The 57,671-nt window shown below is 47.9% G+C and carries 51 protein-coding genes, 1 other RNA gene and 1 pseudogene (2 of these 53 cut by a window edge); 25 read left to right on the top strand and 28 right to left on the bottom strand.

Annotated features, from left to right (window positions below):
• The 4 genes in view from SFSGTM_RS13810 to mraZ are tightly spaced (each overlapping or abutting the next) and all read right to left on the bottom strand, a layout consistent with a single transcriptional unit that may run on beyond the window.
• Positions 1–474: the 5' end (the start) of a peptidoglycan D,D-transpeptidase FtsI family protein gene (locus tag SFSGTM_RS13810; RefSeq protein WP_232525984.1), read on the bottom strand. Its footprint begins 1,272 nt before the window's first position; the window shows 474 of its 1,746 coding nt (coding positions 1–474); the start codon lies at positions 472–474; its stop codon lies beyond the left edge, outside the window.
• Positions 471–755 (bottom strand): cell division protein FtsL, encoded by a 285-nt coding sequence (ftsL, locus tag SFSGTM_RS13815; protein ID WP_162085671.1) that lies wholly within the window; start codon positions 753–755, stop codon positions 471–473. Before ftsL ends, SFSGTM_RS13810 begins: the two co-directional genes overlap by 4 nt.
• On the bottom strand, positions 752–1,678 hold the full coding sequence (rsmH, locus tag SFSGTM_RS13820) for a 16S rRNA (cytosine(1402)-N(4))-methyltransferase RsmH (RefSeq protein WP_162085672.1): 927 nt from the start codon (positions 1,676–1,678) through the stop codon (positions 752–754). The genes ftsL and rsmH overlap by 4 nt, the downstream gene beginning before the upstream one ends.
• Complete coding sequence (gene mraZ, locus SFSGTM_RS13825) at positions 1,675–2,121, bottom strand: division/cell wall cluster transcriptional repressor MraZ (RefSeq protein WP_162085673.1); 447 nt, start codon at positions 2,119–2,121, stop codon at positions 1,675–1,677. Before mraZ ends, rsmH begins: the two co-directional genes overlap by 4 nt.
• 322 nt (positions 2,122–2,443) lie before the next feature.
• Between mraZ and SFSGTM_RS13830 the strand changes: the two genes are divergently transcribed.
• The gene (locus SFSGTM_RS13830; RefSeq protein ID WP_162085674.1) at positions 2,444–3,982 is read left to right on the top strand and encodes an HDOD domain-containing protein; all 1,539 of its coding nucleotides are present in this window, start codon (positions 2,444–2,446) and stop codon (positions 3,980–3,982) included.
• Between the two features lie 17 nt (positions 3,983–3,999).
• On the opposite strand, the gene rnpB is transcribed toward SFSGTM_RS13830, so the two are convergent.
• The 3 genes from rnpB to apaG form a co-directional block, all read right to left on the bottom strand.
• An RNA gene (rnpB, locus tag SFSGTM_RS13835) (RNase P RNA component class A) lies at positions 4,000–4,303 on the bottom strand.
• A gap of 15 nt (positions 4,304–4,318) precedes the next feature.
• Positions 4,319–5,020 (bottom strand): energy transducer TonB, encoded by a 702-nt coding sequence (locus tag SFSGTM_RS13840; protein WP_162085675.1) that lies wholly within the window; start codon positions 5,018–5,020, stop codon positions 4,319–4,321.
• 13 nt (positions 5,021–5,033) lie between these two features.
• On the bottom strand, positions 5,034–5,417 hold the full coding sequence (gene apaG, locus SFSGTM_RS13845; protein WP_162085676.1) for a Co2+/Mg2+ efflux protein ApaG: 384 nt from the start codon (positions 5,415–5,417) through the stop codon (positions 5,034–5,036).
• Positions 5,418–5,511: 94 nt separating this feature from the next.
• On the opposite strand from apaG, the gene rpe reads away from it, so the two are divergent.
• From rpe to SFSGTM_RS13880, 7 genes are all read left to right on the top strand, one after another.
• Positions 5,512–6,198 (top strand): ribulose-phosphate 3-epimerase, encoded by a 687-nt coding sequence (gene rpe, locus SFSGTM_RS13850; RefSeq protein WP_162085677.1) that lies wholly within the window; start codon positions 5,512–5,514, stop codon positions 6,196–6,198.
• 1 nt (position 6,199) lies between these two features.
• Positions 6,200–6,883 (top strand): phosphoglycolate phosphatase, encoded by a 684-nt coding sequence (locus SFSGTM_RS13855; RefSeq protein WP_162085678.1) that lies wholly within the window; start codon positions 6,200–6,202, stop codon positions 6,881–6,883.
• 157 nt (positions 6,884–7,040) lie between these two features.
• Positions 7,041–8,516: an anthranilate synthase component I gene (gene trpE / locus SFSGTM_RS13860; protein ID WP_162085679.1), complete on the top strand. Its 1,476-nt coding sequence runs from the start codon at positions 7,041–7,043 to the stop codon at positions 8,514–8,516.
• 1 nt (position 8,517) lies between these two features.
• On the top strand, positions 8,518–9,087 hold the full coding sequence (locus SFSGTM_RS13865) for an anthranilate synthase component II (protein ID WP_162085680.1): 570 nt from the start codon (positions 8,518–8,520) through the stop codon (positions 9,085–9,087).
• Positions 9,084–10,103, top strand: coding sequence for an anthranilate phosphoribosyltransferase (gene trpD, locus SFSGTM_RS13870; protein WP_162085681.1), 1,020 nt, complete (start codon positions 9,084–9,086; stop codon positions 10,101–10,103). The genes SFSGTM_RS13865 and trpD overlap by 4 nt, the downstream gene beginning before the upstream one ends.
• Positions 10,096–10,884 (top strand): indole-3-glycerol phosphate synthase TrpC, encoded by a 789-nt coding sequence (trpC, locus tag SFSGTM_RS13875; protein WP_162085682.1) that lies wholly within the window; start codon positions 10,096–10,098, stop codon positions 10,882–10,884. The genes trpD and trpC overlap by 8 nt, the downstream gene beginning before the upstream one ends.
• Positions 10,885–11,066: 182 nt before the next feature.
• Positions 11,067–11,429, top strand: a complete 363-nt coding sequence (locus SFSGTM_RS13880) for a hypothetical protein (RefSeq protein ID WP_162085683.1) — start codon at positions 11,067–11,069, stop codon at positions 11,427–11,429.
• Between the two features lie 358 nt (positions 11,430–11,787).
• Here the strand turns inward: SFSGTM_RS13880 and SFSGTM_RS13885 are convergent, their stop codons facing one another.
• Both SFSGTM_RS13885 and SFSGTM_RS13895 read right to left on the bottom strand, forming a co-directional pair.
• Complete coding sequence (locus SFSGTM_RS13885) at positions 11,788–12,903, bottom strand: IS91 family transposase (RefSeq protein ID WP_162083488.1); 1,116 nt, start codon at positions 12,901–12,903, stop codon at positions 11,788–11,790.
• Positions 12,900–13,813 (bottom strand): annotated as a pseudogene (locus SFSGTM_RS13895) (tyrosine-type recombinase/integrase). Before SFSGTM_RS13895 ends, SFSGTM_RS13885 begins: the two are co-directional and overlap by 4 nt.
• 209 nt (positions 13,814–14,022) lie before the next feature.
• Between SFSGTM_RS13895 and SFSGTM_RS13900 the strand changes: the two are divergent.
• On the top strand, positions 14,023–14,484 hold the full coding sequence (locus tag SFSGTM_RS13900; RefSeq protein ID WP_162085684.1) for a hypothetical protein: 462 nt from the start codon (positions 14,023–14,025) through the stop codon (positions 14,482–14,484).
• A 78-nt stretch (positions 14,485–14,562) separates the two neighbouring features.
• Here the strand turns inward: SFSGTM_RS13900 and rlmF are convergent, their stop codons facing one another.
• Together rlmF and SFSGTM_RS13910 are read right to left on the bottom strand one after the other, a co-directional pair.
• Positions 14,563–15,549 (bottom strand): 23S rRNA (adenine(1618)-N(6))-methyltransferase RlmF, encoded by a 987-nt coding sequence (gene rlmF / locus SFSGTM_RS13905; protein ID WP_162085685.1) that lies wholly within the window; start codon positions 15,547–15,549, stop codon positions 14,563–14,565.
• A 38-nt stretch (positions 15,550–15,587) separates the two neighbouring features.
• Positions 15,588–18,245, bottom strand: coding sequence for a bifunctional diguanylate cyclase/phosphodiesterase (locus SFSGTM_RS13910; RefSeq protein WP_162085686.1), 2,658 nt, complete (start codon positions 18,243–18,245; stop codon positions 15,588–15,590).
• 286 nt (positions 18,246–18,531) lie between these two features.
• Between SFSGTM_RS13910 and SFSGTM_RS13915 the strand changes: the two genes are divergently transcribed.
• The 6 genes from SFSGTM_RS13915 (at position 18,532) to SFSGTM_RS13940 (ending at position 24,959) form a co-directional block, all read left to right on the top strand.
• Positions 18,532–19,251, top strand: coding sequence for a response regulator (locus tag SFSGTM_RS13915; RefSeq protein ID WP_162085687.1), 720 nt, complete (start codon positions 18,532–18,534; stop codon positions 19,249–19,251).
• The gene (locus SFSGTM_RS13920; protein WP_232525985.1) at positions 19,248–20,549 is read left to right on the top strand and encodes an ATP-binding protein; all 1,302 of its coding nucleotides are present in this window, start codon (positions 19,248–19,250) and stop codon (positions 20,547–20,549) included. The genes SFSGTM_RS13915 and SFSGTM_RS13920 overlap by 4 nt, the downstream gene beginning before the upstream one ends.
• A 102-nt stretch (positions 20,550–20,651) precedes the next feature.
• A complete protein-coding gene (locus tag SFSGTM_RS13925; protein ID WP_162085688.1) occupies positions 20,652–21,329 on the top strand; it encodes a TerC family protein in 678 nt (225 codons plus the stop codon).
• An 87-nt stretch (positions 21,330–21,416) separates the two neighbouring features.
• Positions 21,417–22,307: a glycine--tRNA ligase subunit alpha gene (gene glyQ / locus SFSGTM_RS13930; protein ID WP_162085689.1), complete on the top strand. Its 891-nt coding sequence runs from the start codon at positions 21,417–21,419 to the stop codon at positions 22,305–22,307.
• A complete protein-coding gene (glyS, locus tag SFSGTM_RS13935) occupies positions 22,304–24,367 on the top strand; it encodes a glycine--tRNA ligase subunit beta (RefSeq protein ID WP_162085690.1) in 2,064 nt (687 codons plus the stop codon). Before glyQ ends, glyS begins: the two co-directional genes overlap by 4 nt.
• A gap of 61 nt (positions 24,368–24,428) precedes the next feature.
• Complete coding sequence (locus tag SFSGTM_RS13940) at positions 24,429–24,959, top strand: hypothetical protein (protein ID WP_162085691.1); 531 nt, start codon at positions 24,429–24,431, stop codon at positions 24,957–24,959.
• 288 nt (positions 24,960–25,247) lie between these two features.
• Here SFSGTM_RS13940 and SFSGTM_RS13945 read toward each other — a convergent pair whose 3' ends face one another.
• From SFSGTM_RS13945 to SFSGTM_RS13980, 8 genes are all read right to left on the bottom strand, one after another.
• Positions 25,248–26,009, bottom strand: a complete 762-nt coding sequence (locus SFSGTM_RS13945) for a hypothetical protein (protein WP_162085692.1) — start codon at positions 26,007–26,009, stop codon at positions 25,248–25,250.
• A gap of 146 nt (positions 26,010–26,155) precedes the next feature.
• Positions 26,156–29,428: a UvrD-helicase domain-containing protein gene (locus SFSGTM_RS13950; RefSeq protein ID WP_162085693.1), complete on the bottom strand. Its 3,273-nt coding sequence runs from the start codon at positions 29,426–29,428 to the stop codon at positions 26,156–26,158.
• Positions 29,418–31,724, bottom strand: a complete 2,307-nt coding sequence (locus SFSGTM_RS13955; RefSeq protein ID WP_162085694.1) for a tetratricopeptide repeat protein — start codon at positions 31,722–31,724, stop codon at positions 29,418–29,420. The genes SFSGTM_RS13950 and SFSGTM_RS13955 overlap by 11 nt, the downstream gene beginning before the upstream one ends.
• A gap of 22 nt (positions 31,725–31,746) precedes the next feature.
• Positions 31,747–32,220, bottom strand: coding sequence for a YbjN domain-containing protein (locus SFSGTM_RS13960; protein WP_162085695.1), 474 nt, complete (start codon positions 32,218–32,220; stop codon positions 31,747–31,749).
• Entirely contained in the window at positions 32,217–32,999 is a 783-nt protein-coding gene (rsmA, locus tag SFSGTM_RS13965; RefSeq protein ID WP_162085696.1) for a 16S rRNA (adenine(1518)-N(6)/adenine(1519)-N(6))-dimethyltransferase RsmA, read from the bottom strand. The genes SFSGTM_RS13960 and rsmA overlap by 4 nt, the downstream gene beginning before the upstream one ends.
• Positions 32,992–33,969, bottom strand: a complete 978-nt coding sequence (gene pdxA / locus SFSGTM_RS13970) for a 4-hydroxythreonine-4-phosphate dehydrogenase PdxA (RefSeq protein ID WP_162085697.1) — start codon at positions 33,967–33,969, stop codon at positions 32,992–32,994. Before pdxA ends, rsmA begins: the two co-directional genes overlap by 8 nt.
• A complete protein-coding gene (locus SFSGTM_RS13975) occupies positions 33,966–35,309 on the bottom strand; it encodes a peptidylprolyl isomerase (RefSeq protein WP_162085698.1) in 1,344 nt (447 codons plus the stop codon). Before SFSGTM_RS13975 ends, pdxA begins: the two co-directional genes overlap by 4 nt.
• Positions 35,296–37,518 (bottom strand): LPS-assembly protein LptD, encoded by a 2,223-nt coding sequence (locus SFSGTM_RS13980; protein ID WP_162085699.1) that lies wholly within the window; start codon positions 37,516–37,518, stop codon positions 35,296–35,298. The genes SFSGTM_RS13975 and SFSGTM_RS13980 overlap by 14 nt, the downstream gene beginning before the upstream one ends.
• A 47-nt stretch (positions 37,519–37,565) precedes the next feature.
• Here SFSGTM_RS13980 and SFSGTM_RS13985 point away from each other — a divergent pair, with 47 nt between their 5' ends.
• From SFSGTM_RS13985 to SFSGTM_RS14030, 10 genes are all read left to right on the top strand, one after another.
• On the top strand, positions 37,566–38,561 hold the full coding sequence (locus tag SFSGTM_RS13985; RefSeq protein ID WP_162085700.1) for an aminoglycoside phosphotransferase family protein: 996 nt from the start codon (positions 37,566–37,568) through the stop codon (positions 38,559–38,561).
• Positions 38,558–39,235: an N-acetylmuramate alpha-1-phosphate uridylyltransferase MurU gene (gene murU / locus SFSGTM_RS13990; RefSeq protein WP_162085701.1), complete on the top strand. Its 678-nt coding sequence runs from the start codon at positions 38,558–38,560 to the stop codon at positions 39,233–39,235. Before SFSGTM_RS13985 ends, murU begins: the two co-directional genes overlap by 4 nt.
• On the top strand, positions 39,222–39,662 hold the full coding sequence (locus SFSGTM_RS13995; RefSeq protein ID WP_162085702.1) for a hypothetical protein: 441 nt from the start codon (positions 39,222–39,224) through the stop codon (positions 39,660–39,662). The genes murU and SFSGTM_RS13995 overlap by 14 nt, the downstream gene beginning before the upstream one ends.
• Positions 39,649–40,956 (top strand): Xaa-Pro aminopeptidase, encoded by a 1,308-nt coding sequence (pepP, locus tag SFSGTM_RS14000; RefSeq protein WP_434784331.1) that lies wholly within the window; start codon positions 39,649–39,651, stop codon positions 40,954–40,956. The genes SFSGTM_RS13995 and pepP overlap by 14 nt, the downstream gene beginning before the upstream one ends.
• Before the next feature lies 1 nt (position 40,957).
• Entirely contained in the window at positions 40,958–42,112 is a 1,155-nt protein-coding gene (locus SFSGTM_RS14005; protein WP_162085703.1) for an FAD-dependent monooxygenase, read from the top strand.
• Positions 42,109–43,269, top strand: a complete 1,161-nt coding sequence (locus tag SFSGTM_RS14010) for a UbiH/UbiF family hydroxylase (RefSeq protein ID WP_162085704.1) — start codon at positions 42,109–42,111, stop codon at positions 43,267–43,269. Before SFSGTM_RS14005 ends, SFSGTM_RS14010 begins: the two co-directional genes overlap by 4 nt.
• Positions 43,270–43,277: 8 nt before the next feature.
• Positions 43,278–43,991, top strand: a complete 714-nt coding sequence (locus SFSGTM_RS14015) for a DsbC family protein (RefSeq protein ID WP_162085705.1) — start codon at positions 43,278–43,280, stop codon at positions 43,989–43,991.
• A complete protein-coding gene (locus tag SFSGTM_RS14020) occupies positions 43,988–44,590 on the top strand; it encodes an SAM-dependent methyltransferase (protein WP_174237422.1) in 603 nt (200 codons plus the stop codon). Before SFSGTM_RS14015 ends, SFSGTM_RS14020 begins: the two co-directional genes overlap by 4 nt.
• Before the next feature lie 48 nt (positions 44,591–44,638).
• Complete coding sequence (locus SFSGTM_RS14025) at positions 44,639–46,978, top strand: EAL domain-containing protein (RefSeq protein WP_162085706.1); 2,340 nt, start codon at positions 44,639–44,641, stop codon at positions 46,976–46,978.
• A gap of 71 nt (positions 46,979–47,049) precedes the next feature.
• Positions 47,050–49,332: an EAL domain-containing protein gene (locus tag SFSGTM_RS14030; protein ID WP_232526098.1), complete on the top strand. Its 2,283-nt coding sequence runs from the start codon at positions 47,050–47,052 to the stop codon at positions 49,330–49,332.
• 34 nt (positions 49,333–49,366) lie between these two features.
• On the opposite strand, the gene SFSGTM_RS14035 is transcribed toward SFSGTM_RS14030, so the two are convergent.
• From SFSGTM_RS14035 to SFSGTM_RS14075, 9 genes are all read right to left on the bottom strand, one after another.
• Positions 49,367–50,101 carry a S4 domain-containing protein gene (locus SFSGTM_RS14035; RefSeq protein WP_162085708.1) on the bottom strand — a complete coding sequence of 245 codons (735 nt, stop codon included), beginning with the start codon at positions 50,099–50,101 and terminating at the stop codon, positions 49,367–49,369.
• A complete protein-coding gene (locus SFSGTM_RS14040; RefSeq protein ID WP_162085709.1) occupies positions 50,101–50,442 on the bottom strand; it encodes a zinc ribbon domain-containing protein YjdM in 342 nt (113 codons plus the stop codon). The genes SFSGTM_RS14035 and SFSGTM_RS14040 overlap by 1 nt, the downstream gene beginning before the upstream one ends.
• A 251-nt stretch (positions 50,443–50,693) precedes the next feature.
• Positions 50,694–51,917, bottom strand: a complete 1,224-nt coding sequence (locus SFSGTM_RS14045; protein WP_162085710.1) for an OmpP1/FadL family transporter — start codon at positions 51,915–51,917, stop codon at positions 50,694–50,696.
• 271 nt (positions 51,918–52,188) lie between these two features.
• Positions 52,189–53,325: a radical SAM protein gene (locus tag SFSGTM_RS14050; protein ID WP_162085711.1), complete on the bottom strand. Its 1,137-nt coding sequence runs from the start codon at positions 53,323–53,325 to the stop codon at positions 52,189–52,191.
• Positions 53,326–53,357: 32 nt separating this feature from the next.
• Entirely contained in the window at positions 53,358–54,422 is a 1,065-nt protein-coding gene (locus SFSGTM_RS14055) for a geranylgeranyl reductase family protein (RefSeq protein WP_162085712.1), read from the bottom strand.
• The gene (locus SFSGTM_RS14060; RefSeq protein ID WP_434784332.1) at positions 54,419–55,510 is read right to left on the bottom strand and encodes a lipoate--protein ligase family protein; all 1,092 of its coding nucleotides are present in this window, start codon (positions 55,508–55,510) and stop codon (positions 54,419–54,421) included. The genes SFSGTM_RS14055 and SFSGTM_RS14060 overlap by 4 nt, the downstream gene beginning before the upstream one ends.
• Positions 55,498–56,673 (bottom strand): radical SAM protein, encoded by a 1,176-nt coding sequence (locus SFSGTM_RS14065; RefSeq protein ID WP_162085714.1) that lies wholly within the window; start codon positions 56,671–56,673, stop codon positions 55,498–55,500. The genes SFSGTM_RS14060 and SFSGTM_RS14065 overlap by 13 nt, the downstream gene beginning before the upstream one ends.
• Before the next feature lie 96 nt (positions 56,674–56,769).
• Positions 56,770–57,207 carry a glycine cleavage system protein GcvH gene (gcvH, locus tag SFSGTM_RS14070; RefSeq protein ID WP_162085715.1) on the bottom strand — a complete coding sequence of 146 codons (438 nt, stop codon included), beginning with the start codon at positions 57,205–57,207 and terminating at the stop codon, positions 56,770–56,772.
• A 96-nt stretch (positions 57,208–57,303) separates the two neighbouring features.
• A protein-coding gene (locus tag SFSGTM_RS14075) for a DsrE family protein (protein WP_162085716.1) crosses the window boundary here: on the bottom strand, positions 57,304–57,671 show its 3' portion. 28 nt of this gene lie beyond the right edge of the window; 368 of the gene's 396 nt are visible here — the last part of the coding sequence; its start codon lies beyond the right edge, outside the window; the stop codon is at positions 57,304–57,306.

Here is a 57,671-nt window from a genome sequence, read left to right on the forward strand (position 1 = left end):
TCGATACTCACGCTGCATCGCCAATCCCGCTATACCCAGCTTCGTCACCGCCTCTGCCTGACTCGGTGGCAAACGGCGTTTGATATACACAAATTCCTTATCCGTTTGCGCCAGCTTCGCTTTTATCTCGCTCTCAGGCATATTCAACACGGCTGCCAACTGTTTCAATTGCTGCGCAGTTAATTGTGCAGCACTCGGATTCGCCCACAACGATTCCACCGGCGTACTGATTGCCAACGGCTCCCCTGTTCTATCCGATATCATGCCGCGGTGCGCTGGCAGCTCAACCACGCGGCTTGCCAATGCATCACCTTTTTGCTGCAAAAACACATGACGCAAACTTTGCAAATAAATCGCCCGACCCGCCAACACCAGAAACATGCCCAATATCGCACCTAACACGACATAGCCACGCCAACTATCCAGATGTATATCCAGCAAATGACTAATCGGCCTGCTTGCTATACGACTCACTGCGATCCATCCCTGGATTTACCGGCAAATACCACTTGTACATGCGCCGCATCTGGCAACTGCATTTGCAGCTTCTCTGTCGCCAATTTCTCTACTCGTGCATGCATCGCCCAAGTACTTTGTTCCAACTGCAACTGCCCCCACTCCACATCCAGTTCACGTTGTTTAGCTTGCGCCTGCTGTAACTCAACAAAAGTTTTACGTGCTTTATGTTGGCTAGTCACCACCGATAACGCACTGACTATCACTACCAGTAACAAAAACAAATGCAATCGGCTCACAAAGCCTCCATCACGCGCATCACCGCACTGCGCGCACGTGGATTACGCGCCACTTCACCCTCACTCGGCTTGATCGCACGACCAATCAATTTCATTTTGGCTGCAGGAATATCCACTGCCTTAATCGGCAATCTCGCTGGCAATTCTGGCGAGCTGGATAATTCGCGCATAAACCGCTTTACTATCCGATCTTCCAAAGAATGAAAACTGATCACCACCAACCGCCCCGCGCTATTTAACAAACCCGCACACGCAGGCAAAGCTATCGATAATTCTTCAAGCTCACGGTTGATGTAAATCCGTATAGCCTGAAAGGTACGTGTCGCGGGGTTTTGCCCTGGCTCATGCCGAGGGATAACGGCCGCGATAAGCTGCGCAAGTTGTTTGGTGGTTGTAATCGCCGCGACTGTTCTTTGCGCAACAATCGCTCTTGCAATCGACCTAGCATACCGCTCTTCACCATATTGACTTATCACCTCTTTTAAATCAGTTTCGCCCACCACCGCCAACCATTGCGCCGCCGTCTGTCCACGCGTGGTATCCATCCGCATATCCAGCGGTGCGTCAAAACGAAAACTGAAACCTCGCTCCGCCTCATCCAGCTGAGGTGACGACACACCCAAATCCATTAACACACCATCTACCGCACCGACACTACGCTGCGCTAACTCAGTTGCTACATGCTCAAAACCACTGTGTATCAATTCGAAACGAGGATCATCAACAGATGCACCTGCCGCTATCGCTTTTGGATCCTTATCAAACGCATACAAACGCCCTGCCTGACCGAGCCGATTCAAAATCAATCGACTATGCCCACCACGACCGAATGTTGCATCTACATAAACACCATCAGCTTTAATATTTAATGCTTCTACTGCTTCGTTCAACAACACAGTCTCATGCTGCAAGCTGATGCTCACAGAGAGAAGCCCGCCAACTCATCAGGCATGCCGCCATCTTTGAAATTCAGCGCAATATCCATTTGCTCCTGCCAGCGCGATTCATTCCACAACTCAAATTTCGCACCTTGACCCACCATCACCACATTTTTTTCCAACGCCGCAAACTCACGTAACATCGCCGGCAATAAGATGCGACCCGTCGCATCCAGCTCTAAATCCGCTGCATTACCAACCAATAAACGTTGCAAACTACGAGTTTGAGGATTGAAACTAGACAAGCTATTCAGCTTTTTCTCGATAGGTTCCCACTCAAGCAGCGGAAACAGCAATAGACACTTACTTGGATCGGCCGTCACAACCACACGACCATCACCCTGCGCCAACAACACGTCACGATACTTGGACGGCACAGCAAGCCGACCCTTCGTATCTAAACTGAGTGTTGTAACGCCACGAAACATAATTAACCCTTAACAAAAAACATGGAGAAAAACTCCACTTTTCACCACTTTTTACCACTTACTACCACTATAGATAATAAAAATGGAAGGGTCAAGCAAGAAACTGAATTTTTTTAAATATTACAATGACTTAGAACGATAATTGAATGCTAATATATGAAGAAAATTAAGCACATAGCGCATACAGTGAAAGTGCGCTGTTAAGACTAGTTCAATAAAACCAGGTTTTCTAATATGTCGCCAAGGTGACACCATACAAATCACCCCTCATTACGGTATCATCTAGTCATTCATATAGAACCCACCACTTAGAGGAACATGCATGCAGTCCAACACTCTGGCTGACGACCCCAGCACTCGACGCGCGCAGCTATTGCAAAAAATACAGGACGACCCCACTCTGCCCGCACTGGGCAGTGCCGTGACACAAGTACTCAAAATCACCTCATCGAGTAATGAAGCGGTATACAGCCTGGCGCATTTCATCTTGTCAGATGTTGCTTTGACTCAAAAAATTCTCAGCATCGCCAATACCGCAAGCTATCGCACTGCATCAGGCAACAAAGTCACTACGATTTCTAAAGCCATATTTCTGTTGGGTTTCGACGCGGTTAAAGACGTTGCATTAGCAATGTTGCTAGTTGAAGGCATGACTGGAAAATCAGCGTTAAATATACGCACAGAACTGCTCAAATCCTTAGGCGCCAGCCTGGCAGGTCGTGAAATTGCAAAATTAGGCATCTATTCCGACTCCGAAGAAGCCGCCGTAGTTGGGCTCTTCAAGAACCTTGGTCGACTGCTCGTTGCCATGCACGATGAAGCTGCCTATGACGAAATCATATCCATCAGCGCCACTGGCACCTGCTCACCAGAACAAGCTGCGGTCCGTGTATTAGGATGCGGATTTAATCGTTTGGCAGAGTCGGTACTGCAACAATGGAAAATCCCCAGCACCATCATTAATGCACTCGCACCTTTAACCACAAACAGCCTGAAACCGGCCACTACCCGCCAGGAAGGACTACAGCAAATAGCTGAATTCAGTACGGATGCGGCAACTTTGCTCACACAAACCAGCAATATCGACCCCAGCCTGATGAGTAAAACCCTGCTCGCACGTTATGGCGCAGCATTCGGCATGGACAGCGCCGCATTAACCGCTCTTCTTAGCCGTGTGGCAGAAGAAACCCAAACACTGACTAATGCTATTTTTCAAGCAGAAATTCCTCCCATTGCCCAAGCTGAAATACCTTTAACCGCAGATGCACTGGATGATTTTTTACTTACAGCACCCGAAATAAATAACATTCCCAGCAACACCCGCCACCCCAGCGGCAAGCCCATGAATGCCCGAGATTTACTATTGTTCGGGGTACAGGATGTGACAGAAATGAGCAGCTCCGGGCGATGCAAACCCAATGAAATTATTATGCTGGTACTGGAAACACTCTATCGCAGCATGGGATTCCGATTCGCCACCGCCTGTGTCAGAGATGTAAAAACTCAACAATTCCGCGCACGCTTAACCATAGGCGAGGATGAGCAGGAACGTCAGGCGGGTTTTGTATTCTCCGCGACACCTGGACGCGATTTATTTCATCTGGCAATGGAAAACGATGCTGATGTATTGATTTCGGACGCCTCTGTTGCCAACGTCCGCGCACTCATCCCTGACTGGCACCGGGCACTACTACCCGATGCTGCCAGCTTTATCATCTTGCCATTAGTTGTAAAAAAGAAGGCTGTTGGCCTGATCTACGCTGATCGAGCTGTAGTCGCCACGGAAGGTGTGCCTGCTGATGAAGCCGCATTAATCAAAATGCTTAAAGGACAGATTATTACTGCACTGACTCCCCGCTGAAGGAGGAGTGATGAATGAGGTGAAGCTGATCGATAAGCCGGGTTTTGTCGTGAGCAATCATTCCTCTAGGCGTTTGGTCACCCAAACGCTCAAGCAGTCTACCCGCAGGCTCAGCGAGCAGCTTCAACGCCTGCCTATTTGACCTTGCTCCAGATGGAGGTTACCGCGTTTCACATCCATCCACCTTGCGATGGATATACTCGTCTCTGTGGCCCTATTCCTCGCCTCACGGCGGCCAGCCATTAACTGGCATCCTGCTCTATGGAGCCCGGACTTTCCTCCCCCCTGATTACTCAGGGCAGCGATTGCTTGATCAGCTTCGGGGCGTATTTTACCTTAATCCAGCTTGAACCAGACTTTTATCTCCATCAGCGACTTCACCGCCCGCCCTGACTTTTGGGCTGGGGAAAACTTCCCTTGCCTGAACGCCTCAAGTGCAGCCTCATCAAAAACACCGGCAGGTGTAGCATCCGCGACTTTGACCTCTTCCACCCTACCCGTTTCGTCCAGCTTGATGTGCAACACCACCCATCCTTGCTGATTATTAGCCGCTGCTGCCATTGGGTACACTGGTTGTATAGTTGCTAATGCACGCGGATGCACATCAACTTCTTTGGCAGTGTAGTAAGTGGTATCCACATTGACAGGCAAATCAATTTGCGGCAATTTTTCTGGATTAGGTGGCGCAATCACTGCAGCGTGGGTTACTGTCTGTTTGTCAGGTTCTGCAACGGGTGTCGCAGCAATATGAGGGGGAGATGGTAGTGCAACTGGCACACTCGTCAAGGAAGGCGCAGTAGCCTGCATGACAGGTTGGGACAATGCATTTGTCGACACCTTGGCATCCGACTTTTCCACTGGCGCCATCCTGGAAAACTGCACCTGCATGACAGCAGGGGTACCGACAGAAACCTTAGCAGGCGCAATACGCACCAAACCAATAATCGCAGCATGCAACCCCAGCGACAGCAATAACGCACCTAATACGCGACGTGCAGCGGGGCTTAATTCAGGTTCCTGTAGAACAGCATGCGACATTGCAAACCAGATATCAATGCAAGGTGCGCGGCATAGCCAATACAAAAGACGGAATTTCTGCGTCGAAATGCTCACCGTCTTCAGCTATCATTTGATATGTCCCACGCATCGTTCCGACTGGCGTATTCATCGCGGTCCCACTGGTATACTCAAATGCTTCACCGGGCTTCAACATCGGCTGTTCACCTACCACACCCAGACCACGCACTTCCTGCACACGATCCTCGGCATCAGTAATAATCCAGTGTCGAGATACTAATTGCGCCGCTTGCGTACCGGTATTTTCAATAGTAATCGTGTAGGCAAATACATAGCGCTCCAGATCAGGATCGGATTGCTCTTCCAAATAGGTATTTTTCACGGTAACTGTAATATGATTTTTTCTGCTATCGCCCATAGTATCTTTCTGTTCTGGCGTGCTGTTACTGGCACACAATTCAAGGTAAAATCTTAAACTTTAACGCACTGTCCTCATTTTTAAAGGAACCATCATGTCCAGACAATTCCGCATCGCACCGAGTATTTTATCCGCTAATTTCGCAAAATTAGGTCAGGAAGTCACCGATGTGATTGCTTCAGGCACAGACATCATTCACTTTGACGTGATGGATAACCATTACGTTCCTAACCTGACAATAGGCCCTCTGGTATGCGAATCACTGCGTCCAGTGACCAATGCGTTTATCGACGTACATTTGATGGTCAAACCTGTAGATCGCATTATCCCTGATTTTGCCAAAGCTGGGGCGAACATGATTACATTTCACCCGGAAGCGTCTGAACACATCGACCGCACGCTGGCACTAATTAAAGAATCTGGCTGCAAAGCAGGTCTGGTATTCAATCCAGCCACTTCTTTAAGCTATCTGGATCACGTCATGGACAAGCTCGACATGATCTTGCTGATGTCTGTCAACCCAGGCTTCGGCGGTCAAAAGTTTATCCCTGAAACTCTGAACAAAATCCGCGCTGTGCGCCAACGTATAGATGCATCTGGCCGCGACATCTGGCTGGAAGTTGATGGCGGCGTTAAAGTCGACAATATCGCTGAAGTCGCACGTGCAGGTGCTGATACTTTCGTCGCTGGTTCTGCAATTTTTGGTGCAGCCAAAGACACCGACCCTAACCGTTATGACACCGTGGTAGCAGCCATGCGTGCCGAATTAGCAAAGGTTTAATATGGAATTCCCTATCGCAATCAAGGCCGTCGTTATTGACCTGGACGGTACATTACTCGACACCGCACCAGACCTGGCTCACGCAGCCGAATTGATGATGGCTGAATTAGGTATGACTGCCCCACCATTAGCAACTATCAAAACCTACATCGGTAATGGTGTATCACGCTTAGCCAAGCGAGTCTTGTCTGGCGACATGGATGCCGAACCCGATGCTGAATTATTTGCGCGCGCTTTTCCGCTCTACGAAAAACATTATGGCGCCAATGTATCACTCTACTCCCATCCATTTGATGGCGTAGTTGCTGGTCTAGAGGCATTCAAGGCGATGGGCGTACACGTTGCCTGCATCACCAACAAAGCTGAGAAATACACAGTACCATTGTTAAAAGACACGGGGCTGTTTGATTATTTCGAACTAATACTATCAGGTGACAGCCTGCCTAAACGCAAACCAGACCCTATGCCATTGCTGCATGCTTGCAAACACTTTGGCATAGAACCGCATGAACTATTACTCATCGGCGACTCTCTCAACGATACCCAGGCTGCACGTGCTGCTGGTTGCACAGTATTCTGCGTACCTTACGGTTACAATCGTGGACGTGCTGTTGAAGAGCTGGATCTGGATGCAGTTACCCCCACATTGCTTGATGCAGCTAAATTAACAACCAAAGCTAATTAATCATGACGCTATTTACCTTAACGATGACAGTAACAACACGATGGCGGCGATGGCTTAACTACCAATATGGCTAATACGCCATAGTCGATTCCAGAATCGGCTATAGCGCCTGCCTTATACAGCTTCGCCTCCATACATCGTTTAAGGGAAATACATCATGACTGAACAGCATTTTTTTGAACTCGCCCGCCAGGGCTACAACCGTATTCCACTGACCCGTGAACTGCCTGCGGATCTGGATACGCCACTTTCCATCTACCTCAAGCTTGCCAACGCGCCTTATTCCTACTTACTGGAATCGGTCGTTGGTGGTGAGCAATTCGGGCGTTACTCATTTATTGGCCTGCCTGCCCGTACCGTATTACGCGTACATGGGCATATAGTCACCGTCGAAACTGATGGTGTCAAAGTCGAACAACACGACAGCCCTGACCCGCTTGCGTTTATCGAAGATTACAAAAAACGCTTCAAAGCCGCAGACCTGCCCAATTTGCCACGTTTTTCAGGCGGTTTAGCAGGGTATTTCGGTTACGATACCGTGCGCTATATAGAAAAACGTCTGGCACAGACACACAAGGCAGACACACTGCATACGCCTGACAGCCTGCTTTTACTCAGTGAAGAGATAGTCGTAGTCGATAATCTCAGTGGCACGCTAAGCCTGATCGTTTATGTCGACCCGCTCGAAACCGACGCTTACAGCAATGGTTATAATCGCCTCAACGAACTCACACAACAATTAAATAACCCCCTCACGCCACCCACTATAGATGCCATCGCACCCGCAGAAGTCGTCTCGGAATTTGGTGAAGACGCATTCAAAGCCGCCGTATTGCGTGCCCAGGAATACATACTCAACGGCGACATCATGCAAGTGGTATTGAGCCAACGCATGTCTCGCCCGTTCCACGCCAGCCCGCTTACACTCTACCGTGCCTTGCGCAGCCTGAACCCATCGCCGTATATGTTCTATTACGACATGGGCGGCTTCCATGTAGTCGGCGCTTCGCCTGAAATCCTGGTACGATTGGAAGACGACACCGTCACCGTGCGCCCGATTGCTGGCACACGCCCACGCGGATCGAATCGTGAATCTGATGCAGCGTTGGCAGTTGAACTGTTAGCCGACCCCAAGGAATGTGCCGAACATCTGCAATTACTAGATTTAGGTCGCAATGATGCAGGTCGCGTCGCTGTCACCGGCAGCGTAAAAGTCACAGAAAATATGCAAATCGAACGTTACTCGCATGTCATGCATATCGTTTCCAACGTCGAAGGCAAACTCAAGCCCGGCCTGACCGCCATGGATGTACTACGCGCCACATTCCCGGCCGGCACAGTTTCCGGCGCACCTAAAGTACGGGCCATGGAAATCATAGACGAACTGGAGCCAAGCAAACGCGGTATTTATGCCGGCGCGGTAGGCTACTTGAGCTTTAACGGCTCCATGGACTTAGCCATTGCCATCCGCACCGCTGTCGTCAAAGACAACATGCTCTATGTTCAGGCCGGTGCAGGTATCGTGGCTGATTCCGTGCCCGACAGCGAATGGATAGAAACTCAAAACAAAGCCCGTGCAGTAATCCGTGCTGCGGAGTTAGCGCAAGCAGGCTTAACTGGGTCAGGAGAATAACATGCTGATAATGATAGATAATTACGACTCCTTCACCTACAACCTGGTGCAGTACTTTGGCGAGCTGGGTGCGGATGTGCGCGTGTTTCGCAATGACGAAATAGACATTCCCGCCATCAGCGCATTGCAACCCGATCATATTGTCATTTCCCCGGGCCCATGTACACCAAATGAAGCAGGCATTTCCGTCCCTGTAATAAAACATTTTGCAGGCAATGTCCCCATCCTCGGCGTTTGCCTAGGGCATCAAAGCATAGGCCAAGCGTTCGGCGGCAAAATCATCCGCGCCCAACAACTTATGCATGGCAAAACGTCGATGGTGCATCACAAAGATACGGGCGTATTTGCCGGCTTGCCTAACCCGGTTCGCGCCACGCGCTATCATTCTTTGGTCATCGAACGCGAGAGTCTGCCTGAGTGTCTGGAAATTACCGCATGGACTGATGACGGCGAAATCATGGGCGTGCGCCACAAGACGCTGGCAGTCGAAGGTGTACAGTTCCACCCGGAATCCATACTCACTGAGTATGGGCATGAGATGCTGGCGAACTTTCTGAAAGTGCAGGCATGAACGTCGCACCCTTACTCAACCAGCTCATAGCGCGGCAGGATTTGAGCCATAACCAGATGCACGATTTGATGCACGCCATCATGACTGGCGCACTCTCACCTACATTAATTGCAGCTTGTCTGGTCGGTTTGCGCTGTAAAGGTGAGAGCGTCACCGAACTGGCAGCAGCTGCGGAAGTCATGCGCAGCCTGTCCACCAAAGTATCGCTGGCGCACTTGCCCAATCTGGTCGATACCTGTGGTACAGGCGGCGATGGCGCACACACGTTCAACATTTCCACCGCTGCCGCGTTTGTCACCGCGGCAGCAGGTGCAAATGTCGCTAAACACGGCGGACGTTCGGTTTCCTCCACCTCAGGCAGTGCTGACGTACTCGAAGCCTTGGGTATTAACGTCAACCTCACATCTGAACAAGTCGCTCGTTGCGTACAGGAAATCGGCATCGGCTTCATGTTTGCCCCCAACCACCACAGCGCCATGAAGCACGCTGCACCTGTGCGCCGTGAACTGGGCGTACGTACCTTATTCAACCTGCTCGGCCCGATGACCAACCCTGCTGACGCGCCTAATCAGGTCATGGGCGTATTCCACCGCGAGCTCACAGCCACATTAGCACATGTGCTGCAAGCGCTGGGCAGCCAGCATGTTATGGTAGTGCATGCCGCAGATGGCATGGATGAACTGAGTTTAAGCGGCGTCAGCTACGTGGCCGAATTGCACAATGGCACCGTGCGCGAATATGAAATCACTCCGGAACAATTCGGTCTGGTGCATGCGGACAACAACAGTCTTTCCGTCAGTGACATAGACACTGCCAAGTCCATGCTTATCGCCGCACTCAGCAACCAGCACCGTGCCGCCAGTGACATCGTCGCGCTTAACGCCGGCGCCGCTATTTACGTCGCGGGCATCGCCGCCAGCCTTGCTGACGGCATCAACCTTGCACAACAACAAATCACCTCAGGCGCAGCACTGCGTAAACTTGAACAACTGAAAAATCTAAGCCAACATGTCTGACATACTTACTAAAATCCTCGCCACCAAACACCGCGAGGTCAGCGCTGCACGCAGTAAAACGCCACTAGCCGAAATCAAGGCACGTGCCCTCGCCATGCCTGCACCTCGTGACTTTGTCGGTGCCATCCGTCAGCGCGTCAGCCAACAACGCCCCGCCGTCATCGCCGAAATAAAACGCGCCAGCCCATCCAAAGGACTGCTCCGCGCTGATTTTCAGCCAGCCGAAATCGCCACCAGCTACGCGCAGCACGGCGCGGCATGTTTGTCAGTACTTACCGATGTGGATTACTTTCAGGGCAGCGCAGACTACCTGATCGCCGCTCGTGCCGCCTGTGACATCCCCGTGCTACGCAAGGATTTCATGGTAGACCCATATCAAATCTACGAAGCCCGTGCCATGGGTGCAGATGCCATCCTGCTCATCGTCGCTGCCCTCAGCCTGGAACAGATGCAAGCCATGGAAGCCCTCGCCAACGAGCTAGGCATGGCAGTACTGGTAGAATCGCACAACAGCGGTGAACTCAACTACGCTCTGCAACTTAACACCCCACTGCAAGGCATCAACAACCGCAACCTGCGTACCTTCGACACCAGCCTGGACACCACGCTGCAACTGCTCAAACAAATAGACAACACCCGCATCGTCATCACCGAAAGCGGCATCCACACCCCAGCCGATGTAGAACTGATGCAATCTCACAGTGTTTATGGCTTTCTGGTGGGTGAAGCGTTTATGCGGGCGGAGGAGCCTGGGGTGGAATTGGGGCGGTTGTTTGGATGAAGGTGGCGGTGAGACATACACCAGATAGCCTGATTCGACATCAACAATGTAGGTGAGGGTCACCATTTCATCCTGCGTGAGATATGGGTAAACGCAAGATTTGCTACTGAATTTACTACAAATCTAGCGCTGTCCACGATGGTTTCTTATTCTAGGCATAAAATCTATGTTGTGCCGACTGGATGAGCTTAAATTTACGTTTTGCGCCTAAACATTTACGTTTGACACAAAGCATCACTAGTGTCAACATTGCTATAGGTGTCAATACAAATTTAAAAGGATGGTGTGCAATGGTTGAGAAAGTTAAGGTGTCTTTGTTTCTAGAACCAGAGGTGGCTAAAGCTTTAAAAATTCAAGCTGCAAGACAAGAGACAGAGGGTGTATCGGATCTTGTGAGTAGATTCTTCGTGTGCGCGCATTGCCAAGAGCCGATAACAGATGATTTTGTTCTTGGAATTAAGCTCGTTACTCCGAATGAGTATGGCGTGTTTTTTCACGCAAATCGAGAGGCTTGTCGTGCCGCAAGTGGCAATAACTCAAAATAGGGTGGTAGCTTGTTGCCATTTACGGTCAGGGGTTCGCCATACCGCCCAACGAATAAGGTTAGATTGTGATCGCGAAGCGAGCCACAATCTGAACCGTTTGTTGGACAAGCCCGGCATGGCTGGGGCGGGTGTTGCTTGAGCGCTTATGGAAATATCTTTTTGACTATGCTGGCATAACTGGACGCGTTACGCATCCCACCCGCCATTTCACGACCTTCACGTTGCCATTGCAGCAACTTATTCTATTCAACTCACCGTTTTTAGTCGGCTTTTCGGGCATGTTAACCCAATTTCAGCCTTCTTCAGGGCGAGCACGGCCATACCTGCCTAGTCTGGCAGGTGGGCGGTGTGGGCTGGTTTAGCGCATGGTCTCCCACCCTGTGTCATCTGCTCTGTGTTCCCGTTTTATAGATGGGGCTGATGTGGCTAGCGGTATCGCTTTGATACGTGTGCGCACTATCTTCATCACCCCACCGCAACATTGGCAACGTATCGCTGGTCTGGGTTGCGCTGGCGGCGGATTGTTCCGTCGCCATAGGTGGGTCAGCTGTAGCTGGGTGAGTAGTTTGCTATTGGGATGCAGGTAGCCAAAGTTGCGGGCGCGGCGGTAGCCTTTGGGCAGAATGTGTTGCAGTATCAGTCGCAGGAAGGCTACACCACTCAAGGTACGGGTTTCCATTTGTTTGGTTTGGCTGTTCCGGTAACGGAAGGTGACCTGACCATGCCGGTCGGAGAGGATGTCTTTCTCCTGTATCACCCCCCGATACAGATAGCGCCCAAGGTAGATCAGAGCGTGCTGTCCAGTGCCGACGGCTTTGCAATCCACCACCCAATCGGTCGGGTAATCGTTTGGCAGGGTGAGTCCTGCTTGTCTGATGCCTGCCAGTAATTTGGCACGAAATACTTTGGCCAGGGCTTTGTGGTTAAACAGGTAGTTGCCGTGTTTATGACGCATGCGTCGCTGTTTGGGGTTAAAGGCGACAGCGGGCATGACGAGATGCACATGGGGGTGATAGTCCAGTCGGCGGTTATGGGTATGCAGTACAGTCACCGCCCCTGCGCTGCCGCGCAGCTTGTTGTCGTTTTGGCTGAAGGTGTTGACTGTTTCCCACGCGCAGCGTGTGATCAAGTCATACATGACGCGCTGATGTTGCCAGGCCAGTGTGCGCAACTGGGCGGGCACGGTGAAGGTGAGCATGAAGTAGTTGGCGGGGATGGATTTGTGTAATTGCTGGTCTATCCAGCGCTGTGATTCGTGCGCCTGGCAATGCGGGCAATGCCGATGACCGCAGGAATGTGGCAGGTAGCTGGGTGTTTGACAATCATCACAGGCAAGTTGCATCCTCGGGCTCATCTGGCTACGGCAGGTTTGAAAGGCGGTTAAGGCAGCTTGCTGGCTGGGCAATAGGTGATGACCGTGTTGTGCAAGCAGTTTAGCTGCGTAGGTTGCTACGATGTGCGCCAGTCTGATCATTTGACTTTGCCCCAATGAATGTGGAATTTCTCCATTAATTGATTAAGGCGAGTGTGTGCGCTCTGATGGCGTTGTTCGGTGAGGTGGGTGTAGCGGATGGTGGTGAGGATGGACTGGTGTCCGAGTATCTGCTGAATTTCGAGTAAATCGATGCCAGCTTCTATCAGGTGGGTGGCATAGCTGTGGCGCAGGCTGTGTGGTGTAATTCTTTTTTTAAGCCACAGTCACGGGTCACTTGACCCAAGGTGGTCTGGATACCACCACGATCCAGCGGGGTGCGTGCCAAGTGCGATTTGGCAAGACCGCCGTGTCGATTAGGAAAGAGCAAGCTTGGGTTGCGATGGGTGAGCCAGAAACGGCGCAATACCTGCAAGGTGTTCTCTGATAACGGCACCAATCGATCACGGTTGCCTTTGGCGTTGCGTACTTGCACCCGCATCCGATCCGCATCGATATCCCCTACCTGCAAGCGTAAGCCTTCGCCTAATCGTAAGCCCAGGCTGTAGAGGGTGAAGAAGAATACGCGGTAGCTCAATACGCGGGTGGCCATGAAGATTTGTTGTGCCTGGGCGACGGTAATGATGTCGGGCAGGCTATATGACTTGGGTGGTTTAACCAGATCCGCACCTGGCCAGGGTTGGCTGAGTACATGGGCATAATAGAACTTCAGTCCATACAGATCATGTTTGAGCGTACTCCATGAATGGGTATCCAGGATGCGAACAAAATAGTCGGTTAATTGTGGCTTGGTGAGCGCGTCTATCTGGTCATTAAAATACACCGCTGCGCGCCGTACGCCGTGTGAATACAAGGCGATGGTTTTAGGCTGCATGCCTCTGAGCTTGAGGCAATTCAGCAGTCGCTGGTGATTGTGCTCGAAGTGCGCGGGGATGGGTGTGGGGGCTGTCAATGTCGTCTCCTCGTGGTACAGTAATCAAAATTCCATTGCTGGGGGAGACGAAATTATGCTGCGTAATTTGATGGTTCGGGAATATTTCTCCGCGATAGCGGCTTCGTTCAACCCTGCATTCGAGCAGGACTCACCAAAAACGGGCGAACCCCTCAATTTTACGTTGAGAGGCTCTACATTACGTTGGACCGAATAAAAAAGGGCTATAAATGAAGTTTCTTGTTTCAGCGTTACTATTGCTTGTAATTATTCTAGGCTGGTTCTTGAACGTTGAGATAACTTCAAACCGAGAACAGCGAGATCAGATTCAAAAGATAACTGCAAGTCGAGCCGAAAAATCTAAGCGAGATGCCTTTGAGTTGCAAGCGAAGTGCGCTCAGCAAGCGACAAAAACTTTTCGGGAATTAGGATATAACCCGTCGTCCGATCAACTTCAAAATCACTACAACCAAAAGCTCAATCGGTGTTTTATGGCAGTTAGCACACAGTTTGGTAGTTTTAAGTATTTGTTTGATGCGTATGAAGAAAGGGAGTACGCAGAATTCAATCGGGTCTTTATCAAAGGTGGAAATCCTATAATTGTATGCAGCTTGATGCCACTGGGCGCAGAACTAAAATCGTGCAATTCAGATAGAGAGTACTCAGCGTTTATCGAGCAATATCTCAATTAGATGTTGTTATTCGGATAAACGGTACGGGCACCAGTGTCAGGCCTTACATTTCACATTGCGCCCACGCGCCACCCTGTATTATTTACCCGTCCACCGCAGCTTACGCCATGCCGCTTGCTGGACTGGGTTCAAAAAAGTCCAGGCGACTAGTCGGCTTTGTTTTTGTCCCTGATGCATGTTGATGGTTTTGTGTGTTTGCACATTCACCTGTTTCAACGCCGTGTAAATGCTGGGTAGAGTGGCGGATTTTGATACCAGGGTGGTGAACCAGTAGCAGCGTGTGGGTATTTGTGCGCTCTCGGCGATCATACGCTGGATAAAGCCTTGCTCGCCGCCTGCGCACCATAGTTCGGCATCCTTGCCGCCAAAGTTGAGGGCAGGCTCGTTTTGCTTATTCGACTTACCCAGATTCTGCCATTTGCGCTGCGAACCAGCGCGAGCCTCGGTCGGGGAAGCGTGGAATGGCGGGTTGCACATCGTCAAATCGAACCACTCATCATCGCCAATAATACCCGTAAAAATCGCACTGGCATCTGACTGTAAGCGTAACTGTATATGTTGTGCATGTGCTGAATTTGCCAGCAAAATCGCCTCGGCATTTGCCAATGAATCCGCATTGATATCACTCGCAACGAAATCCCAGCCGTATTCACTGTGACCGATAAGCGGATAAATACAGTTGGCTCCTGTACCTATATCGAGCACCTGCGCGGTTTTGGGGATTACCCCGAGATTACTGGCAGCAAGCAAATCGGCCAGGTTGTGTACATAATCCGCCCGCCCTGGGATGGGTGGGCATAGATTGTGTTGCGGGATGTTCCAGTCCTTGATGCCATAACTATCATGCAACAATGCACGATTCAACGCTTTAACCGCAGCAGAGTCCGCAAAATCGATGCTGAGATCGCCATGCGCATTCACATGAACGAAATCAGCCAAAATTGCATCAGCCAGCAACAGCCGCTCAAAGTCATAACGACCCTGATGACGATTGCGCGGGTGGAAGCTGGTCAGCGGTGGTTGAGACGGCTCCAATACCACTAATTTCTTGGGTTTAATTCGCATTTATATTGTCAGTCTGTGTATGCCACGGCGCAAGGCAATCAGGATAATTGTTTTAGCCACTTAACAAAATCGTCAGAGCTTAGTGCTCTGGAGAAATAATAGCCTTGTATGAAATCTACACCCATCTCTTGCAATCGTTCAAGTTGATATTGGGATTCCACGCCTTCGGCTATGGTGCACAATCCCAATATTTGCGCAATCGCGATAATGGAATTCACCATGGCATCGTCAACATGATTATTGCCGAGTCGATCAACAAAAGATTTATCAATTTTGAGGATCGCAACAGGGGCATGACTCAGCAATGAAAGTGAAGAATAGCCAGTACCAAAATCATCAAGCGAAAAATGTATGCCTTGATCATGTAGCTTCTGAATATTGATTGCAGCATCCGATGTGGATTCAATCAGCAGCCGCTCGGTAATTTCCAGTTCCAGACGATCAGCTGCCAGACCCGATTCATGCAGTATCTGCGCCACCATTTCTGGGAAAGCCGCATCTTCAAACTGACGAGCCGATACGTTAACCGCTATTTTCAGCACCTGCCCAGTTTCTTGTTCCCAACGACAAAGCTCACTACAGGCCTGACGCAATATCCATATACCTATGGGAATGATCAATCCGGTTTCTTCTGCAATGGGAATAATAATATCAGGTGAAATGTTGCCCAAAACAGGATGCGTCCAACGCAACAATGCTTCGGCAGAAACTGTAACTTTATTACCAGCCCCTAATATAGGCTGAAACACCAATCTTAATTCGTTATTACTTAAAGCATGGCGCAAAGCATTTTCTATCTCAAGACGCTCGCGCATGCGCTCGCCTAGTAACTGGTTAAACACACGAACGGTGTTCCTTCCCGCTTCCTTGGCGTTATACATCGCGGCATCTGCGCTTGCCATCAAAACGGTTGTGGTCTCGCCATCCCGAGGGAAAAGAGCTATCCCAATACTGGTTGTCACTGTAATTGAGCGTCCATTTAACTCGATCGGCTGACGAAACGCATCGAGAAGCTTCGCTGCAAACTGTTCAGCATCAGCTTGAGTTACAATCTCCGACAATATAATGGCAAACTCATCCCCACCAAGCCGGGCAACGGTATCGCTGGTATGCACCACCTGCAGGAAACGCTCCGCTGCACGCCCCAACAATTCATCGCCAACCAGATGCCCAAGCGTATCATTAATCCGTTTAAATTGATCAAGATCAATAAATAGCAGTGCCAATGGACGCTGACTGCGTTTCGCAGTCTCAATAGCTTGAGCAAGTCGATCAAAAAATAAAAAACGATTTGGTAACTTAGTTTCAGCATCATGTTGAGCCTGCCAAATCAGACGTTCCTCAAACTCCTTACGCTCAGTCACATCACGTGCTATCGTCAGGATTGCACGATTGCCACCATAACTTACCAAAACACTGACCGCTTCGACATTGACCTCACTCCCTGTGCTGGTCAAAAACCGCAAAGCAGCTGGCTCAATCGCCCGCCCTTCAAGCATGGCTCCTATCCTGCTCAGAGCCAATGGCCGATCAGCTGGTACGATTATTTCAGTGACTGCCAGCCCAACCAACTCTTCAGGTTGCTTTGCTTGCAACAATTCAGTAGTTGCAAAATTAGCAAAAACAATGCTGCCATCCCAGTGCAGGAAGACTGCTATCGGCGCATGATCGACCAACGATTTGTAAAGCTCTTCACTTTGTTTGATAGCATCAGACTGCAATGCGGAAATGCGCAATTGCCGGTAAAGTAATTGTGCCAATCCCAGCGCAAACATAATGGCAACTGCTGCCATCAGTGCTATTACCCATGTATCAGCATGCCATTTTGCAAGCAATTGACGCTCATCCAACGAAACGACTACAACCAGCGAATATTTGGGAATGCTGTAATAACTCAATAACCGTGGCACACCATCGATGGCACTAACAGTGCGATATATACCTTGCTTGCTCAACGGCAAATGCTCATGAAAAAGTTCAATATGCGAATAATCCTTGCTCAAAGCCCCTTCCACGAATGGATAGCGGGCAAGCAAACGACCATCCTGACGAAACAGCGCAGCTGCACCATGCGTGAACGGCATCACGGACTGATAGTAACTGAGCAGTTGTTCCATATTAATGCCCGCATACAACATCCCACGAAAATTTCCTGCCCGATCTTCCATGCGCAATGTCATGGGAATTACCCACTGCTTGCTCCGCCGTCCCAGTATCGCGGTTTCTACCAGAAGTTTATCGGGATGTATGTTTTCCTGCTGATGATGAAAATAATCGCGGTCACTATAATTAACCACATCTCGATCTACCTGTAACGATGTAGCCAACACGTCCCCGTTTTTATTCAGCACATTGAATGATGTGAATCCACGCACCTGGGAAACAACTTTTTGCAAGGTTTGATCTGCCACAACCTTATCTTTTGGGCTCTGCAAATCCAATTGGGAAATGTCACTGCGTAAATCACGTAACACCAAATCAAAATTAGATAAGGTTCGTTCCGTATACTCTGCCATCGCCACATTCAGCAGTATCAGCGACTTTTGTGACTCATCGTACAGAGTTTCATGCCGATGCCATATTTGATAAGCTGCGAATGAGATTATCATCAAAACAAACAAGGAAGACGCGCCAAACAACCAAAGCGCCAGCTTGCGTTGGTTTAAATTTAGTTCCTCACTTGAGGTATAACCCATGGACATCCCCTATCAACCTGGCTTCAACGATTCCACGCACGAAAAAACATACAAAACAAGGAAAGCAAGCTTACCACTCCTTAATAGAAATTGTATGGTTACCAACGCTACAACTATAGCTCAGAAAAACAAAAGCAAAGGGGTCAATTCTAACATTACTGCATTGATTGGCTTTACGCATTCACTTAGGTATGTACGCTGTATGCTATCATTAGCCCATGCTTGCGCTGTTTAGCGCACTTTATGCAGGTATATTTTATGCATTTTTATGTGCGGGGATTAAGTAATGGATGAAACGTTACAAGCACACTTACTCGTCGTTGATGACGACGATGGTTTGCGAAATTTGCTTGAGCAATATCTGACGGGGAATGGCTTTACAGTCAGCCTTGCGGCAAGCGGCAGCGAGATGGATGAAATCCTGACGCATGCACAGCCGGATTTGGTGATACTGGATTTGATGATGCCGGGCGAAGATGGTTTGTCTATCGCGCGACGTTTGCGGGCCAGCACTACGTTGCCCGTAATCATGTTGTCGGCGCGCGGAGAGGATATTGACCGCATAGTGGGTCTGGAAGTGGGAGCAGATGATTATCTTGCCAAACCCTTTAATCCACGCGAATTGTTAGCACGCATCCGTGCGGTATTACGCCGCAAGCAAACGCCCGCTGCTGAAGCCGCAACCGAAAACGAATCCACCAGTTTTGCCGATTTTGTACTGGATTTATCTGCACAACGTTTAACCAGAGCAGGGGTAGAAGTCAGTTTAACCACAGCGGAATTTGCGATTTTGCAGATATTTACCAGCCACCCAAATCGCGTGTTATCACGTGACCAGCTGATGGATATGCTCAAAGGTTACGATAGAGATCCATTTGATCGCAGCATAGACGTGCGGGTCACTCGTTTACGACGCAAAATCGAGGACAATCCGACTGAGCCTGTGTACATTCGCACTATCTGGGGGCAGGGTTATTTATTTTCGCCCAAAGGCGCGACTAAGTGAGATTGCGGCAATTATGGCCAGACAGCTTATTTGGTCGTACTGCGCTGACCCTGGGGTTAGCGTTTATTGTATTTCAGAGCCTCGCAATCGCGCTGGTTTCGTTCACTATACTCACTCCTCTGGCGCAACGCTCCGCTGATGACTTGGCTGCTCTCATAGTGCTTTCGGCACAAACCTGGGTCGAATTACCGCCAGAAACACGCCCAGCATTTGAGCAGGAACTGCGCCTGCACCATAATTTACGACTCAGCAAAGTCGATGACATCATCGACACACCTGCCAACCGCTTTCTCAACAGCCGCAATATTGAAGCCGCGTTATCACAACGCACCAGACAAAACATCATATTAGAAAGCGGCGATGCCGATTGGGTATGGGCTGATATGCGCATGGGGGGGCATTTTATCCGCGTTGGTTTCGAGAAAACCCGATATAACGTTCGCGCCCCGCTGGCGGCAGTCGGACTAGTAAGTTTAGGCGCATTATTGATCTGGATTACAGCGCTCATCGTCGTCCGCCGTATCACCCATACACTGGCACAGCTCAGTGCAGCCGCTGCCCAGGTAGGACAAGGGAAAATGCCCCAGCCTTTGCCTGAGCATGGCGCACGTGAATTGGTCACATTGGCGCAAGCGTTTAATCAAATGGCAAATGAGGTACAGGAATTATTAGCCAATCGTACAACCTTGCTGGCGGGTATTTCCCACGATTTGCGCACACCAATTGCCCGCATGCGTCTGGCGGTGGCGATGCTGCCAGAAGTAACCGATCCCAAACTGATAGAACAGATAGAGCGTGATTTAGTACAGATGAATCAGCTGATTGCTGATTTCCTCGACATGGCGCGTGGCTTAAATAGCGAAGCTCATCATTCATGTGATGTGGTAAGCATATTGCAGTCTCTGGTTGATGATGCCAAACGTGGTGGCGGCAATGTCAGCTTAAACGCACCTGCCGTATGCGAAGCGATTATTGCGCCGCATGCATTACAGCGCATTGTGACTAACCTGATACAAAACGCAGTCCGCTATGGCCAGCCTCACCCAGTTGAGGTCAGATGTGCGCCATCCGCATCCGGCATAGAAATACAGGTGCTGGATCAGGGACCCGGTATTCCTGAAGACCAACTGGAACTGGTATTCCGCCCGTTTTTCCGTCTGGAAAGTTCACGCAATATTGCAACCGGCGGCAGCGGTCTGGGCTTGGCAATTGCGCGTCAATTAGCGCAGGCACATGGCTGGCAACTAAATCTGGCTGCTCGCGAAGGCGGTGGATTAGTAGCGACATTGCGCATTTGAGCACAAACTCACTTTGCGTTTATAATGTTGAATTATTTGCCTTTTTAATGATAATGGATTTTTATGTTTGAACAAGTGATGCAATATTTAGGGTATGTAGACATGTCTGATTTACCGACAATAATCTCGGTAATTATCCTGTCGTCGCTACTCTCACTTGACAACAGCCTCGTCGTCGCAGCCATCGCTGACAAACTGCCACGACATCAGGAACAAAAAGCCGTAGTTTTCGGTTTAAGCGCAGGTATCCTGTTTCGACTGATGGCGCTCTTCATCGTCGGTTTTATTGTGAAATATCCCATTATCAAAATTATCGGCGGACTTTACTTACTCTACCTGGCCTATCAACACTTTGCTGTAGAAGGTGAAGAAGAAACCCACCATGCACGCGAAGCACTAGGCGCTGCAATTGTAGCCATCACCATGGCGGATATCGCGTTTAGTGTCGACAACATCGTCGCCACCGTCGCCATGTCACCAAAACTAATGGTCGTACTCATAGGTACAGTAGTGGGTGGTATCGCAATGATCTTCACTACCAAACTGATTTTAAAATTGCTCAAACGCTACCATTTGCTGGAAGCTTGTGCTTACGCGATTGTTGCGTTTGTGGGTGCAGTTATCCTGGTGGAAGAAGCGCCCACTTATTTCGGTTTGGGATTCCAGATTCACATCCCGGATATGCTCAAATTTGCCGTCGTCATTGGTGCTGCTGTGGGTACAGTGGCTTATGAAGAGTTACAACACCGCAAAATTCACAACACCAGACATAAAAAATAAACCATCAGCCACCTTGCGCCGTGATGAACCCACACGGCAAGGCGTTCCGCTGGTAAAATCATGCTTTTACCGTTTTAAGCGTGCATCATGCTGACTTTTCAAGAAATTATATTAACGCTGCAGCAATACTGGGCAAAACAGGGTTGTGTGTTGTTACAACCTTACGACATGGAAATGGGCGCTGGCACATTCCACACTGCGACTTTTTTACGCGCACTGGGCCCTGAGCCTTGGCAAGCTGCATTTGTACAACCGTCGCGCCGCCCTAAGGATGGGCGCTATGGCGAAAACCCGAATCGCTTGCAACACTATTATCAATTTCAAGTCGTACTCAAACCTAGCCCGCCTAATATTCAGGAACTCTATCTGAACAGTCTGCGTGCCTTGGGTGTGGATACCAATGTGCATGACATCCGTTTTGTTGAAGATGACTGGGAGTCACCAACGTTGGGCGCGTGGGGACTTGGCTGGGAGGTCTGGCTTAACGGCATGGAAGTCACCCAATTCACTTATTTCCAGGAAGTTGGTGGCCTGAAATGCAAGCCGGTGCTGGGTGAAATCACTTATGGACTGGAACGTCTGGCAATGTATCTGCAAGGTGTAGAAAACGTTTACGACCTGGTATGGACTAAGGGTGTGAGCTATGGTGATGTTTATCACCAGAACGAAGTCGAGCAATCCAAATACAATTTCGAACATTCCAACACGCAGTGGCTGTTCCAGCAATTCAACGATTTTGAACGGGAAGCCGCGCGCCTGATGGATCTGGGTTTGCCGTTACCTGGATTCGAAATGGTCATGAAGTGCTCGCACACATTTAATTTACTGGATGCACGCGGTGCGATTTCCGTCACTGAACGCGCAGCCTATATCGGCCGTGTGCGCACCTTGTCACGCAAAGTAGCACAAGCTTATTATGATTCACGCGAAGAATTGGGCTTCCCCATGCTTAGTCAATCGGGAGGAGAAGCAGCATGAGCGCGACCTTATTAATCGAATTACGTACTGAAGAATTACCACCGAAATCGCTGTCCAAGCTTTCTGCTGTCTTTACCAGCGGTATCGCCAACGCGTTGCAAGCACAAGGCTACGTAACCGACCTCAGTGGCATGGTGTCATTTGCAACACCACGCCGTCTGGCGGTGAGCATACCCAATATAGTCGCTATTCAGCCACCACGCCAAATCGAACGTAAAGGCCCTGCCGTTGCTACTGCGATGAAAGATGGCGTGCCAACTCCTGCACTTACAGGCTTTGCTCGTTCATGTGGCGTTGCGGTTGAAGAATTAACAACCATGCATGATGGCAAGCAAGAATGCTATGTCTATCGCAGCACACAAGCTGGTGAACCTCTCTCGCAACATCTATCCAACATCGTTGCCGATGCATTGAAAAAGCTGCCCGTGGCAAAATTAATGCGCTGGGGCGATAGCGATATAGAATTTGTACGCCCCGTACATGGATTGATCATGTTGCATGGCGATGAAGTCGTCACGGGCGAAGTGCTGGGATTAACCAGCGACCGCATTACCTTGGGTCATCGTTTCCTGTCCAAAGGCGACATCAATCTCAAACATGCCGATTCATATGCACAACGTTTACTGGATGATGGTTACGTCATGGCAGATTTCGACATGCGCCGTGCCGACATTCGCCAGCAGCTCACAGGTGTTGCAGGTGATGCGCATGTATTGTGGGATGATGCACTGCTCGATGAAGTGACGGGTCTGGTTGAATTCCCCGTCGTTTACACAGGCACATTCAGTGCCGATTTCCTCACAGTGCCACAGGCGTGCTTGATACTGTCAATGAAACAGCATCAAAAGTATTTCCCGCTGGCGGATGCAACGGGTAAATTATTGCCACGTTTCCTCGTCGTTTCCAATTTACAGACGGCAGATGCAACGCATATTATCCAGGGTAATGAACGTGTATTACGTGCACGCTTGTCCGATGCCAAGTTCTTCTTCGATCAGGATCGCAAAACCCGCCTGGACAGCCGAGTAGAAAAACTTGCCCAAGTGGTTTATCACAACAAGCTCGGCAGCCAGCTACAGCGTGTGCAGCGTTTACAACGCACTGCCGCCAGCATTGCTCAACTACTGGGTGCAGATGCTAACGCAGCCAGTCGCGCAGCTTACTTGGCAAAGGCTGACTTAATCACCGATATGGTTGGCGAATTCCCCGAGCTACAAGGCATGATGGGTACGCATTATGCGCTTCACGATGGCGAAACCGAAGAAGTTGCAGCCGCTATCAGCGCGCATTACCAGCCCCGTTTTGCCGGTGACGCCATACCGCAAGGCGCAATTGCTGCCAGCGTCGCATTAGCCGATAAACTCGATACGCTGGTCGGTATTTTTGGTATAGGTTTAATTCCGACTGGTGACAAAGACCCGTTCGGCCTGCGCCGCGCGGCACTGGGCGTGTTACGCATACTCATAGAAACACCTTTGTCGCTGTCATTACCAGATTTATTGACACATGCGCAGACAGCCTTCCCGGCTGGCGTAGTAAGCGACAGTGTCAATGTTGACGTATACAACTTCATGCTAGACCGCATGCGCCACTACCTGAAAGAGCAAGGCTTTGACGCCAGTGCAATCGAAGCGGTATTGGCCAACCAACCTGCACGCATGGATTTAATCATAGCTCGGATACAAGCTGTACGTGAATTCCAGCAACTGCCAGAAGCAGCCGCATTAGCAGCCGCCAACAAACGCGTGCGTAACATCCTCAAAAAAGTAACCGAAGCAATCGGCACAGTTCAACCCAGCCTGTTGCAAAGCGAGGAAGAAAAACAACTCTACACTCGCGTTATCGAACTGACACCCGTCGTTCAAGAGCATGTTGCGCAAGGCAATTACACAGCCGCCCTGACCGCGCTCGCAGCCCTGCGCGCACCCGTCGACCAGTTCTTCGACGCAGTCATGGTTATGGCAGATGACCTGGCAGTTCGCCAAAATCGACTGGCACTGTTACATGCGCTGGGTGAAATGATGAATCAGGTAGCAGATATATCGTTGTTGTCGGTGTAAAAAATGGTGGTGCTGAATTTTTAGCACCACACAACTGTCCACGTATATTGGGGGTTAAACCATGGGTACTGCAGTTTTCGCTATCATTGCCCTACTTTTACCTATTCTTATTCCTGTGAGCATTGCAGTGCTCGTAGTCAAAATGACAGGAAATGAAGCCACATCCAAGCCAGTAAGCAAAAGGGGAAGTTCATCAACGATTATGTTGTTCATCGGGGGTGCACTTCTTGGTTTCTTTATAATTGCTTTTAACCCCAGCACTGAATTTTCTCCGTTGCCGGCCTTATTATTATGTAGTCCCGCAATTGTTATTGTATCTATACTGGCAGCAATTGCGCATCGTCATATTGTTCGTAATAATTATTTCTTTGCCATGCTGATTGGGAGTGCAATCGCACTCCTTACTACGGTCATCTATGCCACGCTAATACTCATTATCGCCCCCTCCATGCTGACAACAGGAATGTTTTTAGTGGGTTATTTTTCTGCAATCATTAGCATAGCTGTTTTACCATTCTCTGCTGTTGGCGCATTAGCTGGTTTTTTGTCTAAATATGCCGCTCGTAGTAATAACAAATACCATGCTGATTAACTCGCAATTCACAATTCCGGAAATTACACATCATTAACTCTAATATATGACAATCCCCTTCTGCGCCACCTCGTAGTGGGGTGCCATTCTCTTTAGTTACTTTCTTTGGGCAAGCACAAGAGAAAGTGACTTACCGTCGGGCAACCTCGACTTACCCGAGCATAAAATTTATTCGAATATTAGAACAGACCCTGCCATTCTAAATTTCACTATGTGTATAACATACTAAAACCCAGACCTACTCCCTAAGCCTCCTAATACATTTTCGAGATCGTTAATGTAATTCTGTCAGCCAGCTTGTTTTTCTGCTGCCGCAATCAGTGGAGCATCTAAATTGCGCACGGTCGCATATATAAAACTATTGTGATTATTTTTAAAGAAGGGAATCACCTGCTTCAGATAGTCAGCACCTTCTTCATGACCTACAGCACAAAGCGCATAACCCGTCACCAACAACTGATATGATTCTGAAAAAGGAATTTTATCCGATGGCGATTCAAAATGGCTCATGGATAAGTTGAACTTATTGCCATGCAATATGCTAAATAACTGTGACTCTCGTAGAGAAACGGAGTTTTCTTCGTCATCATATGCATATTTCTCCAAGGACGTGACCTTCTCAACGATGTCACTTCCATCTAAGCTTCGCCCCCAGTTTTCAGCAAGCACACTCATTCGGTTAAAAAACAGCAATCGTTCTAAAGCAAGTTCAAACTCTGCTGTCTTATTAGGTAACTGGCCTCTGATCAATGCTGCATTCAAAAGAGAATACCCTGTAGCCAAGTCTTTAGCTAAATCAGCGGATGTCTTTTTCCCATATTGTGAAAGTGCCACTAGATGTGCGAGTGTAATTGTTCGAGCCACGCACTTTTCCCCACAATCCCCAGGCAACATCATGTAGGCATCCGCAACTAATCGCAGTGAATTTCTTGCATCGCTTACCACAATAATTTTTTGCTGATCAATCCAATGCAATATAAAAAACTGGGCAATACCTACCAATACGACTAAAAATCCCACGGATATAATTAATCGGTTGAAAAACCTCATGAGAAAGCGCTCCATTTCGAATTATTTGTCAGTTACAACTCATTTTTGATATCAAAGATCGTGCTTCCCAAAAACAGATAAAATCCGCCAAAATTCCGCAAGATTAAAGCGTCTTTCCATCTGGAAACCCCGCTCCACAAATTACGCTAACTCCCATCACTTACTACCACCAACTCCCCCGCACTCGTAATCAACCCACAACACACCTTATGCGCCGGATAACAACATTGCATGGCGCTACGATATTCAGCCAGCTGCTCGCGGTGGCGAGAAATGAGCTCATCAGCGGATATTTGCTGATCGGTTTTATAATCCAGCACCCACACTTCATCCTCAAACACAACTAAACGGTCTATGCGGTACGTGCTGCCATCTTCACGCAGATAGGCATATTCGTTATGGGCAGAATGATATTGCTGTGGGTCAAAAAATCGTTGTAACTGTGGCTGTTGCACAATTTGGCGTACACATTGCATGGCTCGTTCAAATTCATGTTGTGCACCAAAACTGGCATGCAAGCTGTCATCCGAGCAAGTTTCAGGCGGGAGCATTGCAGCCAGCAGTGCGTGCACTAGCTTGCCATATTGCGTCGCCAATGTGTCATCATTCACTTTGCGCTGACCCATGGGATAGGCTTGCTCGATATCTGCAGGCAGTGTGATGCTGACTTGCGTGGATATGTTGACAGGTGCAGTCACAAGGCGCTGCGTTAATACATCACCGTGAATAATAGGCGCGCCCTCTGCATCTCCAGCCAAACCCGCACTGATAAGCTGATGCCAGCCTCCACTACGTCGGCTGGTAACCCCAGACACCATCAAGACTTGTCGCGCACGTGTCATGGCGACATAAAGCAAGTTGTAATCCTCACGCTGATGATGCTGTGCATCATGCGCCAGATAGGGCTGCTGATATTCAGCTATAGCACTCTGCGTAGTGATGAATGAAAAATGACGAGGGCGTGCAGCACCCAATGGCCAATCTAGTAACACGCGATAAGTGTCTGCTGGCGCCTGTCGCGCACCCGCGTCCAGCAGCCAGACTATCGGTGCTTCCAGCCCTTTTGCCCCGTGTATGGTATGAATACTGACGGTATTGCCGACATCGGCCATCCCTTCTTCCGGCGCACTTTCACTATCGCCACTCAGCTCTTGGATATCATGTAAGAATCTGGCCAGACTTGGGTAACGTCCACCCGATACGCTCAAAGCCAAAGCCAGTAGCTCAGTCAGATTACTGGTAACTTGCTTCGCCATCGCAGCAGGCACTACAGCCTGATAGCGCGCAATGAGATTGGATTCAAAATAAATACGGTCGAGCACGTCATGTACTGGCAGCACATTGGCATACTCCAACCATTTTGCTAACAGACTGGCTGCTCGCGCTAATGTGGCGGTATCGGCGTGCTGCTGCAGCGTTTCCCACCAGGTCGCAGTGGGCAGTTTGGCCAAACGCAGTTGTATTAGTTCTTCATCACTGCAGGCAAATATAGGTGAACGCAACACCTGCGCTAGCGGCAAATCCAGATATGGCGTAGACAGCCATTGCAGCAAGTTCAGAATATCTTGCGCCTCCATACTTTCCAGCAAGCCTGTGCGGCTCGCGCTGGTATGTGGGATACAAGCTGCATTAAGCGCACGCTCATAATGATGCAGTTGAGTTCGGCTGCGAACCAATATCATGATGTCGGCAAACTGTACCGTGCGCGTTATATTGCCATCATCTATAACCCAATTGCCTTCGATATCCAAAATACGAGCAGACAATTGCTCCGCTTCCAGCTCACGGGCGTGCACTTCATTTTCTTCAAGCCGCGCTTGCATTAACGGATTTCGAACAAGCGACTCGTTACCGCCATCCGCTTCTGGCGTACTGACCAGCGGCAACACTTCTATACGTCCGGGTCGTACTGTTTCATATACGCCGTGGGGATGAAACAATGGGTAATCTGTTATGGGTGCAAATGTCGCATTGAGCCCAGTGATGATGGCGTGACTGCTGCGCCGTGTGTTATTTTGTTGCAGATAATGCGCATCACCATACGTTTGCAGATATTCACGTGCCAGATCAAACAGACCCGCCTCGGCACCACGGAATCGATAGATAGATTGCTTGGGATCCCCAACCAAAAAAACCTTGGGCATGACGTGAGAGGTACGTGCAGAATCAAACCATGCCTGCAGGATCTGCCATTGTATGGGATTGGTGTCCTGAAATTCATCAAGCAGGATTTGCTGGTAGCGCGCATCCAGCTTCATTTGTGTGTATTCGGCATCATCCGAATTCAATAACAGCTGCGCAACTTGCCACTCCACATCGGCAAAATCCAACACCCGAGCTTCGAGTTTTACTGTTTGATACTGCGCCAACAATGCTGTGCCGACACGCAATACATGTGTGTTGAAGTGGTAACTGGCTTGCGCCAAACGCTGCTGGTGCGTATCTATTAAGCGCGTACCTATGACAACATGCAGACTAATCATACTGTCCTGTGCTGTCGCTCCCATACGCTTTTCTTGTGCTGCGCTGGCATTGAGGCTATATAACTCACCCTTTGCCGATAACACTGTACTGTGCAATTGCTGATATAGCTGATCTGCCGTCAACGTCGCCGCCAGAATATTGACAATCGCATTTGCCCGTTTTTGTGTAGTAGCGGTATTTAAACCTAGCAGACGCGCATATTCTTGCAAATCGACAATAAATTTGGTGTCGGCCAATAATTCAGCCGCTACATCAACATCTATGTCTACGCCGATTTCGGTTTGCAGATTCTCCAGCGAGTAATTCAGCGGCTCAGCCTCACCTGCTGTATAAGCCCACCACTCGCTGCGTCTATGGATAAAATTATTAAGTAATTTTCGGGTGTTGAATAAACCCAATTGCGCGATAAGCGCTTGCATGGCGACTGCCGTTGCCTCATCAGGATCGCGCATCCAGCGCTGACCTAGCTGCCCCCACGCCTGATTCAGATAAGGTCGAGTCTGCTCAGCCAGCTCCAGACCCATCAAACCAGACGATAACGGTGCACGCTGGATTACATCCAAAAACCAGGCATGGAAGGTACTGATAGTGACACTGGGTTGCGCCGTCAATACAGCCTCAAACAAACCCCGCGCCTGTACCAATTTGCCTTCGAGCTGGGATTCATCTACTGCGCGTTCGCGCAAAAACTGGCGGACATCATCATCTTCCGCAGTTGCACATAATCGCAACCAGTCATCCAGTCGCGCCTGCATTTCCCGCGCAGCTTTACGGGTAAAGGTAATTGCCAGTATTTCACTGGGTGCAACGCCATCTAGTAACAAGCGCACAATACGCGATACCAGCAACCAGGTTTTACCACTACCTGCACACGCCTCTACGACGACCGAGTGCTGGGGTTCAAGTGCGATATGATTAAACTCTTTAACGTCCATTCGCCATCAGTTGCTTGGCCTTAGCACAAGCGGCGGCTTGATCTAATTGACAAACGGCTTGCAGCGCAGGCATGGCTTCAGCCCGACGATTCAGACCAACTAACAGCATACCTTTGCTCAACTGTGCTTTGACATTGTTAGGCGCCAGTTGCACTGCATGCTGATAGTCCGCTAATGCCGCATCGTTGTGCGTCAATGCAGATTGCACTGCGCCGCGCACTATATACAGTGGTGCGGCATTGGGTTGCAGGCTGACTGCATGATTTAGCAAGTCCAAAGCTTGTTCATAATGCGTAGCATATATTTCCAAAGTGGCCAGTTGTGTCAGCGCTTCTGGATAATTTGGATTCAGCTGCACCGCTATTTGCAGATCGCGTGCAGCACTATCACGATCACCTTGTATCAGCGCTAAATGACCCCGGTTGTAATAGGCCTCAGCAGATTTTGGAGCGAGCTGCACTGCATAATTCATGTCAGCCAATGCCGGTATAAACTGCTGCTGCTGTGCATAGATCGCACCTCGATTGATATACGCTTGCATATTGCTGGGCGCGAGCTTGATTGCCATATTGCTGTCAGCCAAGGCATTATCAAATTGCCCCAGCGCAGCATAACTCAAACTGCGATTCAGATAACCATCGGCAGAATTTGGCAGCAATGCGATAGCACGATCATAATCAACCAGACTATCAGCTGCACGCCCAAGCTGAAATTTCAAATACCCGCGATTAAGAATAGGTGCGCGATAATCATCTTTTTCTGCAATCGCCTGATCATAATAATTGAATGCCTCATCGCTATGCCCTTGCAGCATGCGGATAACGCCCATGTTGAAGTTCACATCCTCGGCTTTGGGGTTGATATGCAGCGCTTGCATCAGATTGTTTTCAGCATCAGTCATCTGGTGCGCCTGCATGTAGGCATAACCCAGATTATTGTAGGGACGTTCCGCTCCTATACGGCTGGTATCCGCATCCTTGGCAACGGCATCAGTCCACAACTTGATCGCACTTTCAAACGTGTTTATCCGTCCCCACGCAAGGCTGGCAAATACCGCGCACAATATCACTATGCTAAGTTGTTTAACGCGTGTATCCAGCACACCCATCAGCCCAACGATCAACAAAGGTAAAGGGCTGAACCATAAATAGCTGCGATAAAGCACAAATGGCTCTTGCAGACGTACGGTAGCTAACTCGGTAAAAAACAACAACCAGGGCGCCAGTAACGCAAAACCTATCAGTCCGCGTTGTCCGCCTTTACGCAACCAGTTAAACGCAACGACAGGATAAATCAGGAAAGCAACAAAACCTGCAATTTCAGGGAAACTCATTATTTTCGCAGGAAAATGCTGACGCAAATCTATCGCCAGCCAGTTCGGCGCAGGTATCAGCCACACCAGCAAATATTTGAAATAAAGATAAGCCTGTGAAATCACACTGAGGGCATAAACATGCTCAGGCATGACACCGCCACGACTTTCCGACATTTGCGCCAGCATGGCTTGCGCGTTAATCTCGTAAGGCGCACCCAGCACCCCTTTGCTACGCAAGATAATAAATGCACCTACCAACGCAAAACCAACGTACACCACCCAATAACGTCGCACGATGTCGCGGATGGATGCGCCCTGCCAGATAGACAACAACACCGCAACTGCAGGCAACATGACGCTATGCTCTTTAGAGAATACAGCTAGGAAATAACACACAACAGCAGCAACTAACCAGCCTTTACCCTGCTCGCGACTAATACCTTCGAGATAGCACCACAACACAGCCACGCTGAACAAGGTTGCCATGATAATGCTGCGTTCAACCAGATACGCCACACCATAGACAGCAACGGGATGGATGGCAAAAATCAGCGCCAGCAGAAAAGCGCTAAAACTCGCTGCTTGCGTACCAATTTTAGCCAGACTAATCATGCGCTGGAAAAACACGAACAACAGACTGGCTGTAATGCCATGTAACAAGATATTGCCCCAGCGTAACGCGGCAATATCCATACCGAATAATTCGTAAGTCCAGCCTAAGCTGGCATACGACAACCAACGCAAATCAAAATGGAATATCGAGGTGCCATACTGATGCAAATTGGCTTCAGTGAAAAATGGCACATCATCAAACACGAATGGATAATCAATACCGTGCCCATACAACACACTTACCGCAACAAACAACAACGCTATAAATACTATTCCCGCCCATATTCCCGGACGTGCTAACCATGCAGTTAGCGCTTCGACAGGCGTAAATTTCTGATAATTAGCTAGCGGGTCATATTGATTTTGCATGGCATTAATCTTTATTCAGTCTTTATTTAATGACCACTTTGGTGGGACCATCGATATCTTCTATTGCAAACTTAGGCTCTGTACCTTCAATAACTGCACGGATGCCAGGCAAGTAGCGATTCAAACATTCCAGCGCAAATACCACCAGCGTTTGCACCATTTTAGTGGTGAGTTCGCCATCACTGATATCGATGCTGTTCTTGAAATTCATTTCACCGTCATTCATATCAATTTCAAAATTGCCGAGTGGCAAGCCATAGTTAGCGCGAGTTAAAAACTCAGCGAGCGCTGGAATACGGTCTATCGGCACCAGCATATCTTGCGGGCGTGCATAGACAAACACTCGACGACTTTCTTCATGACTATGTATAAATAAATTAAGCTTGCCGTTTTCTATATCTACCGGCAGGTTAATCACGGGCAGGTTAGGAACGCGCGTACTCGGCAATTCCATGGTATCCAGGCAGGCCTGGGCGATGTCGATAAGTAAAGTCATGATGATTCCTTGTTGGTTAAATAGTTAGCAATATGGACGAATTCTGCCACGCTCAGCGTTTCTGCGCGACGTTGCGAATCAAGTTCCAGTTTGGCAAAGTCTGTAGGGTTGAGTAAACCAGCCAACGTGTTGCGTATGGTCTTGCGACGTTGCGCAAACGCGCTGCTGACTACATGTGCGAAAGTGGTAATGTTATACGCACCCATTTCACTTGCTACACGTGGCAGCATGCGCACGATAGCAGAGTCCACCTTGGGCGGTGGATCAAACGCAGTAGGAGGCACATCAAATAATGATTCCATTTCAAAGCGATACTGCAGCATTACCGTTAACCGCCCGTAATCGTGCGTACTTGGCTGCGCGACCATGCGCTCAACGACTTCTTTTTGCAGCATGAAGTGCATATCCACAATTTGCGGCGCAAATTCAGCAAGGTGAAATAACAGCGGCGTAGAAATGTTATATGGCAAATTGCCAACAATACGCAAACGATCGCCCAGACTGGCAAAATCAAAATCCAAAGCATCGCCAGCATGTACCGTAAGTTTCTCTGCGCTGTGGGTACGGCGCAGACGCTCAATAATGTCGCGATCCAATTCGACCACATCCAGATGGGGAACATTCGCCATCAGCGGTACGGTCAATGCGCCCAAACCCGGCCCAATCTCTACTAGTTTATCCCCTGCTTGCGGGCGTATAGCGTGAATAATGCCATCGATAATATCGTTATCGCATAAAAAGTGTTGCCCGAAGCGTTTACGTGCAATATGTTTAGCCATTTTCCATTCCGCCCATGTGTGCCGCTAAAGTAATTGCCGCTGCAAGACTACCCGCATGTACTTTTCCCGTACCCGCCAAATCCAGCGCTGTACCGTGATCCACTGAAGTCCGCACGATAGGCAGCCCCAGCGTCACATTTACACCACCACCAAAACTGGCATATTTCAGCACTGGCAGGCCTTGATCGTGATACATCGCCAATACTGCATCAGCGCTTGCTAAACGAACTGGATTAAACAGGGTGTCGGCAGGCAATGGGCCAGTCAGATTCATGCCTTCAGCGCGAAGCTGGTTAAGCACAGGCGTAATTATGCGGATTTCTTCATCGCCTAAATGGCCATCTTCTCCCGCGTGCGGGTTGAGCCCTGCAACCAGAATATGGGGATTTGCAATATGAAAATGCTGCACCATATCGCGATGCAGTATCCGCAAAGTGGTAATAAGAGATTCAGCAGTAATGGCATCCGCCACCTGACGTAATGGCAAATGCGTAGTCGCCAGTGCGACGCGCATACCACCGCCGACCAGCATCATAACCACGCGCTCAGTTTGCGTCACATCAGCCAGAAATTCTGTATGTCCAGTAAAAGGGATACCCGCTGCGTTAATTACGGATTTTTGCACCGGCGCAGTCACCATACCGGCAAATTCACCTTTCATGCAACCTGTGGCCGCACGATCCAATATATCAAGCACATACTGGGCATTCGCGGGATTGAGCACACCTGCTTGCGCAGGGACAGTTAAGGGAATATGACATACGCTGATTTCGCCGGCTAATCGAGTAACCTCAGGTGTTGTCGCATAGTCAACTATGCGTAATGACAGCTTTAACTGAGCAGCACGCTCACGAATAAGCGATTGATCCGCGAGCACGACGATGGGGAATTCCCGTGCAGTTTGCGCCAGCATCACACATAAATCAGCACCAATGCCAGCAGGTTCGCCGGCAGTGAGACATAAGGTCATTGCGTGCCGTCGCGATATTCAACAAATGCGCTATCACGTAATTGACGTATCCAGTCTTCCTGCGCTTCATCAATTTTACGTTCACGCAGTGCCTGACGTGCCAGCATGCGTTGACGCTCTTTGGTCACATCTTCATCACGACGTTCTATCACCTGTATCAGGTGATAACCAAAAGGTGTCAATATCGGCTGACTGATTTCACCAGGCTTGAGCGCATTCATCGCCCGTTCAAATTCAGGGACTGTTTCACCTGGTGACAACCAACCCAAATCACCGCCTTTAGCTGCGCTACCATCATTGGAATATTGCCGCGCCATATCTTCAAATTTCACACTGCCGTTTTCCAGACGCTCACGGATTTGCAACAGGCGATTTTTAGCATCGCTTTCTGACACTACCTCATTCGTTTTAATCAGAATATGGCGTGCATGGGTTTGCGGAATAATAGTCGCAGCTGCTTGCCCGCGCTTATCGATCAGCTTGATCAAATGGAAACCATTGTTACTGCGCAAGATGTCACTGGTTTCACCAGGTTTCATATTAACCAGTACCTGACTAAATAAAGTAGGGATTTCTGACCCGTGCTTCCAGCCCATCGCACCACCTTCCAGTGCATTTGGTGAATCAGAATAACTCGCAGAAATCTGAGCGAAATCGCCGCCCGCGCGAATTTCCTTAAGTACTTTTTGCGCCTTGGCATAAGCCGCCTGTATTTGCTCGGTGGTCGCGTTTTCCGGGATACGGATTAAAATGTGTGCAGTATTGTATTCAATATCGGCACCTTGCTTGGCTTGGGCGTCTAAGTAAGCATCAACTTCAGATTCGGTGACATTGATTTTATTATCAACCTCACGTTCACGCAGGCGGTTGAGAATAATTTCTTTGCGAATATCCTCGCGGAAGCTGGCAAAATCCACGCCTTCTTTAGCCAAAGCATCACGGAATTGCTCTAGCGACATTTTATTTTGCGCTGCAATACGGTCGATGGCTTTATCCAGCATACTGGCATCAACCTTGATACCCGTCTGATCTGCCAATTGTAGCTGTATGCTGTCGTTAATCATCCGCTCCAACAACTGCTTCTGCAGCACATCACGCGGTGGCAGTGGTGTTTTGCGACTTTCCAGTTGCGTGACCGCACGCTGGTAGCGCGCGTCTAAATCATGCTGGGTAATGACTTCGTCATTCACTACGGCAACAATATGATCAAGTGGCTCAATCTTGGACGCAGAAGCACCTAGTTCAGATGACAATTGCAAAGGCGCATTACTTGCTGCAAACGCCATAACGGGTAAACAGGCCAGTAAAGCGAACAGGGTTTTAAATTTATTTGATTTCATTGGAGTTAGTATATCCAGGCACGCTAAGTTTAAGAGCATCAAGTGGGTTAGAACCTAATCGGCCTAATCCGTTCAATTCCAATTGTATGAAGAACGAAGTGCTGCTGACATTTGCAGCAGTCGCTATAGTCTGGAATACACCACGCGCTGCCCAGCAACCGCCGTTGTATTCCAAACCAGCTAAACCTTCTACTACACGCTTATCCATAAGCGAGTAATTGTAACGCATCATGCCATACCAGCGAGGTGCGATAGGCCATTGTGCAGACAAATCAATCTGGTTTATTTCGCCACTAATAGTGCGATAACTAAAATTCATCACCTTACCTGGCTCAGGACGGTAGCTGGCAGTAAAGCTATTGCGCACAGTCTCATTGAGCTGAGTATTGTATTGAATAGCCGCCTCTGCGCGCCAGGCCTGATTAATTTGCCCACCCAGGGAAGCCAGCAAATCGCTACTGGTATCATTACTGGCAACGCCATTCGGCAAGGTGACCTTTTGTGGGGTGAAATACAGACGCTGCCCCACAGCAAAACGTATCCGCTCTAATCCAGTTTCAGTATCCAGCAAACGCGAGGTCATTGCCAAAGTAAGCTGATTGGCATTGTTAATACGATCACTGCCAATAAACTGATTTTCCGTAAACAGCTGCGAATAATTCAGATCCATTACCGCACTATCAAAGTTAGGCAGCGCACTTTGATCTGTATAAGGAATATAAACGTAATAAGCGCGAGGCTCCAGACTTTGTTGATAATGCCCGCCAAACCAGTTCACATCACGATCAAAATAAACGCCACTATCCACACTCATGATAGGCAAAGTACGCGAGCTATTTTCAGCTGGGTTGGCTGGCGTAGAGTTAAGCACGTAATCCGTATAATGCACACCAACTTTGGGGGTAATGTAGCCAAACTGATTAATTAACGGCATCGCTACACTAGGATAAGCGACAAAGCGCGTACCCGTAATTAACGTAGGATGGTCAAATCGAGTGAGCTCAGTGTTGACATTAATATCCAGCCCATTATCCGTGCTTGTCATCGCCTGCCAAGTCAATTGTGGCAAACGTTTATATGGAGGGATGACAGGGGCGTTAGGATCTTGCAGAGTCTGATACTGCTGTACCCGCACAGCAGCACGCCACCAGTCAGCTTGATAACTGACTACAGCTTCCTGATTCAAGTTAGTCAGCGAGGTAGCACTGATCTGACTCGATAAATCACGGAAGTAGTCATTGTCTGAAACACGCTGATACACAAAATGACCTGTCACACCAGGTGCAAAAACTTGATCATGCGCACCAAAAAAACGCCAGCGGTTAGTTTGCGTCTGTGTATCAGCTAAAAAATCACCATCCAGAATACCTCGATAGGTGCTGGTTAAATAACGGAACTCGGTGCCTAGCTGTGTGCCGCGCTTAGTCATTAAACGTGGTGTAATCGTTGCATCATAATTGGGGGCAATATTCCAGTAGTAGGGAATACTGAATTCACTACCACTTTTACTAGTCGTACCGAATGTAGGCGCCAATAAACCTGAACGCCGGCTGCCATCCAAAGGAAAATCCATCCAGGGTGTATAAAGTATGGGTGTGCCCTTAAATTCAAGCACCGCACTATGCGCTGTTCCAACTTGACGGGTATTGTCTATATCCAGCTCTTTCACCCGCAAATACCAATCATCATTACCGACTGGACAAGTTGTATATGCTGCGTTTTTCAAGCGGTATTGATTTTCGCCTACGAAGTCTAAGATATCTGCGTTACCCCGCGGGGTGAGACTCATATTAGTAAACTTACTGGCCACTGCGGCGCTATCCAACTCAAATACTGGTTGAGTCATATTGCCGATTTGTTTACCCATTTGCAATTCTAGTGCCGGACCAGTAACCGTCAGACCCTGCTGCTTTAAATTGACATTGCCTGTTGCTTGCACGGTATCAGTATCGGCCTGGTAATGAACCTCATCGGCAGTCAGCACACCCTTATTACGACGCAATTCGACATTACCTCGGGCATTGACCTGCTGATTCTTGCTTTCGTCCATTTGGTCAGCATCGATAAAAACCGCACCCTCCTGATCAGTTTTAGACACAGGGATTAAATCGGTTGCAGTGTGCAACGATACGTTATCGTCGGCCACAGCAACACCGCTGAGCAATAACAGCGGAACGGCAAAATGGCGAGTGCGTCGGTAGTTAGACATTATGGTGTTAGAATATTGTGTACAAATCGGTTATTTATAGGAAAGTCATGCAACGTCAACAGCTTATCCAATCTTGGTTAAATACATTATTTCCGCAGCTATCCCCTGTGCTCACACCCGCTTCAGCCGATGCGAGCTTTCGCCGTTACTTCCGTGCGACACTCAACAATGGTGACCATTATATCGTGATGGACGCCCCTCCGCAGCACGAAGATTGCAAACCATTCATACAAGTTGCCACATTATTCGCAAACGCGGGTGTCAATGTGCCACACGTACTGCATCAGGACCTGGATCAAGGTTTCTTACTGCTCACCGATCTGAGCGATAAGACATATTTATCTGCCCTCAATACCGAGAACGCTCATGCATTATATATGGATGCGATCGATGCGTTAATTCAAATTCAATTAGCCAGTAAAACCGACGTCCTGCCTGTTTACGACCGAGCCATGCTGGCGCGCGAACTGCAGTTATTTCCCGATTGGTATATAGCAAAACACCTGAACATCACTTTAAGCGACTCACAGCAACAAACACTGCAAAAAGCCTACTACACCCTGCTCGACAACAACACCGCGCAACCACAGGTATATGTGCACAGAGATTATCATAGCCGCAACCTGATGGTGACCACCCCTAACCCGGGCATACTGGATTTCCAGGATGCAGTTTACGGTCCGATTACTTATGATCTGGTGTCATTATTCAAAGATGCCTATATCACTTGGGATGAAGAAGTCATGCTGGACTGGGTCATACGCTATTGGGAAAAGGCGCGCAAAGCAGGCCTGCCTGTCGCAACTGATTTTGGCGAATTTTATCGTGACTTTGAATTGATGGGCTTACAACGGCATTTAAAAGTGCTGGGTATATTTGCGCGACTGTACCATCGTGATGGTAAAGATAGCTATCTTAAAGATTTACCCTTGGTGCTGGCTTACGTGCAACGTACAGCAGGACGTTATCGTGAATTTGGCCCGCTGATGAAGTTACTCGATGAGCTGCACGAAGTACAAACTGACGTGAAGTTCAGCTTTTGAAAGCAATGATCTTGGCCGCTGGGCGCGGCGAACGCATGCGCCCCTTGACGGACACCACGCCCAAGCCGTTATTACAGGTTGGCGGCAATTCGCTTATCGTCTGGCATATCAGGCGCCTGGCGCAAGCTGGCATTACCCAGATTGTCATCAACCACGCTCACCTTGGCGCTCAAATTGAACAAGCTTTGGGAACAGGATCAGCATTTGGCGTGTCCATTACCTACTCGCCAGAAACCAGCGCGTTAGAAACTGCTGGTGGCATCCGTCACGCCTTACCATTATTAGGTGACGCGCCATTTTTGGTAGTGAATGGTGATATATGGACGGAGTATGATTTTACTGTATTACACCAACTAAATTGGGCGGACGGCCGGCTGGCTCACCTGGTGCTGGTGGACAATCCCCCACAGCACCCTGCTGGTGATTTTGCACTGAATAAGGGTAAAGTTCTGAGCACAGGCGCTACGCAATATACTTTCAGTGGCATAAGCTGTTATCAGCCGGCATTATTTGCTGATTTAGCTGACAACCAGCCTGCCAAACTTGCGCCCTTGCTACGCGATGCCATGCAGCACGAGCAAGTCAGTGGCGAACATTATGCTGGCGAGTGGTATGACATCGGCACGCCACAGCGATTAGCTGAATTAGATGAGGCATTAAATGGACGCAAATGAAGTCGCCGCAGCAGTGATTATAGATCCAGTATGGTCTGCGCAGTTACGCGATCACTGGTTGAATTTGATGGCACTAGCAGTATGGGGCGAGGTGAAATCAACGCGCATGGGTGCGACTTCGCGGATGCGCAAGCGCCTGCTCGAAGTTGGCGAAAAGATGCGCTCATTGATCGCCGACAGAACCTGGATACCACATCCGCGCGAGCAAGTTAAGAACGCGCTGGGTTCCGCATACAGCCTGAAAGACGCGCTACAGCAATTTGAACGCGCTGCGCAGGACGCCGATGGCGGTGCGGATTATCCAGCGTTTGCCGCAGGTGTGCTGGCGCTGCATCAAAGCTTGCTGGCGCATTTACCTGATTTGGAAAACCGTTGGGCTGGGCTACTGGATTCACAATATAACGAGGATGAAGATGATGACGCATGAGCACTTTATCGCGCGCCGCACACGACTAATGCAACAGATAGGCGAAGGTGTAGCGATACTCAGTACCGCGCCTGAGCAAGTGCGTAATCGCGACTCACATTATCCTTATCGCTATGACAGCAGCTTTTATTACCTGACTGGCTTTACCGAGCCCGAAGCCGTTATCGTGTTATTGGCACAAAGCCAGCGCGCAATTTTATTCTGCCGCGAAAAAGACATGGAACGCGAAATCTGGGATGGTTTCCGCTATGGTCCTGTTGCAGCCGCAGAGAAATTTGGTTTTGACGAAGCCTATCCCATCAGTGAAATCAACGAGCGCCTGCCCAAACTCATGGCCAATCAATCCAGCTTGCATTACGCGCTGGGCGCAGATGCGGCTTGGGATACACGAGTATTGGGCTGGCTTAATCAGGTACGTGATTTAGCGCGTACAGGTATCCATGCACCCGCACAAATCCGCGATGTACGTACGTTGATTGATGAAATGCGCTTGTTTAAAGATGACATCGAGCTGGCGTTAATGCGGCGCGCAGCGGATATATCCTGTACAGCACACCGCCGCGCCATGCTGGCAACCCAGCCCGGTGGTTATGAATATCAGGTCGAAGCCGAGTTGCTGCATGAATTCCGTCAGTATGGCGCGCAATCACCCGCCTACACTTCCATCGTCGCCGGTGGTGCGAACGCCTGCGTGCTGCATTATGTGGACAATAACGCGCCATTAAACGATGGCGATCTGCTGTTAATCGACGCGGGCTGTGAACTGGATGGCTACGCAGCAGACATTACCCGCACTTTCCCCGTCAACGGCCGTTTTAGCGGTGCACAAAAAGAAGTCTATGAAATCGTGTTGGCAGCCCAATCGGCTGCTATCGCAACAGTACGTCCACAGGCAAAGTGGAATGATGGTCACGATGCCGCCGTTCGCGTGCTAGTTCAGGGCATGATAGATTTAGGCTTATGTCACGGCACAGTGGATGGAGTAATTGAATCGGGTGATTTCCGTCGCTTTTACATGCACCGCACCGGTCATTGGCTAGGTCTGGATGTGCATGATGTGGGCGATTACAAACAGGCCGACGAATGGCGCGCATTGCAGACCGGCATGGTGCTCACCGTGGAACCTGGCTGCTATATCCGCCCTGCCGACAATGTCCCCGAAGCTTTCTGGAACATAGGCATACGCATAGAAGACGATGTGCATGTCACCGCCACAGGGGTAGAGGTGCTCACCGCTGCGGCACCCAAAACCGTCATCGACATAGAACAGCTCATGCAACAACGAGGGCAATAATATGCAATCCCATAGCGACATCATCATTGTTGGTGGCGGTCCTGTCGGTGCGACGTTGGCGTTGGCATTAGCGGATACGCCATTCAGCGTGCAAGTGCTGGAGGCACGTGAAGATTTAAGCCGTGCTGTTTATAAACGCACACTGGCATTGTCGTACGGCAGCCGTTTAATTCTGGAACGACTGGGAATATGGGCGCAACTGAGTGATGTAACCGCAATTAATAACATCCACATTTCTCAGCGCGGTGGTTTAGGCATGAGCCAGCTGACAGCCACCGAAGAAAATCTTCCCGCACTGGGCTATGTGGTTGATTATGGCGAGCTGGATAGCGCCCTGCATGCTGCATTGAGCAAATCAAAAGCATCTGTCGTTACTGGCGCGCGCGTCAACAGCATACGTAACAGCGCAGGTTATGCACAAGTACAAGTGACGCAGACTGATGTGCCATGCAGCCTGACCACACGTCTGGCAGTCGTCGCAGATGGTGGGGCAGGTCAGGCGCAACGAGTCACTCAAGAATATGATCAGCATGCCTTACTGGCAACGGTGACCACTGAGTTACCCCACAACGGCTGTGCCTATGAACGCTTCACCCCTGAAGGGCCGGTCGCATTATTGCCCAATCAACAGGGTTTTGCATTGGTGTGGACGGGCACACCAGATCGAGTTGCGGAATTACTGGCTATGCCAGAGGATGAATTCCTCACCGCTTTGCACACTCATTTTGGCGACAGAGTCGGGCAATTTTTAACTGTCACTGGACGCACCAGTTTTCCGCTGGTATTACGTTATGCGCAAGACACCGTGGCGTCGCATCAAGTCCTTATCGGCAACGCTGCACAGACTTTGCACCCTGTAGCTGGGCAAGGTTTCAATCTGGGCTTGCGTGATGCCTGGGAATTAGCGCAAGCCATACGTGAGCTCGGAACCAACAAGGAAGCGTTAGGCAGTCGCAGTATGCTACAAGCGTTCCAATCACAACGTCGCACTGACACCGGCAGCAGTATCTTTTTTACCGACTTGTTAGTGCGCCTGTTTTCTAACGACCACCCCATCCTCAAACACGGCCGCAGTCTGGGCTTGATGGCATTGCAATATTTTCCACCCGCCAGGCACATGATTGCAAGACGCATGATATTTGGAGCACGTGGATGAGTAATCACGAATTTGACATCATTATCATCGGTGCGGGCATCGTTGGTGCTGCATTTGCCGTCGCCATGCGCGATAGCAGTTTGCGTATTGCCATGATAGAACCGCATCCGCCCACTGCGCCGACTGAGGAATGGGATACACGGATATACGCGATCAGTCCGGGTAGCCAGGACTTTCTCAGTGGCATGGGCATATGGCAACAACTGGAGGCCAGTCGCATCCAGCCTGTTTACGCCATGGATATACGCGGTGACAGTGCGGCACAATTGCAATTCGATGCTTATCAGGCAGGTGTACCGCAACTTGCAGCCATTATGGAAAGTGGGCGCTTACAACATGCGCTGTGGCAGGCAATGCAGGCGCAGGAAAACATCACCTTGTTTAACACGCCCTGTGCAGATTTGCACTGGTCAGCACAAGGTGCGCAACTTAAATTGGCTGATAGCACAGTGTTAACCGCCGACCTGATAGTTGGCGCAGACGGTGGCAAATCTTGGGTACGCGAACAAGCCGGTATCAACTTCAAACGCAGTGACTATGAACAGTCTGGCGTAGTAGCCAATTTCATCGTTGAACACGATCATCAGGGCACCGCACATCAGTGGTTTAATCAGACCGGTGTGCTGGCATGGCTGCCATTACCCAATGGGCATATGTCCATGGTATGGTCCACCGATGCCCAGCATACAGCGGCATTAATGACCGCATCGCCAGAACAATTAGCGGAGGAAGTCGCACAAGCCGGTGGACGAGTATTAGGCAAATTGCAGCAAGTGGGTCGCACAGCAGCGTTTCCACTAAGCATCAATCGCGTAGAGCGATTGGTACAACAAGGACTAGCCTTAATCGGCGATGCCGCGCACGGCGTGCATCCATTAGCAGGGCAAGGTGTCAATCTCGGCTTGCGTGATGCCCGTGAACTGGCACAAACATTAAAACAACGTGGCAAAGCTGGCTGTGGCGAACTGCTTTTATTGCAACGCTACCAACGCGCCCGTCGCACTGATATAGTAGCAATGCAAACGATGACGGACAGCTTGCATCATCTTTTCCGCAACACCAATCCCGTATTGGCGAAATTGCGTAATGCGGGTATGAGTTTCACCAACCAGATCACCCCACTCAAATCCTGGCTCATGCGTCAGGCACTTAATTAAGGAATATTATGTTTAAACGTAGTGTATTGACATTAATGTTAGTTGGTAGTTTGTTAGCCTGTACGGCTAATGCGGATCAGGCGTCAATCAAATCTGTCTTGTCTGAAAAATTTCCCAATGCCGACATCAGTAGTATTACCAAAACACCTTATTCTGGATTATATGAGGTCATCATTGACGGTCAAATTGTTTACACGGATGAAAATGCCACATACGTATTTCTAGGTTCTGTGGTAGACATTAAATCCAAACGCAATCTCACCAATGAGCGTATGGCCAAACTCAATGCCATCAAAATTGATGAGTTGCCATTTGAACAAGCGATTAAATTTGTCAAAGGCAATGGCAGCCGTAAGCTAGTTGTATTCTCTGACCCACAGTGTCCATTCTGCAAAAAATTTGAACAGGAACTCACCAAGGTAGATAACATTACGATTTATCTCTTCCCCTACCCTATTGCCAGCCTGCATCCACAATCTACCGCAGAAGCGAAAGCGATATGGTGCGCACCTGACAAAAATGCAGCTTGGCAAAATGCTTTGCTTAAAAACACAGCACCCAAAAATAGCGGTGATTGCAAAAACCCAGTAGATGCCAATATTGCCTTGGGCAATAAATTACACATTACAGGCACACCAACCCTGATCTTCGCCAATGGTGAACGCGTTCCAGGCATGGTTCCAGCTGAAAAATTAGAACAATTATTAAACGAGAAAAAATGATAGGTGCTTGGGATGCTCGATATAACGTACCAGAATATATTTTTGGTACCGAGCCTAATATCTTCCTGCAGCAGCAAGTCTCTCGCCTGCAAGCCGGCCAGCATGTGCTGGCGGTAGCGGATGGCGAAGGTCGCAATGGTGTATGGTTAGCGCAGCAGGGTCTGCTGGTAGATGCAGTAGATAGTTCTGCAGTAGCGCAATCCAAGGCGAGACAACTCGCCGAATCGCGTAAGGTGGATATTAATTTCATCCATGCCGACTTGCTCAACTGGGACTGGGGTACCGCGCGCTATGATGCTGTCGTCGGTATTTTTATCCAGTTTGCCACAGGCGCGGGGCGTGATGCCATGTTTGCAGGGATAAAAGCCGCAACCAAATCTGGCGGACTAGTCCTGCTCCAAGGCTACACTCCGCGCCAACTGCAATATAAGACGGGTGGACCTCCTGGTGCAGAGAATATGTACACACCAACTATCTTACAAGCCTATTTTGCTGACTGGGACATTTTGCTGCTGAAGGAACACGACGCAGAAATAAATGAAGGGGCACATCACAGCGGCATGTCAGCACTGATTGATCTGGTGGCTCGTAAGCGTTAACATCGACAGGCAGTAGCTGTCTATTGGGGGAGCGTTAACGCCAACAAAATGAATAATAAAAGCAATCAAAAACCCGCTTGGGACTTGAAGTCCATCGTACTGATGGGTTTCGCTTTGCTGTTTGTGTTAATGGCTATTCTTGTAGTTATTGGTTTGACCAGCATGAAACAAAATGATGCGCGATTAGCTCGTGTAATCAATGAACAGAATACCAAACTGGAACAGCTTACTGCTATGCGCATCATAGGCCGTGAGCGTGTCATATTATTATTCAGCGCCATTTCGTACACAGACCCGTTTGACCAGGAAGCAAGTCTGACTCAGGTCGATGAATTGGCTTCTGACTTTATGGTAGCGCGAAATAAATTCCAAGCCTTAGGATTAAGCACGACCGAAACAACCAACCTGAACCACGCGTTAAAGAATATTTCCGTGACTGCAAAAAGACTGACTGAAGTCATCGCATTAATCAGAAATAATCAGCGTGACGAGGCGCAGCGGATATTGGTACAAAATGTTATCCCATTACAGACTTCAGTGGCTAAAACCTATGATGATCTTATTTCGCTACAAAAAAAGATAGCAGACAACACCATAGCGGAAGCCGAGCGCGACAACAATAATACTTTTTCCATTATGGTTTTTCTGGCAAGTATTACTTTTTTCTTTGGCATCATCATTGCGGCAGTTGTATTACGCCGCATTACACAAATAGAAAATGCCTTATTTGACGAAAAAGAACTGGCTGAAATTACCCTGCATTCCATTGCTGACGGCGTCATTGTTGTTAATCAATATGGTTTGGTCACTTACCTAAATCCCGTTGCTGAGAGTTTGACAGGATGGCGCGTTGAAGATGCCTATAATCGACCATTAAATAAGATTTATAACATCGTCAATGAAGTCGATCGCAAAACGATAGATTATGCAGATTTATTAAGCCGGCTTGACGGCCCCATACTGGGCATAGGACACAACCTTTTAATTCGTCGAGATGGTTATGAATTCTCGATTAAAGATTCTGCTGCACCCATACAAAACAGAGACGGCTGGATGATGGGATCTGTAATTGTATTTAATGACGTAACTGAAGCATATCACCTGACTCAACAGCTATCCTGGCAAGCCAGTCATGATGCACTGACAGGCCTGGTCAATCGCAGAGAATTTGATATTAAATTACGTGCAGCTGTTGGACCGCATCATAATAAAAAGCCCCTGCAAACGCTATTATTTCTGGATCTGGATAAATTTAAACTCATTAATGACACTTGCGGGCATATTGCGGGTGATGAGTTTCTGCGCCAGTTATCACGCATACTGGCAACCCGTGTTCGTGCCAGCGATACGTTAGCTCGCCTAGGTGGCGACGAATTTGCCATTTTATTGGACACATGCAGCTTAGACAGTGCGTTAGCAATAGCCGAAAATATCCGACAAATGGTTGCCGGGTTCAAATTCAACTGGGAAGATAAATCTTTTGAAATAGGTGTAAGTATCGGTGTCGCAGTTCTCGATGAACAAATCACCAACGCCATAGATGCTTTAAGTGCAGCAGATGCGGCCTGCTATAAAGCAAAACATGAAGGTCGCAATCAGATCCAGGTATTTCAGGGTAAAAGCGCTTTGGATAATCAACGTGATGAAACCGTCTGGGTACAAAAAATTGCACGTGCATTAGAAGAAAACCATTTCCGACTATATTATCAAAAAATTGTCCCGGCAGCGCATTCCGCAACTGACACCCTGCATTATGAAATATTATTGCGCATGGTTGATGACTATAACCAAGTGATCTCACCGACTGCCTTCATACCTGCAGCCGAGCGCTATGGCCTGATGCCCAGCATAGACCGCTGGGTAGTGACTAATATGCTGCAATGGCTAAAGGATCAACCTCCTCAACCAGCGAATCATGCAATTTATTCAATTAACCTATCTGGACATACCCTTGGTGATCCACGTTTTCTGGAGTTTATAGTCGAACAGTTGAATATTGCGAAATTACCAGCTGGTACGCTCAGCTTTGAGATTACTGAAACGGTGGCTATTGCCAATCTGAGCCACGCCATGCACTTTATCAGCACACTAAAGGCCAAAGGCTGCCTGTTTTCTCTCGACGATTTTGGTAGCGGTATGTCTTCTTACGCCTATTTAAAAAATCTCGATGTGGATTTTTTAAAAATAGACGGGGCTTTTGTCAGGAATATGGTGAATGACCCCATAGACATGGCGATGGTTGAATCTATTAATCGCATAGGGCATGTGATGGGAATACAAACCATAGCGGAATTTGTTGAAAATGAGGAAACTTACCAAACACTGGTCAGGTTAGGTATCGATTATGCACAAGGCTATGCGCGTCACATACCAGAACAATTATTATAATCAATTAGTTGCAATACAATCCCATGGATAATAAAAACTTACCAAGATTGAATTTGAAATCCGTAGTGATTATGGGTTTTACATTGCTATTCTTGTTAGTCTCTGTCTTAGTAGTAACAGGCTTGTACAGCACGAGCATAAACAATAAACGACTAGAAAGTACTTATATTCAACAAAGTATCAAATTAAAGTTACTTGTCTCCATGCGCAGTATTGGGCGTGAGCGCGTCAACTTGCTGTTTTCATCCGCAACCTATACCGATCCTTTTGAACAAGATGATGCGTTAATCAAATTCAGCGAACTTGCAACACAATTTATTTTAACCAGGGATAAATTTCGTAGCCTAGGACTTAATCAGGAAGAAAGCACCAATCTGCGTCGCACAGAGTTAATCATTAATTCCACATCCGCAAAACAAGCTCAAGTCATAGAGCTCATACGTAACGGAAATCCTGATGAAGCACGGCACTTACTCGTTAAATCAGTCATTCCAGCGCAAATTAAATTACTCGACAGCTATAACCAGCTCATTGAATTACAAAGCAGTATCGCAGATAACGCCATCGCAAAAGCACATGATGCCACCAGAACCGCTTATGGGTTTGTACTGTTTGTGATGATGATACTGTTTTGCTTAGGATTACTTATCGCCGTTTTTGTAACTCGACGTATCTCCAGCATAGAAACTGCACTATTCACTGAAAAAGAGCTAGCCGAAGTAACACTGCATTCTATTGCCGACGGTGTCATTACTACAGATCAGCTTGGCATGGTCACCTATATCAATCCTGTAGCAGAAACTATGACAGGTTGGAACAACATGGAGGCGCTGAATCAATCACTGAGTCTGGTCTATCCGATTATGAATGTATCGACGGGGCAATACATTAGTTACATAGACCTCATTACCACACTCGATGCACCGCTGGTCGGCGCTGAAGATCGTGTCTTAATACGTAAAGATGGACACGAATTTGCCATCAAAGATTCGCTAGCGCCTATTCGCAATCAGCATGACATCAGCATAGGTGCCATCTTAATATTCAATGACATCAGCGAAGCGCGTAAATTGAGTCAACAACTGTCATGGCAAGCTAATCATGATCCATTAACCGGCCTCATTAACCGTAGAGGTTTTGAAAATAAACTTGCACATGCAATTAAGGATCAAAAAATACTTAAGCGTGAACAAGCACTGCTGTTTCTTGATCTAGATAAATTCAAACTCATCAATGACACCAGCGGTCATTTGGCAGGTGACGAGTTTTTACGACAATTCTCCCGCATGACCGAAACACAGATCAGGACGAGTGATGCGCTGGCACGCCTGGGAGGAGACGAGTTTGCAATTTTACTGGACGGTTGCGGAATAGAGCGCGCAATGACAATTGCAGAACATATTCGCCAAAATATTGCCTCTTATAAATTCGAATGGGAAGAAAAACTATTCGAAATAGGCGTAAGCATAGGGCTGGTCATGCTAAACGAGCATATTGTGGACGCGACTGAAGCATTAGCTGCTGCAGATGCCGCCTGCTATCAGGCCAAACATGAAGGCCGCAATCAGATACAAATATTCCAGGGAGCAGCTTCCTTAAATAACCAGCGTAACGAAGCAACATGGGTACAAAAAATCACGCAAGCTCTGGAACATAATCGATTTTTACTTTATTACCAAAGAATCGTACCAACTAACACACATTCAAACAGCCCCGCGCATAGTGAAATATTACTGCGCATGCTGGACGACGACAATCAGGTGATTTCCCCTGCCGCTTTTATTCCAGCCGCAGAGCGATATGGTTTAATGCCTAGCATAGACCGCTGGGTAATACTGCACATGCTGACATGGATAAAAACACACCCAGCACCAGAACATACAAATTATGCTATCAATTTATCTGGACAGGCATTAGGTGATAATCGTTTTCTGGAATTTGTGGTGCAAGCCCTGACAAAGGCACAACTCCCAGCTGGAACAATTAGCTTTGAGATTACAGAAACTGCTGCCATTTCCAACCTGAGTCAGGCAATACGCTTTATCAACACCATTAAACAAATGGGATGTTTATTCTCACTAGATGATTTTGGCAGCGGCATGTCGTCGTATACCTATCTTAAAAATCTCAACGTAGACTTCTTAAAAATAGATGGTGCGTTTGTGAAGAACATGACCAACGACGCAATTGACAGAGCTATGGTTGAGTCCATCAATCGTATTGGCCATGTTATGAATATTAAAACGGTAGCGGAATTTGTTGAGAATGGCGAAACACTGCAAGCCTTAACTGAACTCAATGTGGATTATGCACAGGGTTATGCTATACACAAACCAGAGCCCTTACCTGAATAAATCAACTCGTTATGCAAAGTACCAGAAACCTTTATTAGAATCGCTCATAACCCTGCAGATAACGCCACTGAGCCACTGCCAGCCCTGCCATAGGCATACGCCCTATGCGAATACGCTTAATACCGATTACAGTCAGGCCCACCTTTTCACATGCACCAACGATCTGCCCAGCTTGCACAGCTTTGGCCGCAAAACGTAGTCGCCGTTCATTTTGCCAACTTACCTTCATAGCAGGTAATGGCCGACCACTCCAACTTAATCCATGATTCAGCAACGCCAAACCGTCAGCCTCTAACTCACCAGTAACTTCAACAATATATTCCTGCTCCACCTTGTCAGCATCATCAACCAGTTTCCGTACTATGCGCCAGTCCTGGCTAAACACCAGTAAACCAGACGCATTAATAGGCAATGGCATCACCATACGCAAATCACGCAAGTGTCGTTGCAAGAAAATTAACGGCGACCTGTCATCGGCAGCACGCGTCTCCGCGCTGATCAATTGCAGTAGCGGGTTAACATTATCTTCACCAGCACTCGCGTCAACACCTGCAGGCTTATGCAGTAGTATGGTCACAGGATCTGCTGTAGTAAGACAGGCATCAGGCATGATTTCCACGAGCTGTTCGGGTGTTACCCGATAACCCACCACTTCAACTACCTCACCATCAACTTTCACCCAACCACCTTCGATATACTGCTCTGCCTCACGGCGTGAACAAGGCATCATATCCGCCAGGCGTTTGGACAAACGAATTGAATCGGTCATTATATTTTTTTCACAAATTCTGATTTTAACGACATGGCACCGACACCATCTATCTTGCAATCAATATCATGATCACCATCAACCAGACGAATATTCTTCACCTTAGTACCCACTTTCACCACCGATGATGAACCTTTTATCTTCAAATCCTTGATTACCGTAACCGTATCACCATCGTTGAGTACATTACCATTCGCATCATGTACAACACGCTTCTGCTCGTTCTCATCCACTACAGCTGACTTTGACCACTCGTGAGCGCACTCAGGACATACAAACATTTCACCATCTTCATAAGTGTAGACTGAACCACATTGTGGACATGGGGGCAAACCGCTCATCTTTGTACTCCATTTCTAATAAATTAACTGCACTCAATCCAGAACTGAGGCATAGATAGGCAATAATAACATACTGCATTGTGTGCCTGATGCTGCACTAGACTTCATGAGGTTTAGACGACACGTCTGGACACAAAACCACACATAGCATTGTTGGACTACATAATTTCAAATGTTACAGGCATAAAAAAACCGAGGGACTAGCCCTCGGTTTCTAACTACATATAGTCTTGTAAACTATTAAGTAGAAATTACATTTTCCAGCCGTAAGCTACGCCCAAGATATCTTGGTGCATACGGATAGTAGTCATTGAAGATGGAACTGCAGCATTTGGACCAGTTATCGAATTTTCAAAGCCATGTGTATAAGCAATCGTCAATTCACCACCAGTTGAAGTAGCATAGGTAGTACCCATAGTCAGATGATCTTTAATCACACCAGGAGCGATAATGTTTGAAAAAGCATCAGCCGCATTGATAGGATTATCTCCATGATTCCAACCAGCACGCATAGTCCATGCTTTGCTATATTTGTACTCAGCACCAAGTTTCCACACATCGATACCATTCCAACCGAAACCACGCTGTGCAGTAGATGTTCCGATAGAAGCTACATCACCATAGTTAATACGGGTGTAATCTAAAGCCATAGTCAAGTCTGGCATAACTTTATAAGCCACACCTAAGCTATAGTTTTCAGCTAAGTCCAAAGCACCATTACCAGTCGCAAACAATGTAGTTGCATACTTGTCAAACTTTTGCATTTTGACTTTTGTAGAATACGACGCACCAATTGTGAAATCCGGAGTAATCTTACCCATGTAGCCAATACGTACGCCATAACCAAATGCGTCATCATATCCAGGATTAATACTATTACCCGTGCCATTACCGTTAGCATTATCACTCAATACGCCATCAGCCTTAAAGCGTTGATAACCAATCAAAGGTGAAATACCGATAGAGTGATTCGGTGCGATTTTGTAAGCTGCTGTTGGTGCGATAACCAATTGCACTAAATCAACACCTAAACGGCCAGTATTACCATACATGTTGATATTGTTTGAGCCTGCAGCATAGTCTGTATTCATACCGCCATTACCGTAAACGGTAACACCTAAAGACAAATCTTTGCTCATCATTTTGTTATAACCAAACTCTGGAACAACAAAGTAATTTTTATCACTTTGGATAGTGGTAGAACTACCATTACCAGCACCAAAATCCATACTTGTCGCTTCACGACGCGGACTAAACAATGAAGCACCAAAATCAATACGGTCACCAACAAACACCATAGAAGCTGGGTTATTCGCACCGCCGAATGCATCTTCAGACATCGCAGTAGCCGCGCCACCCATACCAGCAGCTACCATACCGTAACCGTCTGCGAACATACCGTTAGTTGCCATCGCTACGCCTGGCAATGTGATACCTGCCACAGCCATTAATGTAAATAATTTTTTCAATTTCATTCGTGTTATCTCCAAAGATAAGTGTTATAAAAACCGTGCACAAAAATAACAGTGTCATTATTTTGTTTCAGAATGTTACTTAATACTGTCATATTAAACAAGACTAATTCGCAGATCTTAGAATTATGTTGTTTTTATGCAACTTAAATTACTAGCAGCGTATAGTAATTATCTACTACGATTAAATACTAATTTTCCATACTGCAAATAAAAAAGGGGGTTGACCATGCCAACTCCCTTTCTAATCTAACTACGCAAATGCATCTGCTGGTTATAACAATCCAGCACCTACATCTTCACCCGCCATTTGACGTTTGACGTTTTCTACGTCTTTACGAGCCAGTGCAAACGGGAACGAGAAAATATCGGTTGGACTAGAGTCACCATATGGACGGTTACAAGCCGAAACTTCTTCGTCGTCTTTACCAGGGCAACCAGATGTTTGGAATGGCTTGCCTGAGTTAACCAATTCAGCCAATTCATCTTCAGCCATACCGAAATCAATTACCTGACCATTTTCATCAAACAACATCTTGCTGAAATGACCACCAGCATAGTCGATGATGAAGCGTGCTAATTGCACACGACGCCATTGACCGCGATCACATGCCGGCCAGTCTTCCATCATTGAGCCTTGTTCAGGGAAGAAAGCGAACATATGATTGTGACCACCCAGGTCTTTGATTTTTTGACAAACCTCCAATATTTCTTTTTCAGTTTCGCCCATACCGCAAATCAAGTGTGCGCCAAATTTTTCTGGACCGAAAACGTCAGCCGCCCATTCGATGGCTTGCCAGTATTTTTCAAAACGGTGTGGACTATCAACTGTTTTACCACGAGTACGCTCAAAAATATCTGGTGTTACTGCATCCAATGCCACAGTAAAGATATCAGCGCCCATCTGCTTGAGGCGAATCAAATCTTTTTTTTCCATGGTGGTTGGATTAGATAGTATAGAAACTGGAATGTGCGCCAATTCCTTCATCCATTTATCCAGCAGGATGAAAGTATCGGAATCTGAATTTGGATGTGTAATCATAGAGATACACATGCGCTGGAACTGGCCTTTGTCATTGCCTTTTTTTACACGGTCAATAACATCGTCAAAACGTGCAGTTGGCCATTCAACGCGGATAAAGTTGCGATCCGCGTAATCGCGAGTTTCTTCACGATGACGCGCCAGACCGCAATAGGTACAATTAGCACGGCAACCTTCAGGATAGGTAACCAACAAATTCAAGCAGTTCGTACATGCAGTACGATGCATATTACCCGGTACCAGACCTAGCGTAATCGCTGCAGCGGTACTCATTTGGACGTATTCTGGCGAACGCATTTCAGGCGTTTTAACATGGTAATCTGGGCGGTAAAATTGTACAACTTGAGGTTGATCTAAGACTGCGCTCATGCGTCTCTCCTTAAATAAAGCTAATCGCTTGGTTATGATACAAAATAATCTGGGAAGGCTATCCAGCTTTTACGGTGCAAGCCATCTGTTTGTGCTGCTTCGGTCAGCCATTGCTGGTCTAACCATTTACGCCGTGCCACAGCACGGCTTACTGCTATTTCAAATTGATCACGAACATCTTCTTCAAAATCTTCAAGAGCTCCCGCATCCTGTTCTCGCAATAGCCCAACTGCGGCTTGTCCTGCGCGCTCGCCAGAGATAACAGCAGCCGCGATACCAGCCCCCGTAATTGGATGAGTTAAACCAGCAGCATCGCCTACAAACAAAATATTACCTATGACCAAATGCTCACGCAATCCACCCACTGGAATAGCTCCACCAGTACGGTATGTAATTTCCTCACCAACCAGACCCTGTGCTACAAGTTGGCTATGCAACTCATCCAGCGGCTTTTTCATGTCTGATGTAAAGCGTTTATCTAATCCCAACCCCAAGTTAGCCCAGTTACCCTTTGGAAACAACCATGCATAACCACCGGGATAATCAGCTGATAGCCAAATATCAGTATCAACATACTCCCGCTTTAATGGGACGGTATATTGGCGGGTGGTTACAACTTCCATTTCTGGCAAGCACAAAGATTGAGCCACAGGAGAATGCGGACCATCCGCAGCCACTAACAGCCGATATTCGATGTCAACTTCACCATCTTCAGTATGAATCGTAGCAATATTATTAGTCACATCAAGGCTAACTAAGCGACTATTGAGCCATAAATCCGCACCTTGATCGAGGGCTGCCGTAGCGATGGCCTGATCAAATGCCGCGCGATTTATCATTAAACCCGGAAATTCGGTTTCAGCAACTGCACCCGATGGCAAAAAACTCTTCATCCCTTTGATGTGCTGATATAACACGCCATCCGCTTTTGCATATTTACCCATAGGTAGCGGTATAAACTCTGCACATTGGACAGGGACACCAATTTCATGACGGCGATCTACACCCATTACACTCAATCCACCTTGTGCTGCTGCCAGTGCAGCTGCCGCACCGGCAGGGCCCAATCCAATTATTAATACATCTATTTGCTTCATGCAACGACCTCGGCAGGCTGTATTGCCATTTTTATCAAGCCTAAAATATTTTCAGGTGTTAATGTAAGCATATCGACATGCCGCTTTTTAAAAAAATCGAGTACGATAACATCAACATTATCAACATGACTATCCCGTAGCACGGCTTCCAGATCCACTAATGTACGGCGCGGACTAATAAAAACGTCACCACTGAACCAAACTTGCTTGATGCGCTGTTTCACCTGGTCATACGCAATATTTACTTGTAACAAGCCAGCCGCAAATTTTTGCGATGCAGTAAGTGTTGGTCTATCGCTTTCAGGCAGATCTATCATCCCAATCCACTCAGGATGATCAATCTCTTTAATCGCTTCGCCGTACAATTCCTGTTCAATCGCGTTTAATTCGCCCGAAACAAAATCCACATTAAATTCATTTTCCACAGCTTGCTGCAATGCTGCTATAACAATTGCACGCTCAGGTACGTAGCCAAGCAATGTCTCTAAATTAGTCACACGTTCTCGCGCAGACAAAATTGCTTTATCGGATAACTTCTCAGCGGGAATATTTAATATTCGCAACATTTTTTCAACATCAAATGAAATTAGCAAGGTACCTTGATACATTAATGCATCACCATCGAATGCCCCACCAGTACCCGAAATTTTACGACCATCGACCTCAATATCGTTACGCGGTCTAAATTTTGCATCTACCCCTAGTGAGGATATACCTTTCGCAACTGCTGTACAGATACGACTTGAAATTGCCGTCATGTCGGCAGTTCCCAAAGTTTGCTTATCTAAATACAACTCCCATCCTATTTGCGTGGTATCAAAATATATAGCTCCACCACCCGTAATACGACGCTGAATTTCAATATCATGGTCAGCGCAATATTCCAGATTTAGTTCTTGAGCAGCACTCTGATGAAATCCCAGTAAAGCACATGGCTCAAATCCAAGAAAACGCAATGTATTGGGAGCCTGATTCGTCTGCCTGGCCTCTAACAATGCTCTGTTTAGTGCAATGTTGTTAGCTGCTGGCTGTGTACCGGTATCCAACAAACGCCATGTCTGTTTTGCATCAGACATTAGCCGCAACATCCACCTACTGATTCTGGCTGGCCTGCTGTAACCACTTTAATACCCGACAGACTTGAGCTAGCAAAGCTTGGTCGTTTTGTACGTTCGTGCTCAATTACCTTTTGTATATCAACTTGCAGTCCCGCATCTTCCGTTTCTATCGCCATGACTTCGTCCCCTATGGCAATAGAACAGCATGCAGGCGTAACACGCACATCACGTTCTAAACGCACAGCCAATTCGACCATACCATCAGATGGATGCGCCAAGCCATTTAAACCAGCCATTACAGCATAGCTATCAATCTCAACTTTAACTTTACCAGGTGGTCGTGCACAACCTAATAACAAGGGCACGTCAGGTAAAGCGGCGCGTGCGTCCATAAAGAATCGCCCCACTTCCTTACTGTCAGGTGTAATAAATGGACGACTCTCAGGCGCATAAAAAGGCATCACTACTACCAATACGACAGCCTGTGGTTTATGCCGCTGGATAATTTCAAGTGCGTTCCACTCACCTAACATATGCCCATAATGCAGACCAAGCACAATATGTGGTACAACTTTTAATTTAGTCGAGACTAAATATTCCAGCGTTTTTTCAAAATCATCTACTGTACGGCGCAAATGATAAACTTGGGTAATTGTATCTTGAGAACCAATCACGTCCATCATTGCAGCGTCAATACCACTATCTTCCATGCGTCGCGCAATATCCATATCAACTAGCGCGGTATGCATTGCTATCTTAAAATCTGGAAAAGTATCTTTGATTCGACGTATGGTTGAATAATAATCATCATATTCAACTTCATTGCGATGATTAGAACCACCAGTCAATAACATACCCTGAGCGCCACTGTTAATTTGCTCATTAACGACACGCCATAAATCCTCGGGGGTACGAGCACCTATCATAGGTTCTAATATTTTAGCCTTACAATGATCACATTGCAGTTTGCAATCACCACCCGTAATAGATACAGCTGGCCATGCACTTTTTCCACAACCCGTGATTTCTGAGCTGGCAAATGCTTTAAAAGTTGGCGTGTAGAAATTAACGCGACCTACGCGCTCTCCTTGCAAACTATTAAATTTAGTTTGCATCTCATGCACCAACGCAGCATCTAACTCAATGCCATCTAATGGTTCTACACGCCCGACGATATCTAGCCAATCACTCATACATCACCTTAAACCCTTGTTTAAACAGGGTTTTATAGTCTTAGAATACAACAGGGGCGATAAACGCCCCTGTTGTCCTTACGTGAAACTAAATTATTAGCAACCGCCGAAGCCGTCTGTGTTCATTTTTGTTTCAAATCCAGTTGCAACAGCACCACCAGTTACTAAAGCACCTGATTGACCATCCCAGTCTGTAGGCTTCATTTTAACCAACCAACCGCTACCATATGGATCTGCGTTAATCGTACCTGGCTTAGCAGCTACATCTGGGTTGATAGCCAAGATTTCACCAGTGACTGGTGCTTTAACTGGGCCTACCCACTTACCTGATTCAACTGTAGAAACAGATTTGTTTTGTTCGATTTCTTTACCCGCTTTTTTAGGGGTGTAAGATACGATTTCACCAGCCAATGAGCATGCATAAGCTGTCATACCAATGGTCAAAGTGCCATCAGCTTCACGACGAGCCCATACGTTGTTATCCACGTTGTAGTACAAATCATCTGGAAGGTTACAACCACGTACTGTTGCCATATTTCTTTCTCCTCAAAAGTTTCTCAAATCAAATAAATTACCTACGACCATTAAGTCACAAGCAGAATCCGCAATTAACGCGAAATTTTTTACAAATCAAAAAAACATCGATTTGTCACAAGCCAATATTAAATCCGCCATTTTACTGGCATTAGCAATTTCATCGACTTCCTCAATTATATCCGATTCAGTCAATTTATATCCAGGCATTGCTGGTTTGCACAGGTATAATTTTACACCAGCGGCCTTGGCATCCCGTATGAATTCGATGATGGTTTTACCACCCTCCATTGCTGCAAAACTTTCTGCAACACCTTTTTGCGCCAACTTGACTGCTTCCATAGTAAAAAAAATACTAACTTCAGCCTCCATGGAAGCCAATATTGCCCCTATGTAGAATGGAGTCGCACAACGGTGTGCCGTTGACGGCCCGCTTGTCATCACGATAACGACTGACTTCTCTT

It is taken from the genome of Sulfuriferula nivalis (assembly GCF_009937995.1).
GTDB lineage: Bacteria > Pseudomonadota > Gammaproteobacteria > Burkholderiales > Sulfuriferulaceae > Sulfuriferula > Sulfuriferula nivalis.

Coding starts and splice junctions, on each gene's coding strand:
- rsmA (WP_162085696.1), bottom strand. CDS start 32,999: ATGGCTAAACATATTGCACGTAAACGCTTCGGGCAACACTTTTTATGC.
- rpe (WP_162085677.1), top strand. CDS start 5,512: ATGTCCAGACAATTCCGCATCGCACCGAGTATTTTATCCGCTAATTTC.
- SFSGTM_RS13885 (WP_162083488.1), bottom strand. CDS start 12,903: ATGATCAGACTGGCGCACATCGTAGCAACCTACGCAGCTAAACTGCTT.
- pepP (WP_434784331.1), top strand. CDS start 39,649: ATGATGACGCATGAGCACTTTATCGCGCGCCGCACACGACTAATGCAA.
- SFSGTM_RS13960 (WP_162085695.1), bottom strand. CDS start 32,220: ATGACTTTACTTATCGACATCGCCCAGGCCTGCCTGGATACCATGGAA.
- SFSGTM_RS13955 (WP_162085694.1), bottom strand. CDS start 31,724: ATGCAAAATCAATATGACCCGCTAGCTAATTATCAGAAATTTACGCCT.
- SFSGTM_RS13995 (WP_162085702.1), top strand. CDS start 39,222: ATGGACGCAAATGAAGTCGCCGCAGCAGTGATTATAGATCCAGTATGG.
- SFSGTM_RS13980 (WP_162085699.1), bottom strand. CDS start 37,518: ATGTCTAACTACCGACGCACTCGCCATTTTGCCGTTCCGCTGTTATTG.
- glyQ (WP_162085689.1), top strand. CDS start 21,417: ATGCTGACTTTTCAAGAAATTATATTAACGCTGCAGCAATACTGGGCA.
- SFSGTM_RS14065 (WP_162085714.1), bottom strand. CDS start 56,673: ATGAGTGATTGGCTAGATATCGTCGGGCGTGTAGAACCATTAGATGGC.
- SFSGTM_RS14050 (WP_162085711.1), bottom strand. CDS start 53,325: ATGAGCGCAGTCTTAGATCAACCTCAAGTTGTACAATTTTACCGCCCA.
- SFSGTM_RS13925 (WP_162085688.1), top strand. CDS start 20,652: ATGTCTGATTTACCGACAATAATCTCGGTAATTATCCTGTCGTCGCTA.
- SFSGTM_RS14020 (WP_174237422.1), top strand. CDS start 43,988: ATGATAGGTGCTTGGGATGCTCGATATAACGTACCAGAATATATTTTT.
- SFSGTM_RS14055 (WP_162085712.1), bottom strand. CDS start 54,422: ATGAAGCAAATAGATGTATTAATAATTGGATTGGGCCCTGCCGGTGCG.
- SFSGTM_RS13910 (WP_162085686.1), bottom strand. CDS start 18,245: ATGGGTTATACCTCAAGTGAGGAACTAAATTTAAACCAACGCAAGCTG.
- SFSGTM_RS14010 (WP_162085704.1), top strand. CDS start 42,109: ATGAGTAATCACGAATTTGACATCATTATCATCGGTGCGGGCATCGTT.
- SFSGTM_RS13900 (WP_162085684.1), top strand. CDS start 14,023: ATGAAGTTTCTTGTTTCAGCGTTACTATTGCTTGTAATTATTCTAGGC.
- SFSGTM_RS13830 (WP_162085674.1), top strand. CDS start 2,444: ATGCAGTCCAACACTCTGGCTGACGACCCCAGCACTCGACGCGCGCAG.
- SFSGTM_RS14025 (WP_162085706.1), top strand. CDS start 44,639: ATGAATAATAAAAGCAATCAAAAACCCGCTTGGGACTTGAAGTCCATC.
- SFSGTM_RS13945 (WP_162085692.1), bottom strand. CDS start 26,009: ATGAGGTTTTTCAACCGATTAATTATATCCGTGGGATTTTTAGTCGTA.
- SFSGTM_RS14005 (WP_162085703.1), top strand. CDS start 40,958: ATGCAATCCCATAGCGACATCATCATTGTTGGTGGCGGTCCTGTCGGT.
- SFSGTM_RS14060 (WP_434784332.1), bottom strand. CDS start 55,510: ATGTTGCGGCTAATGTCTGATGCAAAACAGACATGGCGTTTGTTGGAT.
- SFSGTM_RS14035 (WP_162085708.1), bottom strand. CDS start 50,101: ATGACCGATTCAATTCGTTTGTCCAAACGCCTGGCGGATATGATGCCT.
- SFSGTM_RS14040 (WP_162085709.1), bottom strand. CDS start 50,442: ATGAGCGGTTTGCCCCCATGTCCACAATGTGGTTCAGTCTACACTTAT.
- SFSGTM_RS14015 (WP_162085705.1), top strand. CDS start 43,278: ATGTTTAAACGTAGTGTATTGACATTAATGTTAGTTGGTAGTTTGTTA.
- pdxA (WP_162085697.1), bottom strand. CDS start 33,969: ATGACCTTATGTCTCACTGCCGGCGAACCTGCTGGCATTGGTGCTGAT.
- SFSGTM_RS13985 (WP_162085700.1), top strand. CDS start 37,566: ATGCAACGTCAACAGCTTATCCAATCTTGGTTAAATACATTATTTCCG.
- SFSGTM_RS14030 (WP_232526098.1), top strand. CDS start 47,050: ATGGGTTTTACATTGCTATTCTTGTTAGTCTCTGTCTTAGTAGTAACA.
- SFSGTM_RS13855 (WP_162085678.1), top strand. CDS start 6,200: ATGGAATTCCCTATCGCAATCAAGGCCGTCGTTATTGACCTGGACGGT.
- gcvH (WP_162085715.1), bottom strand. CDS start 57,207: ATGGCAACAGTACGTGGTTGTAACCTTCCAGATGATTTGTACTACAAC.
- glyS (WP_162085690.1), top strand. CDS start 22,304: ATGAGCGCGACCTTATTAATCGAATTACGTACTGAAGAATTACCACCG.
- SFSGTM_RS13865 (WP_162085680.1), top strand. CDS start 8,518: ATGCTGATAATGATAGATAATTACGACTCCTTCACCTACAACCTGGTG.
- apaG (WP_162085676.1), bottom strand. CDS start 5,417: ATGGGCGATAGCAGAAAAAATCATATTACAGTTACCGTGAAAAATACC.
- trpC (WP_162085682.1), top strand. CDS start 10,096: ATGTCTGACATACTTACTAAAATCCTCGCCACCAAACACCGCGAGGTC.
- SFSGTM_RS13915 (WP_162085687.1), top strand. CDS start 18,532: ATGGATGAAACGTTACAAGCACACTTACTCGTCGTTGATGACGACGAT.
- SFSGTM_RS13840 (WP_162085675.1), bottom strand. CDS start 5,020: ATGTCGCATGCTGTTCTACAGGAACCTGAATTAAGCCCCGCTGCACGT.
- SFSGTM_RS13940 (WP_162085691.1), top strand. CDS start 24,429: ATGGGTACTGCAGTTTTCGCTATCATTGCCCTACTTTTACCTATTCTT.
- SFSGTM_RS13950 (WP_162085693.1), bottom strand. CDS start 29,428: ATGGACGTTAAAGAGTTTAATCATATCGCACTTGAACCCCAGCACTCG.
- mraZ (WP_162085673.1), bottom strand. CDS start 2,121: ATGTTTCGTGGCGTTACAACACTCAGTTTAGATACGAAGGGTCGGCTT.
- SFSGTM_RS13880 (WP_162085683.1), top strand. CDS start 11,067: ATGAGCTTAAATTTACGTTTTGCGCCTAAACATTTACGTTTGACACAA.
- trpE (WP_162085679.1), top strand. CDS start 7,041: ATGACTGAACAGCATTTTTTTGAACTCGCCCGCCAGGGCTACAACCGT.
- trpD (WP_162085681.1), top strand. CDS start 9,084: ATGAACGTCGCACCCTTACTCAACCAGCTCATAGCGCGGCAGGATTTG.
- rlmF (WP_162085685.1), bottom strand. CDS start 15,549: ATGCGAATTAAACCCAAGAAATTAGTGGTATTGGAGCCGTCTCAACCA.
- SFSGTM_RS14045 (WP_162085710.1), bottom strand. CDS start 51,917: ATGAAATTGAAAAAATTATTTACATTAATGGCTGTGGCAGGTATCACA.
- SFSGTM_RS13975 (WP_162085698.1), bottom strand. CDS start 35,309: ATGAAATCAAATAAATTTAAAACCCTGTTCGCTTTACTGGCCTGTTTA.